Genomic DNA, 57,671 nt, shown 5'->3' on the forward strand with positions numbered 1-57,671 from the left:
ACTGGTGGGAATCCAGGATTTTTAGGAATTATTGGTCATAAAGTAGCGACAATTGAGATGAAATTGCGCGGGGCAAAAACGAAAAGTCCGATGCTAAACTTTTTATCTTTTGGAAACTTCAATTCACACTTTAAACCAAATCGTACAAAATTTGATTGGTTATCTTCAGATAATAATCAAGTAGATAAATATATTGCGGATCCATTATGTGGATTCATTTGTACGACTAGTTTTTATCGAGAATTATTTTCTGGTGTATTAGAAGTAAATAAACTAGAAGAGTTCAAGAAAACACCGCAAAACCTTCCAATACATATTTTTTCAGGAGATCGTGATCCTGTTGGGGATATGGGGAAAGGTGTAAAAGAAGTATATGAGAATTATAAAAAATGTGGCGTGAAAGATGTAACGCTGCGTTTATATGAAAATGGAAGACATGAAATGTTCCATGAAGTAAATAGAGATGAAGTATTTCAAGATTTGATTTCTTGGTTAGATGGACATATTGTATGAGCAGAAACCTCACTTTTTGAAGTGAGGTTTCTTTAAGGAGATGGAGGAATAGTTATGAGTGAATTTGTAAATAAAGAATATGTAGAAATAGATTTTCAAGATGTTTGGATTAAAGAAGAGGAATTGAAAAATTGTACGTTCATAAAATGCCGTTTTAGAGGGATAGATGCATCGGAAGTTTCTACTGAAAATTGTAATTTCATAGAATGTGATTTTACCGGTTCTCTTTTTAACGCTTCTATCCATCAAGGAACTACATTTGCAAATTGTAAGCTTATTGGTGCGAATTTATTCGTATCGAAGTTTGAAGAATGTAAAATGACTGGCTCTGATTTTGAAGAAGCGAATTTAGACGGAATAACTATCATATCGGGTGATTGGTCATACACGAATTTAAGGTTCGCGAACTTAAGTAAACAAATGTTAAAGGGTATACGTTTAATTGAAGCTGACTTATATGAATGTAATTTAGAAAAAGCGGATTTACGTGAAGCGGATTTAACCGGTGCACAATTAGGTAAGGCAAAACTTAGCGGTGCAAATTTAAAAGGAGCGATAGTTGATAGAATTGACTTTACAAGTTTTAATTTAAAAAATGTAAAATTAGATATAGCACAGGCAGTTGCGGTAGCTAGATGCTATGGGGCTAAGGTGAACTAAATTGTTTATAAAACCGTTCAAATTGTTGAACGGTTTTATAAATCATAATAGTAGTATAATAGTAAATGAGGTGTTAATACTATGGAAGATAAAACGTTAGGTATACTACTAGATGTTGTTGGGGAATTATTTTCAGATGAAATATCAATCGCCGTTTCGAATACGGAAGAATATATTTACTATCGGCCAAGTAAACGAATTGATTTAAAGATTAGTGCCGGGGATCCTATTAAGGAAGGAACAATTGCTCATAAAGCAATGGTAACGAAACAAAAAGCCTCCGAGTTTATTAACCGAGATGTTTTCGGTATTCCTTATCATGGAATGGCGGTACCATTTTCAAATAATGGCCAGATTGAAGGTTGCGTGACGGCAATTTATCCAGCTTTAACGGATGGGAAGTCAGTCGTTACTTTAAAAACAACAGACGGATGGGTTCCAGTTCCTTTTTCAAAGGTGATGTATTTAGAAGCTAAAGATAAAAAGACGTATGTGAATTCAGAAGAGTTAACAGGAACACATAAGTACTCTCTACAAGAATTTGAATACTTACTTCCGAAAGATTCGTTTATTAGATGCCACCGTTCCTTTATAGTAAATGTGAATCATATTAAAGCGATTTATCCTGATACCCACTCTACTTTTTTACTTTCAATGGATAACGGAGAAAGGGTACCAGTGAGTCAATCATATGCTAGCTATTTTCGTAAGCTTCTAGGATTCTAAAATGTTCTGCTTTAGAACCTAGATTTGCTGTTTTATCTGAATTTTCGGCATTGTATACAAAAATCCCTATTTTGATAGTGTTAATGTGTAAAATAATTATGAATATTCATTGGGAGAGGGATTACATATGGAGAATAATTTAGATAGAATTAGGGATCAACGATTAAAAGATCGAGTAGTGACACCTGAAGAGGCAGCTTCATGGATTGAAAGTGGAATGACATTAGGTTTAAGTGGATTTACACGAGCTGGGGATGTAAAAGCAGTCCCATTTGCACTTGTAAACCGAGTAAAGAATGATAAATCTTTTAAAGTAAATGTTTATACAGGGGCTTCATTAGGGTCGGATGTAGATAAATTATTTGCTGAGGCAGGAATTTTAGGGAAAAGATTGCCTTTCCAAGCCGATGCGACTATGCGAAAAGGAATTAATAACGGAGACTTTTTATTTGTAGATCAGCACTTATCTCATACAGCAGAATTACTTCGTGCTGACGTTATGGATATAGATTTCGCCATCTTGGAAGCGGTTGCGATTACTGAAGACGGAATGATTATTCCAACGACTTCAATTGGTAATTCATTAGCATTTTCTTTGAATGCTAAGTCCATTATTATTGAAATGAATATGGCCCAATCCGCGCAACTAGAGGGGCTACATGATTTATATGAACCAGGTAAACAAGGGGAAAGGCTTCCAATTCCGGTTGTGAAAACGGATGATCGAATTGGAACGATTGGCATTCCGATTGATGTTGAAAAAGTGAAGGGGATTGTATTTACAAACCAATTAGATTCGCCATCAACAATTGTCCCTCCAGATGAAGAAACTGTTATTATGGCACAGCATTTAATAGAGTTCCTTCGAAAAGAAGTCGAAGTAGGGCGATTAACAAATCGTTTAGCGCCGCTACAATCAGGAATTGGTTCAGTTGCCAATGCAGTTCTTCATGGAATGTTAGATTCTGAGTTTGAAGATTTAGAAGTATATTCTGAGGTTTTACAGGATGCGGTCTTTGATCTTATGGATGCTGGGAAAGTCAATTTTGCTTCCTGCTGCTCGATCACGCTTTCTGAAGAGAAAATGCAAAAAGTATTTTCTAACTTTGAAAAATATCGTGATAAATTAATGATGCGCCCACAAGAAATTTCTAATCACCCTGAAATCATTCGTCGCCTTGGGTTAATCTCAATTAATACCGCTTTAGAATTAGATATATACGGAAATGTTAACTCTACTCATGTTTTAGGTACGAAAATGATGAATGGTATTGGTGGTTCTGGTGATTTTGCAAGAAATGCACGCCTAGCTATCTTTGTTACAAAATCGATTGCGAAAGGCGGTAACATTTCAAGTATCGTTCCTTTCGTATCTCATGTAGACCATACGGAACATGATGTAGATGTTATCGTCACTGAACAAGGCTATGTTGATTTAAGAGGACTGGCGCCAAGAGAAAGAGTGGAATTAATTATAGAGAATTGCGCACATCCAATGTATCGTGATCAGCTAAGAGCTTATTACGAAGAAGCTAAAACGAGAGGTGGACAAACCCCTCATGTTTTAGAAAAAGCTTTTTCTTGGCATACGAATTATGCTGAAAATGGAACAATGCTTGAAACGGTAGTAGAAACTGTATAGAAATGTAAAAATGATTCTTAAAAGAATATGCTATAAAGATTGAAAGAAAAAGAACGCCAGTTTTCAGAAATGGCGTTCTTTTTCTTTTAAAAAGTTGTTATCTATAATAAAGATTTATAAAATTAATTTCTTATTTACGAAAATAAGAGGTTTTTTTAATTACTTTTCGAATCGTTTTAAGAGTTTATATATTAAAGGTGAGGAGAAAAAATCATGAAGATAAGAGAAGCATTATTAAGTGAAGCAAACGAATTAAGTGAACTCGCATTACATTCAAAGGCAACGTGGAATTATAGCGAAGAATTCATACTTGCTTGTAAGGGGGATTTAACAATTACCGATGAGTACATAAAAAATAATTTTGTATATGTTTTAGAAAACGATAATACAAAGATTGGTTTTTTCTCATTTTTACGTAACGATAAGGCTCTCGACTTCTTATACATTCATCCTCGTTACAAAGGAAAGGGGTATGGGGAAATAATGTGGAAGTTTGTAATAGAGCAAGCAAATGAAATAGGAATAAAAAGTTTTACAATTGATAGTGATCCGAATGCAAAAGGATATTACTTGAAAATGGGAGCAAAGTTAATCGGAGAGACACCATCAACGGTTTTTGAGGATCGATTACTGCCTCTTTTGAAATATGATGTGTAAAATTATTAATAGTAGGAGAAGATTAGAATGGATGATGTAAAGATAAAAAGGATATATGAAGCACTAATAAAATCATGGTCGATTGAAACAAGTTCAAAGTGGACTATTGAGAATCCAGCAAAGGGACAGTGTGGTGTAACGGCTTTAGTCGTTCAAGATATATGCGGAGGTGAAATCAAAAAGACAAAAATAGGGGAGGTGTGGCATTTTTATAACTGTATAGGTGGGGAGAGGTTTGATTTTACAGAGACTCAGTTCAATGGAAGATTGAATTATTTAGATGTGAAATCAAATCGAGAAGAAGCATTTGCAGATACAAATGAAAAACAATACAGCATTTTGCAGGAAAAGATAATGAAAGAATTCAAATTATCTTTTGACTCTTAATCTTTAATAAGTTACTATAATGGTGGTAACTTGTTAAAGGGAACTTCATAGAGTTGAAAGGGGAAATACTTTTGAAAACAACTTATGTAAACGCTACAATCGTAACGATGAATGAACAAAATGAAGTGATAGAAAATGGATATATCATTGTAGAAAATGATCAAATTATAGATGTGAAGAGTGGAGAATTCGCTAATGATTTTGAAGTAGATGAAGTAATTGATATGAAAGGAAAGTGGGTTTTACCAGGGCTTGTCAATACACATACACACGTTGTAATGAGTCTCTTAAGAGGTATTGGCGATGATATGTTATTACAGCCTTGGCTTGAGACGAGAATTTGGCCACTTGAAAGTCAGTTTACTCCAGAGCTTGCAGTCGCTAGTACGGAATTAGGATTACTTGAAATGGTGAAAAGTGGTACAACATCATTCTCTGATATGTTTAATCCAATTGGAGTAGATCAAGATGCAATTATGGAAACGGTATCAAAGAGTGGAATGCGAGCTGCTGTCTCAAGAACTTTATTTAGCTTCGGAACGAAAGATGATGAAAAGAAAGCCATTGAAGAAGCTGAAAAATATGTGAAGCGTTACTATAATGAAAGTGGTATGTTAACTACGATGGTTGCACCGCATAGTCCATATACATGTTCCACAGAACTATTAGAAGAATGCGCACGTATTGCAGTAGAAAATCAAACAATGGTTCATATTCATCTTTCGGAAACAGAGCGTGAAGTACGTGATATTGAAGCACAGTATGGAAAACGTCCAGTAGAATATGCAGCAAGTTGCGGGTTATTTAAACGGCCAACGGTTATTGCACACGGTGTAGTATTAAATGAAAATGAGCGTGCATTTTTAGCAGAACATGATGTTCGAGTAGCTCATAACCCGAATAGTAATTTAAAACTAGGTTCTGGTATAGCAAATGTAAAAGCAATGTTAGAAGCAGGAATGAAAGTAGGAATTGCAACAGATAGTGTGGCATCAAACAACAATTTAGATATGTTTGAAGAAATGCGTATAGCGACTTTACTACAAAAAGGTATTCACCAAGATGCAACAGCTTTACCAGTTGAAACAGCTCTTACACTTGCGACTAAGGGAGCTGCTGAAGTAATTGGGATGAAACAAACAGGATCACTTGAGGTTGGAAAGTGTGCCGATTTTATTACGATTGACCCATCTAATAAGCCGCATTTACAACCAGCAGATGAAGTGTTATCGCACCTTGTATATGCTGCTAGTGGAAAAGATATAAGCGATGTAATCATTAACGGAAAACGTGTCGTTTGGAATAGCGAATGTAAAACGTTAGATGAAGAGCGTATTATATTTGAAGCAAGTCGTTATAAACGAGGTTTACAAAGATAGGTATTTTTAGGCTGTGGAGAAAATTTTCTCTACAGCCTGCTTTTGTGTCTGAACTTTTTTATGTGTCAACACTGATAAAAAGAATGGAAGGAGAGATTTCTTATGATAAGTATTATAAAACATCATCGTGAAGAGCAAGTGTCTGTGTCTGTAGAAGAGTGGATTCAGAAAAATCATTTCCTTCGTATGTTTGAAGCGACAAGTCGTTTTGATTTTAGTGGGGAGAAGTTACAATGGGTGTTATTTACAGCGAAATAGGAGGGGATTTTAAATTTATGAAACAAGGCATTAATCAAACCGGTCCTACTTGTGGATTATACAGCATTGTAAATGGCTTACTTATTATGAACAAGATAAGTAACCCAAAAAAAGAAAAAATTGATAAAGTAATCTATGAACTACTAAAAAATTTTAAGTTTGAAATCAAAGATGAAAAATTGACTGGATACACTTTAGTTGGTGAGTTTTTCATCTTTGATATATTTACAAAATTCATCGAATATGTGATTCAAAAACATGATAGAGCATACAGATGATCAAATGATAATAATTAGAAAAGTAAAACAGGATACCCTCCAGGTAAACGTTAAATAATTACACTAAGTTAAAATAATAAAAGGGGAATGATCCTTTTATTCGCATCATTCCCCTTTTATTTACATTAAATTTGAAGTTTTGCTTTTAGAACTTAAAAACGAACTTTCAGATTTCGTTATAAGTGGTTTTATTCAATTAGGTAATAATAAGGTGTAAACAGAAACGGACACCTTACAAATAGAACAGGGGGATTTTAACATACTCTTGTTCTATTTAATTATTTTTTTGCTAGTATATTAAAAATTCATAATTAGTGAAGTCATCTCTTTAATTAACCATTGGTATTGATCGATAAATATGGGGATAACAAGGATAATTAAGCCTAAAGCAGAACCATAGATGTAATTAAAAACAGAAATTTCTTTAGTTTTAGAATAAACTATGCCATGTAAAGAATGACGTATTAATAAGATAAATGATAGAATCCCTACAGCAAGTAATATATTTAAATTTGCAATTGGTGATAGTGTCTGATTTATTTTTATAATGCTGGTTGAACTAAATCCAAATAGTATTGTATTCCATGTAACGTAAATAAAGAAAGCTCTATAGTATAAATTATTAGATTCTTTTTCCCTTCATTTTGGATCTTTTGAAAATTGAACTGACAATTCCAAAAGATCTTTCATAGGCTTCATTTGTATATTCCCCCTGAATCACAGACTTTTTAATTATCCACGATTTTTGGGACATTTCATTACTGAAATGGAAAGTTTTTTATTAATCTGTTTATTAAATTTGCATCTTTTTTTCAACATTTTCTATTCTTTTTATTGAGAACAGGTTGTAGTGTTTTAAGCTAATAATAGTAGAAATAGCTACTATTATAATTCCAATAATTAAAAAGATATTAGATATCTTAACGTTTTTTTCAAGAGCGCCAGAACTAAACGAGCTGATAGAATATGCTAGAGTAGTAAAAGTAGTAGCTGTAGCATAGACTCTTCCGCGTATCTCATTTGGAATATTCTGTCCAAAAATAACACTTGCTATAACATTGAATAGACCATATAAAAAACCTAATATTGTAACGATTATTAATAATCCAAGGAATCCGATATTAAATTTAAGTATACAGAAGCATAATCCAAATACTACGGGGGTAAAGAAAATATAAATTCTTTTATAATTCTCTTTCACCTTTGGACCGAATACAATACCAACAAACATCCCCACAGTTATTAGACTCATCAGTAATCCATAATATGATGTTTCTATTTTTATTTCTACTAAGTAGAATAATAATAATACATTGATTCCACCAAACCCAAAAGACAAGATGATCCAAAAAAAGTTTAGCATTCTAATTAATTTGTTGTTAAGAAGATAGCTAACACCATCTTTAATATCAACAATTATATTGTTTGGTTTAGAGGTCTTTTGAACAGGTATAAAAACCATAGTAGTCACAATTGCACCAATTGCAAATGAAATCATATCCATTACAAGCGCTAGCTTAGGGCCTGTTAAGCTAATAATAATAGCTGCAATTGAAGGGCCTACAATTTGCGCAATTTGTTGAGTTGCTCCATGTAATGAAACCACTGTTGGAAATAAATCCCTTGGTACAATTTCTGGTAATATCGCTACTCTCACAGGAAAATATAAAGCATTTAATATCCCTATCATAAAGATAGATGCAAAAATTAAAGGTGGATCTTGAACTAATATTATAACTAATAATAGAAGAGCTCTTCCTATATCGGCGAATATTATCATTAACTTTCTATTCCATCTATCAGCTAAAGCACCTAACAATGGTCCGAAGATTGCAGACGGCAATTCCTGTAATGCGAAAGCAGATCCAGTTGCGAGACTGGAGCCAGTTTTTTGATAAATTAAAATTGGTAAGGCAACCCGAGATAAATTATTACCAAGTAGTGAAATAGCCCAACCTAGGTAAAACAAACCATAATTTTTACTTAATAATAATTTTATTATTGGTCTATTTAACATTTTAAAATTTCATCCTTAATTTACTGTACTATGATAAGATTTTTTTACATTTTCATATAAATCTAAAAGTTCCTTATTATCCGGTAATAACTCTAAAGCACTAGATATTTCCTTATATGCTTCTTCTATTTCATTTATCTCTAAATGTAGGTATGTTTTGTTTATTCTTATTGTTGCATTATTAGGTTCTAAATCTACAGCTTTTAATATCGATAACTTTGCTTCTTCTACATGTCCTTCTATTAAAGATATTATAGCTAGATTCACATACGTAGCCGCTTGAAGTGGATTTAACTCAATGGCTTTTTTAAAATCTTTTTTTGCTTTATCATAAATCTTTAGTTCTTGATAAAGAGCACCTCTGTTCAAATATGCCTCCACTGAATTTGGTGAAAGTGTGATAACAAAGTTATAATCTTCAAATGCTTTTTCATATTTTTGTAATTCACAATAAGTATTTGCCCTGTTAATTAAAGCCGGTATATACGTGTGGTTAATACTCAAAGCTCTAGATAAATCACGAAGTGCATTTTCAAACTTATGAGCTACATAGTATAAATAACCACGTGCATTCCAAGCATTAATGTTTTCTATGTCTAAATTTATTGCGTAATTATAATCTTTAAATGCGGATTTGTAATCCCCTAGAGACAAGTATGCATTACCGCAATTGATATAAGCTTCGTCCATTGGAAAGCCTTCGTTTTTCACTATTTCGTATTGTTTTATAGCTTCTTCAAATTTCCCTAACGACTGTAATATATTACCTTTGTTGTTATACAAATCAATGTGACTAGGAACCAGTGTTATAGCTTTTTCTATATAACTTAAAGCCTGTTCATGAAGCTTCATGTCTTGTAGGGCATAAGCAGTATTATAGTGAAGTATAGCTTGTGTTAGCTTGTGATTGGTTTCAGTTAATATTTCTTTGAAGACTTTTATATTTTCTTTCTCAATTAGAACAGCTTCATTATATAGTGAATTTTTATAATAATAGAGTGCTTTTGAATTATTTAACCAAATTCTAGCCATAACTGCTTGCGTATCATTCATACCCTCTAGTAGATTAAAGCCTTTATTTAAATACTTTAACCCATCTTCTTCAGTAACTTTTTTCTTTATCTTTAATGACCCTAAAATATAGAATACTCTGGCTTTAAAATAAGGATCATTAGAGTGTGTTAAACAGCTTTCTAGACTTTCTGTTGCTCTCTGGGTTTCTCCAATTAGTAAGTATGAAACGCCTCTAACCCGTAATAGCTTTGCTCTTTGCTCATCATCTAAATTATCCCAATATCGATTTGTTAATGCATTTACATAAAAAATAGCTTCTTCATAATGCCCTCTGCCCTGAGAATAATTAGCGGCATCATATAGTATTTCAAAGTCGCTATTGTCTTTTATTTTATCCAAATGATAAGCTATTTTTGAAAATTTAGATGTTAAATCTTCATTAATATTTAATAAGTCATTGATGTTTTTCTTATGTAGGATCTCCCTATCTTCATATGTAGCCGATTCATAAACATAAGTTTTTAATAAATCATTTTCTAATCCACAACTGCTAATATAGCTTGAAAGAAGTTCTCTTTTTTCTAATTCTGACAAACCATTATATAAGTCAAGTAGTTGTTTTTCGTTTCTAGGTGTTAAAACTTCTGAAGGCTGCTCTATACCTTCATTACTCAATATTCCGATTTTATAAAAGTTTGATACTTGTCCTAAAACCGCCTCACCTACCAAAATGTTATCATCTTGATTATTCATTATTTTTTCTACAACTTTGTTTTTTACATCACTAAAAGAACCTATAACAAAATAATCACTATATTTAGAACGCATAATTAGTTTTTGAATAAATCTGCTGCTAGAATAATCACACTTATCAACATCATTCAATATAAAAATAACCTTTTTGTTAGGTTCATATTCATTGGCAATCGCTAACATGAAATTAATAATACCATTTATTAGTCTATATACATATTTCAGGGTTAACGAGGTTGGGTTTTCCAATCTTGGAATATCGAGACCTAACCAAGTATCTTTAAAAGTCTGTTTTTTAGCTAACCAAGGCATTAGCGAACATATAGGGGTACCATATGTTGTTAGTAAAGTAGGATTCTTATTTTCGAGATCTTCTATATAAGGATTAATTAAACTCTTGATAAATGAAAAAGAATTTGTATTTAGGTCTTTACAGGAAGCTTTATATATAAAAAAGTCTTTATGCAGTTCCTCGAATAGTCGCTTCATTATTAAGTTTTTTTCAGATTCTTCCCCACTAATCAAATAGGTACCATTTGTTTTCTCCGACATATAGCTTAGAACATCTTTGTATAACTCTTTTTGTTCTTTATATTTTTGCAAACGTAACACTCCTCATATATTTTATTTTCAAACATATGCAAATGGATAAACTAAATTATCCATTTGCATATGTTTAATAGAATTAAATAAACAAGAATTACATTTTGTGATTATTTTAATTTCCCACCAAAAAGTAATCCTTGTTCGTATTGATATATTATCAAATAATGTTTTTTCATTTTCAACTAGCCATCAAGATAGCTTAGAGAATGAGCAACGATATTTTCATTTGTTCCAACTTTCATAATACGCATCATAACATTTCACCACCTTTCACCTAATGAAGAAATTTATTTTCAACTAGCCATCAAGATAGCTTAGAGAATGAGCAACGATATTTTCGTTTGTTCCAACTTTCATAATACGCATCATAACATTTCACCACCTTTCACCTAATGAAGAAATTCATTTTCAACTAGCCATCAAGATAGCTTAGAGAATGAGCAACGATATTTTCGTTTGTTCCAACTTTCATAATACGCATCATAATATTTCACCGCCTTTCACCTAATGAAGAAATTCATTTTCAACTAGCCATCAAGATAGCTTAGAGAATGAGCAACGATATTTTCATTTGTTCCAACTTTCATAATACGCATCATAATATTTCACCGCCTTTCACCTAATGAAGAAATTCATTTTCAACTAGCCATCAAGATAGCTTAGAGAATGAGCAACGATATTTTCATTTGTTCCAACTTTCATAATACGCATCATAATATTTCACCACCCTTCAAAAGAAGTTTTTTCACAATTGTTATTTTAGTACGAATTTTCTGCAAAGTAAATATAAAATGTAATAAAGTTCTATTTTTTTACTTTATTTGGTTAAAAATTCTTTTTGTATATTACAAATTTATACAAAAATCAAACTGTTATTAAGTTGACAAAATGATATTTTTGTAGAAAATATATAATTAAATGTAAAATTATGTTTTTACTCAAACTCCTTTTATACTATTTTTCAAGTTCTATATGGCCATCAGATCATAAACTCATACATGTTACAAATAGTTGATGAAGTATTAATCATTTAAAAAGCTTAGTAGTTTAAAAATTAAATCACTAAATGAATAATTACCCCTAAATGAAAAAGTTACAAAATACTGCCGCGCAATTAACGTTTGAAGAAACTGATTTTTCCGAAATAATACATTGGCAAAATTCTATTTATTTTGATAATTATCTTTTTTACAAACTGTAATTTTATTAATTGGTAAGCAGTATTTAATTTTTTTGAAGGAGATTTTTATGGGTTACAAAATTGTATTTTTTGATGTTGATGGTACTATTACACACCATGAGGATGGTAGCATTTCATCTAATACTAGAGAATCAATAAAAGCATTGAAAAATAACGGAATAAGGGTAGTAGCAGTAAGACCGCTATCTATGTGCAAAGAAATAATAGAATTAGGAATAGATACTTTCATTACAGCAAATGGGGATTATGTGACACATAATCATAAGACTATTTATAAAGTACCATTGGATAAAAAAACCATTAAAGAAGTATTTGAATTTGCTTACAAAGAGAAACATGGTTTATCATTTTTCACTGAAGATTTTAGTATGAATGGTGTAAAAGACATCAAAATATTGAGAGCTTTGAAGGAAACATTATCATTGAATGATTATCCTAAGATAAATCCACTGAGTTACAATCAAGAGGTATATTTAATGTGTCTATATGCTAACGATGAGATGGTTGAGAAATACATTCATCAATTCCCGCATCTAACATTTAAAAGATGGCATCCTTTTATATTGAATGTATTACAAGAAGGGGTAACTAAATCTTTAGCTATAACAAAAAACAACTTACTTTTCCATTAGATGTTGAGGTTCATATTCCTGAACATCATCTTTCACGTGCGGTTCATACAGCTGTAGAAGCGATGGACCTCTCTATCCTCTTATCACGTTATCCAGGTAGTGGCAGACCACCTTATCACCCAAAAATGATGTTGAAAGTCTTATTATATGCCTATACAAAAGGAATCTATTCTTCTCGAAAAATCGAGGCAAATGCCAATCGATATACGTTTGTATGGAAAAAATCCACCGAAAAATATGATCAAAAACTAGATGAGAAGTACCAAAAGATTGTCGCGACCATTGAACAAGCAAGTGAAGACGATCAGAAAGCGGAATTAGAAAAAGAACAAATGAAAGAGGCCTGTCACTTCTGAAAAAATTAAGCAAACCATTCAAACCTTAGAAAAACGCCTTATTTTTTCACATGAAAGCAAACAACAAACAAGCAATGGTTATACTTCTGTCAAAAGAACTTATCGTTGTACAGAATGTTTGGGCTGTCCATTTCAAGAAACATGTGCCAAAGGAAAAGAAACTAAATCTATCAGTGTCTCTGTCGAAAATCAAAAACAGTGAAAAGAAGTACGAGAACGTTTACGTACAAAAGAAGGTAAAGAATTATATGGAAAGCGAAAAATAGAGGTAGAACCCGTATTTGGTCATATTAAATACAATCGTTTCTTCCAACGTTTTTCCTTGCGAGGCCTTTCTAAAAATCGACTGGAATGGGGTCTTATTTGTGTTACCTATAATTTAAGGAAATGGACAACAACAGCTCAATCAAAAGCGAAAAACTCCAATCATAAGTAGAAAAACAATAGGTTTTCTACTTATGATTGGAGTTTTTATCTATATAAAGGTAAAAAAAGAAGTTGTCTCCAAAAGTTCGCTTTTAACGACCTTTTGGGACAACCTCTTTTTACTTGAACGAATAAATATTCAAAAGAATGTCGCATCTTTCTGTTATTATTTCTGCTATAATATATTACGCTTTATAATATTTTATATTTAAGGAGAACAACTCATGAAGCGAAAAAAGAGCCATTTAATGGTAATGGCACTTGTTACATCTTTATTATTAACAGCTTGTAATAATAAGGAAAATAAAAGTGATACAGAGGCAAAAAAACAAGTGTTAAATGTAACAGTATCAGAAGAAATTCCTTCTCTTGATACTGCGAAGACGATGGATGGTACATCAGCACACGTTATGCAAAACATATTTGAAGGTTTGTATGTATTAGATGATCAAGATCAGCCTATTCCAGCGGTAGCAAAATCGTTTAAAAGAAGTGAAGATGGTAAAAAATATACATTTGATTTGCGTAAAGATGCAAAATGGTCAAATGGAGACAGTGTGACAGCAAATGATTTTCTGTTTGCATGGAAACGTGCAATTAATCCTGAGACAGCGTCTCAATATGCATATATGCTTTTTTACGTGAAAAATGCAAAAGAGATAAATAAGGGAACAGTGCCTCTTGCTGAACTTGGGGTTAAAGTTATAAATGATTATAAATTGGAAGTGGAACTTGAACAGCCAATCCCGTATTTTTTACAGTTGTTAGCGCTACCTATTTACTTACCACAGCATGAATCATTTTTGAAAGAACAAGGAAAGAATTATGCATTGGAACCTAGTAATCTCATATATAATGGGCCATTTGTATTAGAGAAATGGAAGCATGAACAAGAGTTTCAATTAAAGAAAAATGCTACATATTGGGATGAAAAGAAAGTGAAATTAGACGGGATAAACTTTCAAATTGTAAAGGATACAATGACCGCTGTTAATTTATACGAAGCTGGTAATTTGGACCGGGTGCCTATTAATTCTCAATTTGTAGACAAGTATAAAGGGAATAAGGAGTTACATATGTCGAGCGAACCTGCAATTGCTATGCTACGTTTTAATGAAAAAAATAGTGCGTTAGCAAATAAGAAAGTGCGTCAGGCTATTTCATTCGCGTTAAATAAAGAGGATTTCGTTGCTCATTTTATTAATAACGGAGCAAAACCTGCAAGTGGACTTGTACCAGCTGGTCATGTAAATGAAGAGACTGGTAAAGATTTTAGAAAAGAAAATGGAGATCTTTTTCCATATGATTTGCAAAATGCGAAAAAGATTTGGGAAGAAGCGAAAAAAGAGCTTGGAGTAGAACAAGTAAATCTCGAGTTTTTAACATTTGAACAAGATAATGCAAAACGTATGGCAGAATATATAAAAGGTGACTTAGAAAAACATTTACAAGGACTCGCGATCCAAATTAAACAACAACCATTTAAGCAAAAACTACAGTTAGAACAAATAGGAGATTACGATATATCTATGGGAAATTGGGGGCCGGATTATAAAGACCCAATTAGTTATTTAGAACTCTTTACAACGGATAATCAAAATAATAAAATGAATTATTCTAACCGTCACTACGATGAATTAATAAAGAAAGCGAAAAGCGACCTAGTATTAGATCAGAAGAAAAGATGGGAAGCATTGCAAGAGGCCGAGCGTATTCTATTAGGGGATGCTGCGGTCGCACCGCTTTATCAAATGGGCTCAGCTTACGTACAAAAGGGTTATGTAAAAGGAATTGAAAAGCATCAATTTGGTGGTATTTATTCTTATAAGAATGCTTATATTGCTAATGAGTAAATAAAAAACCTTACTTTTTAAAAGTAAGGTTTTTTACGCATACATTCTATTAAACTGATTTCAATAAAGAATAAAAATTCGTGTCATAAGGGATATCATCTTGATACATATAATTTTTTAGAACACCTTCTTTTTCAAATCCTAATTTTAATAGCACCTTATTGGAAGCTTCATTTTCAAGAAAGACAATTGCTCCGATCCGTTTTAAATGAAGTGTGTGGAAACCGTATGATATAACTTCAGAAACAGCTTCAGTCGCATATCCTTTTCCCCAGTGTTCAGGGAGAAAGGCATAACTTAAATTGGCCCGTTTATGTTCAGAAGACCAATCGTGAAAACCGATGGTACCAATGAGTTCTTTCTTGTTTTTTAATTCAATTCCCCACTTTATACCGCTTCTTGCATTGTAACTCAGTTTAAAGTTATGAATGACTTGTTTCACTTGATCAATATCTTGTAATGGTTTTTGGCCATAATAGCGCAGTACGTCAGTATTAGAGAAGCATTGTAGTATACTCAGTGCATCTTCTTCGGTAAGTTCTCGTAAAATGAGTCGTTCAGTTTTCAATATAGGAAACATACTTTCACTCCATTTCTTTTGAAACTAGAATGTGTTGTTATTATATAATCTAGTCTGAAAATAAAGATTATTCAAGAGGGAAGTATGGTTTTCATTTATGATAAAATTGATTGTGGAATATATTTCAAAAGGAGGTTTGTATATGGAGAAAAACTCAATTTTAATTGTAGATGATGATCAAGATATTGTTCGATTTGTTAATGCGAATTTAATGCAAGAAGGTTTTAAAGTTTTAAGTGCTCATAACGGAGAAGAGGCTTTAAAAATCATAAATAATAACAGTATTCAACTTGCTATTTTGGATATTATGATGCCACAAATGGATGGGATAGAATTGTGCAGAAGGATTAGAGAGAAACATAGTTTACCAATTATGTTTTTAAGCGCAAAATCATCGGATGTAGATAAAGTAATTGGATTTAGTACTGGGGCAGATGATTATATTGTGAAGCCGTTTAGTACAATTGAATTTATAGCGAGAGTGAAAGCTCAATTAAGAAGGTATACATATTTCAATCAAAATGCTGTCCAAGTAATAGAAAAGAAAATAAACATTAGAGGTTTAGAAATAGATGAAGTGTCGAGAACAGTAATGCTATATGGAGAAACAATCAATCTTACGAAAACTGAATATGATATTTTGTACTTAATGGCGGCTGCGAAGAATCGTGTGTTTACTATTGAAGAAATATATGAAAGCGTTTGGAAAGAAAGAGCCTATGAAAGTAATAATACAGTAATGGTTCATATTGCGAGATTGAGAAATAAAATTGAAGAGAATCCAAAAGAACCGAAGTTTATTCAAAATGTTTGGGGAGTCGGATATAAAATTGAAGATTAAATCATTACAGGGCATTAGAGCTAAGTTTTTTATCGCATTCATATGTAGCATCTTATTAGCAACTGTAAGTATAATAGCGTTTCAAATTGTAATTGGAAATATATATAGTCATGTTACTGCGTTAGAAGAAAAATATTCACTTTTATATGTAATAGCTTTTTTAATTATTACTACAATATACTTTGCATTCATGACAAAAACAATGATGAAAAGGTTATCTGAAATTAACAAGAGTGTGAAGGAAATAAGTAGTGGTAATTTGGAAATACATATACCTATTTCAAAAAATGACGAGATTGGTGAATTAGCAGCGAATGTTAATAGAATGGCTAAAAGTTTAAAAGAGTCTATCGAAAATGAAAAAAAATCGCAGGAAATGAAAACTGAAATGATTAGTAATATTTCTCATGACTTACGAACACCTGTAACATCTCTAATCGGTTACGCGGACCTGTTAGGAAATCAGCTTCATACAAATAGTGAAGAATGTGAACAGTATGTAAGTATATTAAAGCGAAAAAGTTATGAATTAAAAAATCAAGTAGATGATTTATTAGATTATTGTCAAATAAATTATAGGGAGATTGAATTACATAAAAGTGTAGTAAATATGAAAGCGTTCACTGAACAAATCATGATTGATTTTGTGCCACAACTAGATGATGCTGATATGAGCTTTCGTATTAAAGCTGATAACGAGTTACATGTGGAAATGGATGTGGCGCTTATGGTGAGGCTGTTCGAAAATGTAATTAGTAATAGTATTATGTACGGGAAAGACGGAAAACAGATTTTAATTCAAGTTTCTAAAAGAGACATGAATGTTGAAATAGAAATTAAAAATTTTGGACAATGCATTCCGAATGAGGATCTTCCTTACGTTTTTGAGAAGTTTTATCGTGGTGAAAAATCACGTAGCTCTCATACGGGTGGCAAAGGAATGGGACTTGCAATTGCGAGAAGTATAGCAGAGCTTCATAAAGGGGATATCACTGTGCGCAGTAACGAGAAAGAAACTGTTTTCATCATCGTTTTACCGCATTATAAAGAATTGTAAGAAAGTCGTAAGTATTTCTTTTATATGTCGTAATTTTCACTTCGTATCATGTAGAACAAAGATATGAGAGTGAGGATACAATATGTGGAAGAAGTATGCATTAGTAATTTTAGTTGCGTTTTTAATTATAAGTTGGAGTGTAGTTTATTTAGCTAAAGGTGTTATATCAGTCATTTTTTGGTGGAGTATACAAGCCTTTAGCATAGTATCATTCTTTATTTTGATAGGGGTAACATTACTATTTGTGTGGAAAGGCATTTTCAGACAGCGAATAGATAGAGAGCTACTCTTCATCGTTCTTTTCTCTATAATTGGAGCTTGGCCCTTAGGGTGGTTTGCTAACATAGGGGGACTTGCTTACCCAGCAGATGTACAATCTATGAGTCCTAAAGCAGTCGTTCGTTTTCCTTTGAATGAACGAGCATTAATAGGTTGGGGCGGTGATCGGTTAGAAACAAACTATCACGTCATAAAACCAAATGAAAGGTGGGCATATGATATTCTCATTCCGCCTGCTGAAGTGAAAAGTCGTAAGTTAGGAGATTATGGAATATATGGAGCGAAAGTAATGGCACCAGCTTCTGGAACAGTTGTATCCATCAATAATGACGAAAAAGATGTAGTTCCGGGAGAGGATGATTTTCAATCAATGGCGGGTAATCATATTTATTTACGACTAGATGAATCAGAGACATATTTAATTCTTGCCCATTTAAAGCAAGGATCAATTAAAGTTAAAGAAGGACAACATGTAAATGAAGGAGAATTTCTTGCTCAGGTCGGTAACTCAGGAAGTTCAAGTGAGCCGCATTTACATATTCATCATCAAAGGCAGAATCCATCCAAGGTAAGCATATTTCTTTCGGAAGGATTACCACTTTACTTTCGAACTGAGAAAGGTGTGATAATGCCGGAAAAAGGTACATACATAAGAGGTAATGAAAAAAGGTATTCCAGTTCTATTGGAATACCTTTTCTCATTACCCTACAAATGTTTGATACAGTAAGAAAATATTTAAAATGATAACAAGTGCAGCAATAATCCAAGCGATAAAAGTTGTTATGCGGTGATTAACAAGTGCACCCATAATTTTTTTACTGCTTGTAAACATAATAAGTGGTACTAATGCAAAAGCAATACCGAATGATAAGACGACTTGGCTCATGACTAGAGCGTAAGTTGGATTTACACCTAAAGCGATAATAACTAATGGCGGAATCATTGTAATAAAGCGGCGTAAATATAACGGAATATGCATTCGAATAAAACCTTGCATAATAATATCACCTGACATTGTACCGACAGAAGAGCTAGATAGTCCTGCTGATAAGAGTCCAATTCCAAATAAAGCAGCTGATACAGGGCCGACTAACGTACTGAACTGGTTAAAAGCAACATCGAGATCTTCGACATGTAAGCCGTTTTTAAAGAATAGTGCAGCAGCAACAATTAACATACTTGCATTAATTGCTCCGGCGATAATCATTGCGATAATAATATCGATAAATTCGAAACGGAAAATCTTTTTCTTTTGTTCGTCAGTTGTTCCGACCACGCGGCGTTGTGTCAATGCAGAATGTAAATAGATTGCATGTGGCATAACTGTTGCACCTAATATCCCTGCTGCAAGTAATATACTGTCTACACCTTGGAATTTCGGAATAAATAATCCTGAAAGTAGAGGACTTAATTCTGGTTTTGCATAAAAAACTTGAATCCCAAATGCTATTACTACAATAAAAATCATCCCTGTAATAATAGCTTCTAGTGGGCGAAACCCTCTGCGTTGAAACTCAAGAATAATAAATGATCCGACTGCTGTAATTAAAGCAGCTGGCAACATAGGAATTCCAAATAATAAATACAATCCGAGTGCTGCGCCGATAAATTCAGCTAAATCTGTAGCCATAATAACCAGTTCACCTTGTATCCATAAGCCGATAGACACAGGCTTTGGAAAGTGTTCGCGAGCTATTTCAGGTAAATTATTTCCTGTAGCAATTCCTAACTTTGCTGATAAAGTTTGAATTAATACGGCCATTAAGTTAGACGCGAATATAACCCATAATAGTAAATATCCATATTGTGAACCAGCTGCGATATTTGTGGCAAAGTTACCAGGGTCAATATAAGCTACGGATGCGATAAAAGCGGGTCCTAAAAACGGCAACAGTCTTTTCCAGCCTTTTGTTTCACCACTTAAAGCTAAGTGTGCTGATTGAACAGTTGTACTTTGAGAAGGGACTTGTTCCTCTTTTGATATATCTTTATTCATAGTCGTTTTCCCCTTTAAAATGTTAACATGATGAAATTATTGTAAGTATTCTTGCTGCTTATTTCAATACATTTAAATGTATTAGATGATATTTTTATCCCGCTTTAATGGGCAGTAAGACCCCGACCTCAAAATTCAGGGAAAGCAAAGAAGTTAGGTGGGGGGCGGGCTGCCCATAAAAGTCCGATTGGTGAGGGCTAATAATCAGTGGGGGATGAAGAAAACCCCCACTGATTAAAGTTTCACTTTATTTGAACATAAATGTTTCCTTAGTGCAAATTATATGCCTTTATACAATGAATGGTGTGACGTTATAAAAAAAATTGGGAGTTTATGGTGTGAAGACGTGGGGAAACATAATGAATTAAAGGGCTATTTTTGAAATTTATGTGAACATAAAGCGGATAATACAGCATATTAATTGATGGAATTGCATTTGTATGATATATAATATATTGGGATTGCAACATAACCATAGTGTTATGGTGTGTAATCTTGTTTTTTATTTTTGTTAACTGATAGAAAATAGTATAAAGAGAAGAAAATGGGATTCATTTTCTTATTATATATGTTTTGATATGAACGTTAACTTATACATGATTTTAAAAATTAGATAGGTGGTAGAAATACATTGGCAACTACAAAACCATATAGAGTATTACTATATTACATGTACACAACAATTGAAAACCCAGAAGAATTCGCGGCAGAGCATCTAGCATTTTGTAATTCACTTGAATTAAAAGGTAGAATTCTTGTAGCAAAAGAAGGTATTAACGGAACTTGTTCTGGTACTGTAGAACAAACAGAGAAATACATGGAAGCTATGAACAACGATCCACGTTTTGATGGTATCGTATTTAAAATAGATGAAGCTGATGGTCATGCATTCAAGAAAATGCACGTGCGTCCTCGTCCAGAATTAGTTACACTTCGTCTAGAAGATGACATTAACCCACACGAAATCACTGGTAAGTATTTAGAGCCAAAAGATTTTTATGAAGCAATGAAACAAGAAGATACAGTTATTATTGATGCACGAAATGATTATGAATTTGATTTAGGTCATTTCAAAGGTGCGATTAAACCGGATATCGAATCATTCCGTGAATTACCAGATTGGATTCGCGAAAATAAAGAAGTACTTGAAGGCAAAAAGATTTTAACGTATTGTACAGGCGGAATTCGTTGTGAGAAGTTTTCTGGTTGGTTAGTTCGTGAAGGTTACGAAGATGTAAGTCAGCTTCACGGCGGTATTGTAACGTACGGAAAAGATCCAGAAGTACAAGGTGAGCTTTGGGATGGACAATGCTACGTGTTTGATGAGCGTATCGCTGTACCAGTAAACCAAAAAGAACATGTTATCGTTGGTAAAGACCACTTTACAGGTGAACCTTGTGAGCGCTATGTAAACTGTTCAAATCCAGAATGTAACAAGAAAATTTTATGTTCTGAAGAAAACGAAGCGAAATATTTACGTGCATGTTCTCATGAATGTCGTGTAAGCCCTCGTAACCGCTACGTAATACAACATGAATTAACAGAAGAACAAGTAGCTGCTGCATTAGAAAAAATCGAAGCGGGAAAGTAAGTTTTTATAAAAAAGTACTCCACATTTTATTTTGGAGTACTTTTTTTGTTAACTTTTTTCGGTAAGTCGATATATTGCCGATAAAAATTTCGTTTACTAAAACGTGTACCATGTATTTTAAATTTGAGAATAACCTTCTTTACTTCTTATCATCTTTCTCTTTCACAGCAGAAAGTACAGTTTGTTTTACCCATGCTTTTCTTCGTTTATGTTGTAAGCCCCATTGGTATAAACTTTGTGCACCTAAAATAAGTGAAATGACGATGCCGCTAATCGCTATTAAAAGCGCGAAAAATTCAAGTGGCGACGATATTTTGTTTGAATCGGTGTTTCTTAACAAATCAATCATAGTAAAACCTAACATTTGGCCTACTACAGAGTAGAGCGTTAAAATTAATAGTAAAAGGCTATCTTTTTTTGAAGCGACATTTTCTTGATATTTAAACAAACTATCAAGATTTTGTTTTGCATTCGAGTATAGTACTTCAATGTTAAAAAGCTTTCTTAATCGAAAGAAAATATCTTCACTCTGTGATTGAGATACTAACTCTAAAGAAAAGTAATTTGCTGTAAACGAATTGATTGAATAAATTAATTGCTCTATTTCATTAGTATCTTGTTCAATATTTAACTCGGCATAAGCGTTTGCCATTTTTAATAAAACCACTTTATGAAATAGATTTAATAACAAAGCGTAATAAAACTCCCCATACATTTGACTCGCAAGTTTAGCGATTGCTTGCTCACCTTCATTTGTTATACATGTAAAAATGTGTTCTTCCATAATAAAGTAGCGATTAGGGGCCCATCTTTGATAAGAATGTTTTGCTAAATAATCTTGAATATAAGGAACATTATTTGCACTAATATAGGGCTTACCATCGTCTGTTAATCCGGAAAGACTGGAAGCTCGGTATACATCAACTACATGAAGGTTCGACTCTTTGTTTATAGATAATAAAGTTTGTACATACATTCGTTGATCTTCAAAGAATGGGAATGTTTGAAAGTAAGAGCTCCGCAATCTCTTTTTTTCAAAGAAGTCGGTTACACCATGAAATAAATCGCCGAATATAAGCTTCTCTACTTGTGAATATTTTTTTCCATTACATTCAATACAAATAGTCTCGTTTGTATCATTTTTAGTTTCAAGTACACGGAAGCGGGCGGCGAATTCAATTGCTTCTGATAATGTCATGTTTGGAGCGGTTTCTACTTCCGTCCGAATGGTTAAGAAGCCAAGCTCATAAGGACAAAGTGTTACGTCAATAGAATGAATCTTAAATGGAACGGAAATAAGACTTGTTGTTAAATGTCCAGTTAAGTTAAGGTCTTTAGAATAGCGCTGCAATCCTTTTTGATGTTCTGAGTGAGGAAAGAGTATTTTATTTGTAAATGAAAGATAATAAGCTTCCATATTCTGATGTGAAACTTGAAACTTTCCGTAGTATGTACTTTCATTTTCAAGATGATCGAGTCGAAAAGGGCGAAAGTCATTTTTCTGTAAGAAGGGGAACATATTTTGTTCATATCCAGTTTTAAAAGAAAACGGGAATATAAATTGAAATATAGCTGTTGTTACATCCTTTTCCTCGATTGTTTGTATTGCCTCCATTTACATTGTTTCCTTTCCATATATGCTATAAAAACAACATGCCCAAATTTATTTGAAAATAACCACTGTTTTACACTCGATTAAGTATGAAAATTCAGCTTATTTAGCAGGGGACATGTATAATGTTATGTATACTGAATGTTATAAAATTGTATTTTGAAAAGGGGGATGTTGTATGCGTATTTTAGTATTAGGAGCGGGTGGCGTCGGAGGCTTTTTTGGAGGTCGTTTAGTAGAAAAGAGAGAAGATGTTACGTTTCTTGTTCGTAGTAAACGAAAAAAACAATTGGAGGAAGGAGGACTTGTAATCCGAAGTGTTAACGGGGATTTTTCTTTCCAACCGAAATTAATAACGAAAGAAGATCAACCCTCTTCATTTGATGTCATTTTATTTTCAACAAAAGCGTATCACTTAAACGATGCAATCCAAGATTTGAAGCCGTTTGTAGGTGAGAATACTGTCATCATTCCATTATTAAATGGTATCGCTCATGTATCACTATTACAAAAAGAATTTGGTGAAGAGAAAGTGATTGGCGGTTTATGCTTTATCGAGACGACGTTAAATGATCAAGGGGAAATTGTACAAACGAGTGCTGCCAACAGACTTGTGTTTGGCGAAATACAGCTTCAAGGTTCAGAGAGAATAAAGCATATTGCTAAAGCATTTACAGGTACGAAATCTAGTTTTGTTTTAAGTGAAAACATTATGCAAGATATGTGGCATAAATATTTATTTATTACTGTAATGTCGGGTGTGACGACATTAATGCGGGCACCGATAGGACCGATTCGTGAAAGCGAAGGTGGACGCGATTTTATCCAAAACTTATTTGAAGAATGTGTGCAAATTATGAGATATATAGGAGCGCCAATTAAAGATAATATTGCCCAAGAACATATGAAAACAATTGATAAAATTTCGTATAATATGAAGTCATCGATGCAGCGTGATATGGAAAAAGGTTCGTTCATTGAAGGCGAGCACTTACAAGGATACTTACTAAATGTAGCAAAACAATTTTCTATAGAAGCACCGTTATTGGGTGTGGTATATCAAAATTTAAAGGTGTATGAAGAAATGACCTTTAACGGATCAGCAATAGAATTGGATGTATGAAAAAATAAAAAAGAAAGCAATATATAAGTATATTGCTTTCTTTTTTATGACAACTTATTTATTTCTTTTCATTCTATCTGTCAAATTTATTTCCTGTTCACGTTTACCGTATAATTGATTAATTTCATTTGCTAATGCATCTAAATAGGAATCGGAAAAAATAGGCTTCTTTTCTTTAGACATGTGAGTCTCCTTTATCAATTTTTAGTATTCATTATGTATATTTATCAGCGAATTATCCGCAATCATTTTAATTTTTTCTTTTTCAAAATTTTTGTTTACATTTTGAAAATAAAGGAGTATTATAATCCACAGTTTCAATTTTCTAAATCGCTGAAACCGCATGGTACGGGGGACCCGTTCTTATGGATTAATTCTTAATCCAGTGGGGTGAATCCTTGAAAAAGGTAGGGCTACTCATAGGCCCGAATCCGACAGCTAACCTCGTAAGCGTTATATTGAGAAGGAAGGTGGAGCTTGTGCGACAAAAAAAATAATGTCTACAAGTCTATTTCGCTATGGCTTGTAGACATTTTTTGTTTTCTGAAGAAATAGTTTGCTGGCTGTAACAAGCAGCATCGTTCGTACAAAATTATTGGAGAGTGGACAGCAGTGGTTTCATCTATTAAAAGATTTTTAATTGGAAGACCGTTAAAATCAACTGAGCTAGGAGAGCAAAAGCTTAATAAAACGAAGGCGTTAGCTATTTTATCTTCTGACGCATTGTCATCGGTTGCATACGGACCAGAGCAAATTTTAATTGCTTTAGCAGGTGTTGGAGCGATTGCTTATTGGTATTCCATTCCGATAGCTGTTGGGGTATTAGTGTTATTGACAGCCCTTATTTTATCTTATCGTCAAATTATTTTCGCTTATCCGCATGGCGGAGGCGCGTATGTTGTATCAAAAGAAAATTTAGGAATGAATCCAGGGCTAATAGCTGGAGGATCTTTATTAGTCGATTATATTTTAACTGTTGCAGTAAGTGTATCTGCAGGTACAGATGCGATTACGTCTGCTTTTCCGAGCTTACATGCACATAAAGTAATTATTGCAGTTATATTTGTTATATTGATTACGATATTAAATTTAAGAGGTGTAACGGAATCAGCTTCCGTTTTAGCATATCCAGTTTATTTATTCGTTTTAGCACTATTCATATTAATTGGGGTAGGGATTTATAATATTTTAACTGGTCACGTGTCGCAGGCCTTACACACGCCGATTGGAACACCAGTTGCGGGAATTAGTTTGTTCTTACTGTTACGAGCATTTGCATCAGGTAGTTCTGCTTTAACAGGTGTTGAAGCAATTTCAAACGCAATTCCAAACTTTAAAGATCCCGCACCAAACAATGCGGCGAGAACATTGCTTGCAATGGGTGCATTACTTGCAGTTTTATTTTCAGGAATTGTTTTCTTAGCTTATTATTACGGAATTACTCCAAGTAAAGAAGTAACAGTTGTTTCACAAATTGCTGAACAAACTTTTGGACGTAATTTTATGTACTATTTCATACAAGGTACAACTGCTTTAATATTAATTCTTGCTGCTAACACAGGTTATTCTGCATTTCCGTTATTAGCAGTTAACCTTGCAAAAGACAAATTCATACCGAGAATGTTTACGATTAGAGGAGATCGCCTAGGTTACTCAAACGGTATTATTATACTGGGAATTGCTTCGATTATTTTAATTGTAGCTTTCCAAGGGCAAACAGAACATTTAATTCCGTTATATGCAGTAGGTGTATTTATTCCGTTTACCCTTTCTCAAACTGGTATGGTATTAAAATGGCTTCGTGAAAAACCTGAAGGATGGATTTTACGATTATCGATTAATTTGATTGGTGCAGTTATTAGTTTTATCGTAATGAGTATGTTCTTTTTAACTAAATTTGCACAAGTATGGTCGATTCTTATTTTCTTACCTGTTATTATCTTCTTGTTCCACCGAATTAAGAAGCATTATGATGCGGTAGGAGACCAACTAAGTTTAAAAACTTGTGAGCCACTTGTTCCGATTAAGGGAAATGTAATTGTCGTTCCGGTAGCTGGTATGACTCATGTAGTAGAAAATTCATTGAATTATGCTAAGGCTCTTTCTGCCGATCAAGTTATCGCTGTATATGTTGCTTTTGACAGAGAAGAGGAGAAGAAATTCGAAGAGAAATGGAAGAAGTGGCAACCGGAAGTTAGGCTTGTTACATTACATTCTCATTATAGAAGTATTATTCAGCCGCTAACAAAGTTTATTGATACAGTGCAATATAAAGCGAGTGAATCAAATTATCGAGTTACGGTCGTTATACCACAGTTCATACCGAAGAAAGGTTGGCATAACATTCTTCATAACCAGTCTAGTTTACTCATTCGTGCGTATTTACTCTATAAAAGAAATGTTGTTATTACGACAGTTCCATATCATTTGAAAAAGTAAGAAGGTTTTTTAAGGATAGCTTCATGAAAGTGAAGCTATCCTTTTTGTGTATACGCTATGCATAATTGCATATGAGCACAAAAGATATATTGATATAATTTTTGTGTTTATGAATAAGTAGGGGTTTTTGTTGTGATATATGGATATTTCAATTGAAATAGTGTAGCGGATTATATTTTGAAATAAAGACATGAAATCTTGAAAATAAAGGGAATGAAAATACTTCTTTACGTTATATAAATAGCTGTGGTTAAATGACCTTACAGTACAAAACTTATATGAAAACAAAACGAAATTTCATATTTTCCTACGTGGATTAGTCTAAAATGAATAGTATTTTTGTGTAATGTATTCACTGTATGAATGTTGGAAATGAGCTAGAATAGAAAATTTATGCAATGTTATTCATACTAAGCACATGTGAAATGTTTTATAACAATAAGTAAGTGCTGTAGCAATAAAAGTTGGGAGAGATGGTTCGTACATGGATCGCGGTGAGAACGTTCTCTATTTTAACCATCTCAAATTATATGCAAGAAAATAGAATAATAAAATGCGATAGTAATAGTTGCTAATACATAGGAGGAGTTAAAGTGAAAAAGACTTTAATTACAGGGTTATTGGTTACAGCAGTATCTACGAGTTGCTTCATTCCTGTAAGCGCTTACGCCAAGGAGGGGCAAACAGAGGTGAAAGCAGTATATGCACAAAATGTAATTGCTCCAAATACATTATCCAATTCAATTAGAATGTTAGGATCACAGTCACCGCTTATACAAGCATACGGATTAGTTATTTTACAACAGCCAGACATTAAGGTGAATGCGATGAGTAGTTTGACGAATCATCAAAAGTTTGCGAAGGCAAATGTAAGAGAGTGGATTGATGAATATAATCCGAAGCTAATCGACTTAAATCAAGAGATGATGAGATATAGTACTAGATTTAATAGCTATTATAGTAAGCTTTATGAACTAGCAGGAAACGTAAATGAAGATGAGCAGGCAAAAGCAGATTTTACAAATGCATATGGAAAATTACAACTGCAAGTACAAAACATCCAAGAGAGTATGGAGCGGGATTTATTAGAGTTAAATCGATTTAAAACGGTATTAGACAAAGATAGTAGCAACTTATCAATTAAAGCTGATGAAGCAATAAAAACACTACAAGGATCAAGTGGAGATATTGTGAAGTTAAGGGAAGATATTAAAAGAATTCAAGGGGAAATTCAAGCTGAACTAACTACTATTTTGAATAGACCTCAAGAAATTATTAAAGGTTCTATTAATATCGGTAAACAAGTATTTACAATTACAAATCAAACTTCGCAAACGAAAACAATTGATTTTGTTTCTATCGGTACTTTAAGTAATGAAATTGTAAATGCTGCAGATAGTCAAACGAGGGAAGCGGCTCTTCGCATTCAGCAAAAGCAAAAAGAGCTACTACCACTTATTCAAAAGTTATCACAAACTGAAGCAGAAGCGACACAAATTACATTTGTTGAAGATCAAGTAAGTAGCTTTACAGAACTAATCGATCGTCAAATTACAACTTTAGAAACGTTATTAACAGATTGGAAAGTTCTAAACAATAATATGATCCAAATTCAAAAGAATGTTGAAGAAGGCACATATACAGATAGTAGTTTACTTCAAAAACATTTCAATCAAATTAAAAAAGTAAGTGATGAAATGAATAAGCAAACAAATCAATTTGAAGATTACGTTACAAACGTTGAAGTACATTAAAAATAAGTAACGATATAGGGAGAGAAGAAAAATGACAAAAAAACCTTATAAAGTAATGGCTCTATCAGCACTTATGGCAGTATTTACAGCAGGAAACATTATGCCAGTCCATACGTATGCAGCTGAAAGTACAGTGAAGCAAGCTCCAGTTCATGCGGTAGCAAAAGCTTATAATGACTATGAGGAATACTCATTAGGACCAGAAGGCCTAAAAGATGCAATGGAAAGAACAGGTTCAAACGCTTTAGTAATGGATCTGTACGCTTTAACAATTATTAAACAAGGGAATGTTAACTTTGGAAATGTATCGTCTGTTGATGCGGCTTTAAAAGGGAAAGTGATTCAGCACCAGGATACAGCTAGGGGAAATGCGAAGCAATGGCTAGATGTATTGAAGCCACAGCTTATTTCAACGAATCAAAATATCATTAATTACAATACGAAATTCCAAAACTATTACGATACTTTAGTTGCTGCGGTAGATGCAAAAGATAAAGCGACTCTTACGAAAGGTTTAACTAGATTATCAAGTAGTATTAATGAAAATAAAGCGCAAGTAGATCAGTTAGTAGATGACTTGAAGAAATTCCGAAATAAAATGACGTCCGATACGCAAAACTTCAAGGGAGACGCAAATCAAATTACATCTATTTTAGCTAGTCAAGATGCAGGAATCCCGCTTCTGCAAAATCAAATTACAACGTACAATGAAGCAATTAGTAAATATAATGCAATTATTATCGGTTCATCAGTTGCGACAGCTTTAGGGCCAATTGCCATTATTGGTGGTGCAGTAGTTATTGCTACAGGTGCAGGAACGCCGCTAGGAGTCGCATTAATTGCAGGTGGTGCAGCAGCTGTAGGCGGTGGTACAGCTGGTATCGTATTAGCGAAGAAAGAGCTTGATAATGCACAAGCTGAAATTCAAAAAATAACAGGACAAGTTACAACTGCTCAATTAGAAGTAGCTGGGTTAACGAACATTAAAACACAAACTGAGTATTTAACAAATACAATTGATACTGCAATTACAGCGTTGCAAAACATTTCAAACCAATGGTACACAATGGGATCAAAATACAATTCTTTACTTCAAAATGTAGATTCAATTAGCCCGAATGACCTTGTTTTCATTAAAGAAGATTTAAACATTGCGAAAGATAGCTGGAAAAACATTAAAGACTATGCAGAAAAGATTTATGCGGAAGATATTAAAGTGGTAGATACGAAAAAAGCTTAATCAAATACGAATCGCTAGAGCGTTACGTATTGATGAAAGGTTTGAAGCTCCTGTTCAGTTGTGAGCAGGAGCTTTTGATATCCTTATATAGAGAATAGGTGAAAAATATGCAGAAACGATTTTATAAAAAATGTCTTTTAACGTTAATGATTGCTGGGGTGGCAACGAGTAATGCATTTCCTTTACATCCTGTTGCAGCAGAACAAAACGTAAAAACATTGCAAGAAAGTGCGAAAAATTATTCGTTAGGGCCAGCTGGATTCCAAGATGTGATGGCGCAAACGACATCAAGTATATTTGCAATGGATTCATATGCAAAATTAATTCAAAATCAACAAGAGACTGATTTGAGTAAAATAAGTTCGATTAATAGTGAGTTTAAAGGAAATATGATTCAGCACCAACGAGATGCAAAAATTAACGCGGCGTATTGGTTAGATCACATGAAGCCGCAATTTATGAAAACGGATCAAAATATTATTAATTACAATAATACTTTTCAAGCGTATTATAATAGCATGCTAATTGCGATTGATCAAAAAGATAGCGTAAAGTTAAAAACGGATTTAGAAAAATTGTATGCGGATATTGTAAAGAATCAAAATGAGGTAGATGTATTATTAGGAGATTTAAAAGCCTTTCGCGATAGAATGGCGAAAGACACAAATACCTTTAAAGAGGATACAAATCAACTAACCTCGATTTTGGCAAGTACGAATGCTGGTATTCCAGCTCTAGAGCAACAAATTAATACATATAATGATTCAATTAAAAAGAGTAATGATATGGTTATCGCTGGTGGCGTACTTTGCGTAGCGTTAATAACATGTCTTGCTGGCGGACCGATGATTGCTGTTGCGAAAAAAGATATCGCAAATGCAGAACGAGAGATCGCCAATTTAAAGGATAGAATTTCTGGTGCACAAGCAGAAGTCGCAATATTGACAGATGTAAAAAATAAAACAACAAACATGACTGAAACGATTGATGCAGCAATTACAGCACTGCAAAATATATCAAATCAATGGTATACAGTAGGGGCAAAATATAATAATTTACTACAAAACGTAAAAGGAATCAGCCCTGAAGAATTTGCCTTCATAAAAGAAGATTTACATACAGCGAAAGATAGCTGGAAAGATGTAAAAGATTATACAGAAAAATTACATGAAGGTGTGGCGAAGTAAACAGTGGACTAGTTCCGCTGTTTATTTTTTGCCGAGGGTACCAACCTTCTTATCTCAAGGTATTCACTTTTCTTGGTATGATTGGTCGTAAGTTCTATTTATAAAAAATAGGTCTTAATAGAAATTTATATAACCCTTTCAAATAAGTACAATTGGATATTAGCCATGTGTATTTTAAGTGCGAAATATATAGTTTGATCCTAAAATATTTCTCAACCTCAAAATTGCATGCATTCAAAATAATTGTGTTAATATTTAAATAATATACAGGTAATATCTAAAGAGAGGGTGACGGGCGATGGAAATAAGAGATTTCACACATACAGGATATGCATTATTACAAGAATGGTATCTTGAAATGGTTTCGCAGCATACAGAAAAAACGATTGCCTTGAAACAAGTTATAGATGAAAAATTTAATAGTATGAAAGAGCATGACGATCTTTTAGATTATTACACCTTATTTAATTGTCGTTTCCAAATGTTAATCGGTAACTTTGAACATGATCTAGGAAGTCTTTCACATCTTCAGGAGCAACCTGATTCAAGATTGCAATATTATTATCACTTTTTTAAATTCATCTATACAACAGAAATGGGGCAGTATCCAAAAGCAGAACATCATTTGAGGTTTGCAGAACAATTACTACCAGTCCTTAATGATGAGTTAGAAAATGCAGAGTTTCAATATAGAGTAGGCTTGTACCATTATTATTTATCACAACCCACTTTAGCGGTGAAACATACATCGAATGCCCTAGAATACTTCGAAAAAGATAAAGAATTACATTCGTTTTATGCGAAGGTTGGAGCGTGTAAAAATACAATAGGAATGTCCCTTATTACACTTGATCAGCATGATATGGCGGAAGAATATCTAATATCTGCCTTAAGTATATTAGAGGATGAAAAGGAATTGAAAGCAGCCCTAACAGTTCGTTATAATTTAGCTGTTTTCTATTCGAATCAAAAATTGTGGGAAATCTCTCTAAGGTATTTAGAAGATGTATATGAAAAATTTAGTTCTCCTCGATTACCGTACCAGAAAAAAGGTATACATACCTTAGCGAAAGTTCACTATAAATTAGGGAATTATGAAAAGGCAAAAATCTTTATTGATGAAGGGTTAAAAGATTGTACGGAAGAATACCACCACCGTTATAATATCTTGAGTGCTTTAGTTAATAAGGTTTCTATTGAAAAATTAGAGTTTGTTGTTTTAGAAGCTATAGCTTATTTTAAGGAACAAAATATTTCAAAAGAAATTCAAAATTATTCTGAACTTTTAGCTAATGAGTGTTATAATGTAGGAATGAAGGATAAGGCTTCAGAGTATTATCGTATGAGTTATGAAGCTAAAATTTCAATAAAGGAAAAGGGGTATTTAAGATGAAAAAGATTAAGGTTTTTGTCATAAGTGTAGTAACTGTCACTGTATTATCTATTGGATTAAATAACCCTGAAATTCATCAAAATACATCAGAAAAAGCACCTGTTGTACAACATATGACTGAACCAGGTGGAGGAATCTAGTAAAAGGTTCATTCCCCTTTTAATAAACGATAATTATAATTCCTAAGAAAAGCCTATTTCCTAAAAAGAAATGGGCTTTTTAATATGTGGTAATACCCCATTGTTCATCAAGCGAAAATTTTAAGACGCTCTCATAACAAAAAATCAGCTCATCTTTTCTTAGCTGTCTAACAAAAATTAAATTCCACTAAAACAGGTAAATCTTGTTTTAATTTTTTACTTCAAATTGAAGATTTAATGCATATTACGTATGGAATTGAGAAAAAAGCATGAAAAAGGGACAAAAAATGGTCTCTTTACTAACCCTTACAGAAAAAGCGAATGGAAATTCCATAAGTATGAGAAAAGCAGTCTTTGATATCCTGGGCCTCATATAAAACTTTTCTATGTTAAATAACTTGATTCTACCGTACGTTTTTGAACGGGCCTGTTATCGTTATTGCAGAAAATGCGTGAATTAAATGATAATGGATTTATATGTTTCAAGCGTATCTATATTGAGTTTGTAAATCTACAAAATAAGTTTTCGATTTATATGATAAGTGTAGTAGAAGCTCCGTTAGATAAAATTCGGTAGTCGAATTTTTTTGCATAAAGCTGTATAATGCTTGTAACGAAAAGGAAATACAGGAAAGGATATGTAATGAGTTACTATGGATAAAGATAAACAACAATTAAGCGTTGAAGTTGCAAGATTATATTATCAATCAGATTATAGTCAGCAAGAAATTGCTAACAAATTAAATATTTCAAGACCGACAATCTCAAGATTATTAAAGTACGCTAAAGAAAAAGGATTTGTTCAAATTAGTATAGCCGATCCATTTGCTGATTTAGATAACGTTGGAAATTTACTGAAAGAAAAGTACAACTTGTTAGAGGCACATGTCGTATTTTCACCAGTGCCAGAATATGCAACGATTACAGAGTATATTAGTAAATATGCAGCGGAGTATATGGAAAAAACGGTTAAAACTGGTGATATCGTTGGTGTAAGCTGGGGAATGACGATGTATGAAATCGCTAGGAAAATCGTACCACAACATGTAAAAGGTGTAGAAGTTGTTCAGTTAAAAGGTGGTATTAGTCATTCTAGTGTAAATACATATGCGAATGAAACAATCGCTTTATTTGCTGATGCTTTTCAAACAACGCCAAGAAATCTACCCCTTCCAGTTATATTTGATAACGCAGTGACAAAAGAATTAGTAGAGCAGGATCGACATATTCATCACATTATCGAAATGGGGAAACAAGCGAATATTGCAATTTTCACTGTAGGAACAGTGCGAGATGAAGCGCTATTATTCCGATTAGGTTATTTTGATAAGGATGAAACAAGTTTACTCAAAAAACAATCGGTCGGTGACATTTGTTCACGATTCTTTGATGGGGACGGAAATATTAGTAGTGAAGAAATTAATAAGCGCACCATTGGAATTGAGTTAGAGGAACTGAAATTAAAGAAACGTTCTATTTTAGTTGCTGGTGGTAATAGAAAAATAAAAGCAATTGATGGAGCGTTACGTGGCGGATATGCAAATGTATTAATTATCGATCAGCATACAGCAAAAGAATTGTTACATTATCAAAAGGATTAGAAATAAAAGGCTTTCTCAAGATATTAATTTTGAGAAAGCCTTTTATTTTGTTATGTATGAATTATGGGAGTGTTTTTTGAATACAAATTGCCTTTTTAAAAATAATTATGGATATTGAGATACATACTACCATTGTTAATATAAAAGTTTTAATTTTACATATGAAGCGTTTCTTAGTTAGAATGCGCTTTATTTAATACAAGAAAATTACTTTTAAAAGAATGAACAAAATTTCAAAAGTGTATTTACATTTGTTCAACTAAGAGTTAGAATGAAGTTGTTAAAAGATATGAGGAGTGAAGATAATGAACATTGCAAAGTTAATTGACCATACAATTTTAAAAGCTAATACTACAAAAGAAGATGTTATGAAAGTAATCGAGGAAGCAAAGGAATATAAATTCGCTTCTGTTTGTATTAATCCTACATGGGTGAAGCTAGCTGCTGAAGAATTAGCTGGACATGATGTAGACGTTTGTACTGTAATCGGTTTCCCATTAGGAGCAAGCACGACTGAAACAAAAGCATTTGAAACAAAAGATGCGATTGCAAAAGGTGCAACTGAAGTTGATATGGTAATCAACGTAGGCGCTTTAAAAGATGGCGACAACGAACTTGTTGAAAAAGACATTTATGAAGTAGTACAAGCAGCAAAAGGAAAAGCTCTTGTAAAAGTAATCATTGAAACTTGTCTATTAACAGATGAAGAGAAAGTACGCGCTTGTGAATTATCTGTAAAAGCTGGTGCTGACTTCGTAAAAACTTCAACTGGATTCTCAACTGGCGGAGCAACTGCTGAAGATATCGCATTAATGCGTAAAACAGTAGGACCAAACGTTGGTGTAAAAGCATCTGGTGGTGTTCGTACACGTGAAGATGCAGAAAAAATGGTAGCTGCTGGAGCTTCTCGCGTTGGAGCAAGTGCTAGTGTTGCAATCGTATTAAATGATGCAAAAGGTGCTACAGATAACTACTAATCATTAATGAAGTCAAAAGCAATAGATACACAAAGTAAAGTGTATCTATTGCTTTAACAATTAAAAAAATGTAAGCGGATACGAATGGGAGGAGACGGCTTATGAAATACTTAATTGGTATTTTCGGCCTCGTATTGATTTTAGGTATCGCTTGGCTTGCTAGTAATGATAGAAAAAAAGTCAAATATCGCCCAATCATAACGATGGTTATATTACAATTCATTTTGGGGTTTTTATTATTAAATACAAGTGTAGGGAATATATTAATTAGCGGAATAGCAGATGGTTTTGGAGAGTTATTAAAATATGCCGCTGATGGTGTAAATTTCGTATTTGGTGGATTAGTAAATCAAAAAGAGTTTTCGTTCTTTTTAAGTGTATTAATGCCAATCGTATTTATTTCAGCTTTAATAGGTATTTTGCAACACATTAAAGTATTACCTATTATTGTGAAATCTATCGGTCTAGCATTAAGTAAAGTAAATGGAATGGGGAAACTAGAATCATATAATGCAGTTGCTTCTGCGATTTTAGGACAATCTGAAGTGTTTATTTCAGTTAAGAAACAATTAGGATTATTGCCAGAGAAAAGAATGTATACATTATGTGCTTCTGCAATGTCTACCGTTTCAATGTCTATCGTTGGATCGTATATGGTGTTATTAAAACCGCAATATGTTGTAACTGCTTTAGTGCTTAACTTATTCGGTGGTTTTATTATCGCTTCTATCATTAACCCGTATGAAGTTACTGAAGAAGAAGATATGTTAGAAGTGCAAGAAGAAGAGAAAAAGACTTTCTTTGAAGTATTAGGTGAATACATTATAGACGGATTTAAAGTTGCAATCACAGTAGCAGCTATGTTAGTCGGTTTCGTTGCTCTTATCGCATTCATTAATGCAGTATTTAAAGGTGTAATTGGTATCTCGTTCCAAGAAATACTTGGTTATGTATTTGCACCATTTGCATTTATTATGGGTGTACCTTGGCATGAAGCAGTTAATGCTGGAAATATTATGGCAACAAAATTAGTATCAAATGAATTTGTCGCTATGACAGATTTAGCACAAGGAAACTTTAATTTCTCAGATAGAACGACAGCGATTATATCTGTATTCTTAGTTTCATTTGCAAACTTCTCTTCAATTGGAATTATTGCAGGGGCAGTTAAGAGCTTAAATGAAAAACAAGGGAATGTAGTCGCAAGATTCGGTCTGAAATTACTTTTCGGTGCAACATTAGTAAGTTTCTTATCAGCAACAATCGTTGGCTTATTATTTTAATAGATTCATATCATATAAAAAGGAATGGTGATTGTAATGAGAATGGTAGATATTATTGCGAAAAAACGTGATGGCAAAGAATTAACGACTGAAGAAATCAAATTCTTTATTAATGGATATACAGACGGAAGTATTCCTGATTATCAAGTGAGTGCACTTGCAATGGCAATTTTCTTTAAAGATATGACAGATCGCGAACGTGCAGATTTAACGATGGCAATGGTTGAATCTGGAGAAACAATCGATTTATCAGCAATTGAAGGAATTAAAGTAGACAAACATTCAACTGGTGGTGTTGGTGATACAACAACATTAGTATTAGGACCATTAGTAGCTGCCTTAGATGTACCAGTAGCAAAAATGTCTGGTCGTGGTTTAGGACATACAGGCGGAACAATTGATAAATTGGAAGCGGTAGAAGGATTCCACGTTGAAATTACGAAAGAGCAGTTCATTGATATTGTAAACCGTGACAAAGTAGCTGTTATTGGACAAACAGGAAACTTAACACCTGCAGATAAAAAGATTTATGCATTACGCGATGTAACAGGAACGGTAAACTCAATTCCTTTAATCGCAAGTTCAATTATGAGTAAAAAAATTGCAGCTGGTGCAGATGCAATCGTACTTGATGTAAAAACAGGTGCTGGCGCATTTATGAAAACAGAAGAAGATGCAAAAGAATTAGCACATGCGATGGTACGTATCGGAAATAATGTAGGACGTCAAACTATGGCTGTTATTTCAGACATGTCACAACCGCTTGGATTTGCGATTGGTAACGCACTAGAAGTGAAAGAAGCAATTGATACATTAAAAGGTGAAGGTCCAGAAGATTTAACAGAATTAGTACTTGTATTAGGAAGTCAAATGGTCGTACTTGCGAAAAAAGCAAATACATTAGAAGAAGCGCGTGAAATGCTAATTGAAGTGATGAAAAATGGAAAAGCAACTGAGAAGTTTAAAGAGTTCTTAAGCAATCAAGGCGGAGATAGCTCAATTGTAGACAATCCAGAAAAAATGCCACAGGCGAAGTATGTAATTGATGTACCTGCAAAAACTTCAGGTGTTATTTCTAACATCGTTGCAGATGAAATCGGTATCGCAGCTATGTTACTTGGTGCTGGCCGTGCGACAAAAGAGGATGAAATCGATTTAGCAGTAGGATTAATGTTACGTAAAAAAGTTGGCGATGCAGTAAAAGAAGGCGAGCCATTCGTAACAATCTACGCAAACCGTGAAAATGTAGAAGATGTAAAAGCGAAAATCTATGAGAACATTTCTATCGCTGAAACAGCAGTGGCTCCTAAATTAGTTCATACAGTGATTACTGACTAATCATAATTACACTTACTTTGAGGAGGAAGTAATATGGATAAGAAAAAATATATTGAAGAAGCAAATAAGATGTTAGCAAAAGCATATATTCCGTATTCGAAATTTCCTGTTGGTGCAGCGTTAGTTACGAAAGAAGGTAAAATCTATACTGGTTGTAATATAGAAAATGCTTCTTACGGTTTATGTAACTGCGCAGAAAGAACAGCGATCTTTAAAGCAGTATCAGAAGGTGAGCGCGACTTTAGCTACTTAGTTATTACAGGCGAAACGGATGGACCGATTTCACCATGTGGTGCTTGTAGACAAGTGATTGCTGAATTCTGTGAACCGAAAATGCCAGTTTTACTAACTAATGTAAAAGGCGATGAAAAAGAAGTGACTGTTGAGCAATTACTTCCAGGTGCTTTCTCGGTAGAAGATTTAAAATAAGTTAAAAAACCATTCCACAAATATGAATTGTGGAATGGTTTTTTTATTTTCGAAAGTTGAATGTAATATTTTGTTCATATTCCGTTCATAAACTTTCCGTAAAATGATTGCAGCGAATATGGAAAGTTTACAGCAGGAGGAATATAATGAAGAAATTCTATAATGCGGCATGTAGTTACTTATTGGTTTATCCGACATTAACGGGCAGTAAAACTCCCATCTCAAAATTCGGCTGGAGCAAAGAAGTTAGGTGGGAGATCAACTGCCCGTAAACGTCCGAATAGTTCACTTTATGCTTTTGCTAAAAAAGTCATTTAAATAGATAGGAGTGGAAAGTATGATAGCGCTTTTATCAAGTATTGTAGCAGTTTGTATGGCTGTTGGGGTAATGTTTCTTCGCTTTAAAGCAGCGAAAAAACCGATAACGAAAAAGAAAATTATATTACCGCCAATTTTTATGAGTACCGGCGCAATGATGTACTTTTTACCAGAGTTTCGATTAACATCGTTAGAAATAGTTGAGGCAATTAGCGTAGGACTGATTTTCTCTATATTTCTAATTAAAACAACTAAGCTCGAAATAAGGGCCGAACATATATTTATGAAACCGTCAAAAGCATTCATATTTATTTTAGTCGGATTATTAGCTGTACGAGTGACGTTAAAATCATATTTAAGCCAATCAATTGATTTGGCAGAGTTAAGCGGAATGTTTTTCTTACTCGCATTTGCGATGATTGTTTCGTGGAGAATTGCTATGTATCGCTCATATGTTAAATTGGAAAATACACTAAAAAGAGCTGGAATTTCTAAATAAGAATTCCGGCTCTTTTTATGTTTTATACGATTGTATTTTTAGCTTTAATTTCATTTGCTTAATTTTAAACGTATTTGAGCATCTTGTAATGCGGCTGGTGTAACGTTATGACCATTTTGATCTACAATTTTTGTGTTTAATAAAATGGAATCTAGGCTTCCACGAAATGTTTTTGTATAGTTTTGACGCAACATTTGTTGTTCTTGTTTTTCATCAACTGTTAATCCAGATGTTTTTTCTTTTTTTGATAATTCGTTAATACGAAATAAAATGTTTTTCATTTGTTTCACCTCTAATTTGATTTAATTATATTAGTTGCTTACTAATGTATAGTTATTTTAACGCTTGATTTTTATTATGTCAATACCATCTAAAAGGTTAAAAATTGACGAAAAATTATAACAATAATAAAATAAATAACAGAGAACAATTAGTTTTACAAGCATACATAGAACGCTAGGGGGATTATTATGAAATCAACATTTTTTGCTCAAAATAGAGAACGATTAGTAAACACATTACCAGATGAATCTATTACTGTTTTATTTGCTGGACAAGCACCTCATATGTCAGCGGATGCACATTATAAATTTGTGCCGAATCGAAATTTTTACTATGTAACAGGAATCGATGAACCAAATGTTATTTTCATGATGAAGAAGTTTGGAAATAGTGTAGAAGAAACACTTTTCATTGAAAAGTCAGATCCAGTAATGGAGAAATGGGTCGGTAAAACAGTTTCTAACGAAGAAGCAGAGAAAATTTCAGGTATAAAGAAAGTTGTATATTTAGATAGCTTTGAAAAGACAATGTCAAATATACTTTTCACAGAAAATGTGAAGCATCTATATTTAGATTTAGAGCGTCGTGAGTGGAATGGTACGGAGACAAAAACGCTAGCATTTGCTAAACATGTAAGAGAACAATACCCACATGTAACAATTGGTAATGTATATCCGAACATTTGTGAATTACGAGTATTTAAAACAGAAGAAGAAATTGAAATTATTAAAGAAGCGATTGCTGTAACGAAAAGTGGTATTTACAATGTGTTGAAGCATGCAAAAGCTGACATGATGGAATATGAATTAGAAGCTCAATTTGATTTTACACTGAAATCATCTGGCATTAAGCACCATGCGTTCAATACAATTTTGGCGAGTGGGAAAAATGCTACAGTTCTTCATTATGAAGATAATGATGCGCAAATTCAAAATGGCGATTTAGTACTGCTAGATTTAGGCGCTCAAAAAGATTACTATAATGCTGATATTAGTTATACATTCCCGGCAAATGGAACATTCTCTAGTCGCCAAAAACAAATGTATAATATTGTATTAAAAGCATTGAAAGAAACAACGAAACTCATCAAGCCAGGAGTAAAGTTTGCTGCATTAAATGAGCATACAAAAAAGGTACTAGCAGAAGAGTGTAAAGCAATTGGTTTAATTCAAGAAGATGAAGAGTTATCAAAATACTATTATCATGGTGTCAGTCACTTCCTTGGTTTAGATACGCATGATGTAGGAACATATAAAGATAGAGTGTTAGAAGAAGGTATGGTTATAACAATTGAACCTGGTCTTTATATTGAAGAAGAATCAATTGGCATTCGTATTGAAGATGATATTCTTGTAACGAAAGACGGACATGAAAACTTGTCAAAAGATATCTTTAGAGAAGTTGAAGAGATTGAAGGGTTTATGAGCGTATATAATGAAAATGTAAAGGAAATCCATAGTGTTTCAAAATAACAGTGGATAAGGAAAGGCACTCAATTTTGAGTGTCTTTCTTTTTTTAAGATCTAAAACAGTGGAGGTTTCGATTGTGATGCTCAAAAATACTATAGGTTTCACGATTATGAGAAGTTCAATATTTTATCCCGAAAAATCCTGATTGGTGAGGGTTGATTAAAGATTTACTTTATATGATCAAATACTATAGAAAAACATTAATGTAAAAAATAACTAATTTTATATATAATGCAAAGGAGTTTCAAAATATATAGGAATCTCGTAGTATCATTTTACTATTATTAAATTTTATAAATATATAAGACAATTATTGAGAAAAAAGATAGGTATAGAATACTCGGAAAATAGGAATTATAATAAAAAACAGACGGAGTAAACTGAAATTTCAGAATAAATCGTCTAATAAAAATGAAGGGGGAACTATAATTATGAAAAGAGAGTGGATTGCTTTAAAAACTGAATGGATTGCACTTTAATGGATAAATCATAGGGGCGTTACTTTTAACGCCCCTATGATTTATAAAAAATGAACTGAAAGGTAGGAAAAAATGATATGAATATAATGCAAAAAATTTATCCAGAACATCCTATGTTATGGAATTTTTTATACCCTTTTTTTGGGGAGGATAGTGTTGAAAATGCTCAAAGTAGAGTTGAAAATATGTTGCGGAAAACAGAGGTAAGTCAGAAAAAAGGAAAAACAGCATTATACCTTCATATACCTTTTTGTGATACTATTTGCTCATTTTGTCCATTTATTAAATCTACAAAGTATGAACCTATAATTGGAGAGTATGTAGAATGTCTTATTAAAGAGATGGAATTATTATCCTCATCTCCTGTCATTCAAGCTTTAACATTCGATGTTATCTTTGTTGGTGGAGGAACGCCCTCTGTACTTACTCCTACTCTAATAGAAAAGTTAACAACAGCAATTAATAAAAATTTCAGGTTGTCACCTGACTATGAGTGGACGTTTGAATGTGAGGCAAAAACAGCAGATGAAGAAAGAATTGCAGCAATGGCAGCTGGGGGAGCAAATCGTGGAAGTTTTGGAGTACAAACTTTGAACCCTAAATATAGAAAGTTATTTAATTTAACTTCAAGTTATGAACAGATACAACATACTGTTGAGACAATGAAGCGATATTTTAAAAGTTATAATTTAGATTTGTTATATCAGTTACCCGGACAGAGTGAGAAAGAACTTATAGATGACTTAAATGCAGTAATGGAATTGGGAACAACTAGTATAGATGCCTATCCTTTAGAATACATTGCATGTTCAAAAGGGTGGTTAAACAAAATAACAAAAGGTAGTATTCCAAGGCCTCCTACTCCTGCAGAAAAAATTAAATATAATCGTATAACATATAATCATTTTAGAAATAGTGGTTGGAATCAAAAGTATGTATATACATTTATGGCACCTGGACATGAAGAAAAGAGGTTTAAATATGGAGAGATTATTTATGGTGGATATGAGGACCAGTGTATAGGATTAGGAACTGGAGCCGTGACATATATGCAAGGTATTACATGGGCAAATGAGGGGAACACACAAAAATATATAGAACAAATTAAGGAGCAAGGATTAGCCGTTGCAAAGTCACGTTTATATCATGCGTATGATAGAAGATTTATATTTTTCCCGAAAACAATGAGATTAGAGAAACATTATATAGAGGAAATGCCAGAAAAAGATAAAATAATTGCTAAATTAAATTCTCTCGTACACTTAGAGGTAGTCATTGAAGAGAAAGATTGTTATCTTTTGAAAGAGGAAGCAAAACCTTGGTATCCTGCTATACTAGTAGATTTAATTCCTGCAAACGAAAAAGTATATTTTGATAAAAGTGTAAATGGACTACAGAAACAATTGAATTGGTACGAACCAGTTGGAGTGGAAGTTTAGTGAATACAAATAAAGTTGATAAATATGTATTGTGGAGGGACAAGAATTTCCTACTATTACTATTTGGACAAAATTTATCAGCCTTTGGAGACTGGTTCCGCACAGTCGCGACAATTGGTTTAATTTATAAATTAACAGGAGACGCTACACATATAAGTTTATTATTTATTTGTTCAATTCTGCCTACAATAGTTATTTCAATGGTTTTCAGTCCGATTATTGACAGGTTTTCCCGACGTTTACTTATGATTATTGCAGATATTGCTCGTTTATGTATTGGAATTGGGTTTGTAATAGTTGTTTCGACTAATGTGTCTCCATATTTTTTATATTTACTTCTTATTATTAATGGATCATTTTCGGGTTTGTACTTACCAGCACGTTCATCGTTTATTCCTGAAGTGATACCTCAACAAAGTTTAACGCGCGCAAATAGTATCCTTACTACAAGTTTTAGCGCAGTTATGCTTATTTCTACGGGAGTCGGTGGACTTGTTACAGAGATATTATCTATTAAAATGATTTATTTTATTGATGCATTTACATTTTTAATCTCTGCAGTTTGTCTTATGTTTATAAAGATTAGTGAAAAAATTGAGTCAAGTAAGGTCAAAGATTCTTACTTTAAACAAGTCTCTGAAGGACTATTAGAAATTAAAAACATGCCTGTATTAAAAAGTGCAATATGGGTACTAGTTGCAAGAGAATTTGCATTAGGGATCGTATACGTTATTTTTAGTTTATATATCTTAGAATTTTTTAATGCAGGTAATTTTGGATTAGGTCTTGGACACATGGCTAGCGGTTTAGGACAAATCATTGGTGGTGCGACGCTAGTAGCATTTTTTAAGAAAAAAGAATTTACTTTAGTATATTATCGTAAATGGATTACTTTAGCTTTATTAATTTTGGGTGGATTACATTGTCTTTCTTATCAACAAGATAACTTTATATTATTTTTGATTGTAGTTGTATTAGCTAATTTATGGTATGGGCCTATCGAAGTTTTAAGTTCAACTAGTATTATGACTTACGTAAACCCTGAAGTTCGGGGGCGAGTTTTTGCATCATCGATTGCTTTATCAAGAATTTCGTATATTTTAGCGTTTATTTTAATGATGTTTATAGGAGATTTAGTATCTATTCCTACGATTGCTTTTGGAATAGGAGGCTTTATAATTATTGCAAGTCTTATAAATAATAAAATTTTATCTAGGACCCGATTTGAAAATGAACAACAAAGATCAGAGGTAACATCTACATCATAGTTAGCTTGGAGGTTGAATATGAAATTACAGAATCTTACGCCAAGAGAAATAATTACATCATTGCAAACAACTTTGAAGAATTTAGACGAGTTGGTTCAAGGAATGCCTGAACAAGTTTTACTCAAAACACGTTTAGTAGGAGGGTGGAATACCTCTGAAATTATCGGTCACTTATATGATACTGAAGAGGTGTGGGGGAAGAGAATTAAAGATACCTTTTCTCAAAATGTTCCTATTTTAGAATCTTATAATCCAGAAGAATACGTATTAGTGAGAAATTACAAAGAATATAAAAGAGAAGAGATATTGTGTTTAATTTCTAGATTTAAAGTATTAAGAGAAAAAACAATTTCGTTGTTAGATGAACTAGATAATTGGGATAAAGTGGCGATGCATCAAGAAGAGGGTAAGATATCTATTAAATACATGGCAGAAGTTCTAGCGTTACATGAACAGCATCATTTGAATCAAATTGAAGAGTTAGCTATAATAACAAAGGAGGGAAATGTTAAATGAAGTATGTAGATTTAATGATTCCTGAATTATATTTGTATACAAAATATCTAGTTTATGTACAAAAGGATGCCAAAAGTTCTGAAAAAAATTTAGAAAAAGCCAATTGTATATTAGCAAAGTAAGATGTCTGGTTTTTTTGTAAAGTTAATAAAAGTGTAAAAAACTGTGACTGAATAATGTACTTTTAGGCAACCACCAATAATATATGATAGGGTGAAAAAACGAAGTTTGTAACTAGGCTTCGTTTTTTGTTTATTTATGGTATGAATTATTATCCTTTTTAATTATAGCAATCTAGGGTCATACCTTTGGTAATAAAAGAGTGGCCTGAATTTTTGTTATATAATATTCATGGTCAATGAAAAATTATTAAGTTTTGAAGATGTAACAGATTTAAAGGGTATCTTAAATTAATGTACGGAATTTAAAGGGGAATTTGAAATAAAAGATAACACGTTAAAACTATCCTATTGATTATTACAATGGTAATTAAAGTTTCTGCCTCTAAAAGAAGGTGGTTAACAGTTAATTTAGGTATTTTAATCTACGTATGTTTTTCAGGGCGCACTGCATTGTTTGAAAGTATGTTATAAGTATGAATTCATCGAATTTAGAAATGATAGATTAAGAATTAAAAGGTGGATAATCTTTAAAGGGATAATTAGAGTTATACCAAGTGTAAAGTTTTAATCTGGATTACGTAATATATAACTCAACCTATTGTGAAGCCATAAAGAATAAGCGTATAATATTATAGGTCTCACATTTGCGAGACAAACCGCGAATGATAAATAAGATTGTTGTTTTATCATCGCTTCTAAACAGATAGACAATGAAAGTAACACTGGAATACAGATAGGGAGTTATAAAATGAAATTAATTATTGCCGAGAAACCAGATCAAGGGCTGGCTCTTGTTTCACAGTTTAAATATCGCCGGAAAGATGGTTATTTAGAAGTAGAAGCAAATGAGTTATTTCCAAATGGAGCGTACTGTACATGGGCAATTGGTCATTTGATGCAGTTATGTAATCCAGAACATTATCATGCCGAGTGGAAAAAATGGTCACTTAATACGTTGCCGATGATTCCAGAGCGTTTTCAATTTGAAGTAACAAAGTCAAAGTATAAGCAATTTAATGTTGTGAAACAGCTGTTACATAATCCTCAGGTAACAGAAATTATTCACGCTGGTGATGCTGGGCGTGAAGGGGAATTGATTGTACGAAACATTATTAATCTCTGTAACGTGCAAAAGCCGATGAAACGTCTTTGGATTTCATCTTTAACGAAGCAAGCTATTTACCAAGGGTTTAAAAACTTACTTGATGAATCAGATACAATTAATACGTACTATGAGGCGTATACAAGGTCATGTGCTGACTGGGTCGTTGGTATGAATGCATCGCGTGTCTTTAGTATTTTGCTAAAGAAAAAAGGAATGAACGATGTATTTTCCGCTGGACGTGTACAAACACCGACACTCGCATTAATCGTAAAGCGTGAAAAAGAAATAGAGAACTTTAAGTCAGAGCCGTTTTGGGAAGTGTTCGCAACCTTTAATATAGAAGGAAAGAAGTATGAGGGGAAATGGGAGAAAGATAGTGAATCTCGCTTAAAAGACCCTGATATGGCAAATAAAATTGCGGCATTTTGCCAAGGAAAACCGGCTGAAGTAAAGGAAATGAAAACGGAGCGTAAAGAGTTTCAGCCACCGCTTTTATTTAACTTATCGTCACTGCAAGCTACGGCAAATAAAGCATTCAAATTTTCACCGAAAAAGACGCTTGATATAACGCAAGCATTATATCAAAAAGGGATTGTCTCTTATCCTCGTTCGGATTCCAATTATGTTACTCAAGGAGAGGCAGCGACGTTCCCTGATATTTTGCAGAAGTTAAGCCAGTTTGATGAATATAAAGGGTTATTACCAGCTCCAGTTGAATCGATTATGAATAATAAGCGTTATGTGAATGAAAAGAAAGTAACAGATCACTACGCCATTATTCCGACAGAGCAAGTTACAAACCCAAGCAGATTATCAGGTGATGAAAAGAAAATTTACGATATGATCGTAAGAAGACTGATTGCCGCTCACTATGAAGTTGCAATCTTTGATTATACGACGATTATAACGCTTGTAGATGAACGTGCTGAATTCATTTCAAAAGGAAAACAGCAAATTCAAGAAGGATGGCGTAAAGTTATTTTCCAAGATGATAAAGATGATGAAACAATTCTTCCGATTGTAGCTGAAGGTGAACAAGGGAAAGTTGTAAAGGTGAAAGTGAAAGAAGGAAAAACACAGCCACCGAAGCGTTATACAGAAGGACAACTTATTACGTTAATGAAAACGGCAGGTAAGTATTTAGAGAATGAAGAGCTTGAGAAAGTATTAAAGAAAACAGAAGGTTTAGGTACAGAAGCGACTCGCGCTGGAATTATTACGATGCTGAAAGATCGTAAATATATAGATGTGAAGAAAAACCAAGTGTATGCAACCGATAAAGGGAAAGTATTAATTACCGCAATTGGCGATAAAATATTAGCTTCACCAGAAATGACAGCGAAATGGGAGCAGCGTCTTGCGGAAATCGGCGAAGGCACAGCATCACCAGCTACATTTATGGAACAAACGAAAAAGTTATCAGCTAAAATTATTGAAGATGCAGTAGAAATGTCGGAGAAATGGGATTTCACTGGATTACACGTTGAATCGATTGAGCGAAAAGGATCGAAATTTACAACTGGTAAAAAGGTTGGTAGTTGTAAAAAATGTGATGGCGACGTGATTGATAAGTCAACGTTTTACGGTTGTTCTAACTACAATACAACGCAATGTGATTTTACCATCTCAAAGAAAATATTAAGTAAAACAATTTCGCAAAAGAACATGACAAAGCTCTTAAAAGGTGAAAAGACCGATTTAATTAAAGGCTTTAAAAAAGGCGAGAAAACATTTGATGCGAAGTTAGAGTGGAAAGATAATAAGATTAATTTTGTGTTTGAGAATTAAGTGTTGTCAACAAAAAAAGGTGTTTTACTGAGTAAAAAGCTTTGTAAGAAGTTAGATGTGAAGAAGATTCCACATTGTAAAAAAACATTAATTTTATATTTTAGGACTAGAGCATGATAATTGGATGTCATGCTTTTTTCTTTTTTATATTTGGTGCTTCTAGAGAATTTATTTAAAGACTTATAATAAGTGTTATTACTATAATTGTTCTGAATATCAATCGATTTTACTAATAGGGGTGCCGTCACATATCCATCAACTTAAAGAATTAGTGTTCCCAAAAACGAAAAAATGAGCTGAATTCTCATGGACAACTGTGGAGAAATAAAGTTTTCGTCTTGGAGGTATTTCAAAATCTTAGCCTGATAGGCATAGGGTAGCATGTACATTTTAATATTTGTATACTCTAAGGAACTCTCAAAATTTAATAAGGGCTAGCGTCAGGAAAATGTAGATTGACAACTTTAAGAAAACTTCAATATTAAAAATTCAAATTTGATAGCTTGAAAATGAGAAATTAGGCTTTTCACTGCTCTATTAAAGCACTCTTCAATAGAATAACTGTATTATCACCTAACAGATTTTTAACCCAAAAGAAAAAAACGAAATCCCTTCTTTATTAGAGATAGGAAATTTCGGTTCATCTTTATTTTAAAGTCACATGATGATTTGGTAAATCACCTTGGATAAAGTAGGTTTTATTGATAACGAATCTGTATTTCTTGATTGATTACTGTCTATTCCTCATACATCATTTTCCTCGTCATACCACCATCTATGACAAGGTTTATACCGGTAACAAAATCATTTTCATTGGCTGTTAAATAAAGACAGGCTCGTGCAATATCATCTGGTTTTCCTACACGCTTTGATAGATGCTGTTCATGATCAATTTTGCTTAATTTTGAATAATCTCCTGTTTCAATCCAACCTGGGGAAATAGCATTCACGGTAATCCCATCTTCGCTAAATGAGGCTGCAAGCGCATGTGTAATGGCAACGATCCCGCCTTTTGTGGCAGCATAAGATTCTGAATTTGGCTCAGACATAATCGCCCTTGTAGAGGCGATATTCACAATGGATCCACCTTCTTTGTTATGACGCATATACTTTGCTGCTTCACGTGAGCCCAAGAAAACACTTCTTAAGTTTGTATTGATTACATCGTCCCATTCTTCTAGCGAAACATCGTAAGGAGACTTGAATAACTCTTTTCCTGCATTATTGATTAAAATATCTATCTGACCGTATGTTTGATAAGTTAATTCCATTAGTCGAACTATATCTGTTTCGAGCCTTACATCTGTTTGTACGAAAAGTGCTTCTTTACCCTGTTCTTTCATCTTAGTAACTGTTTTGTACCTGCTTTTTCATCTATATCTGCTAAAATAACATTGGCCCCTTTTTCTGCATAATGTAAAGCAATTCCTCTCCCGATTCCATTTCCAGCCCCTGTTATGACTACTGATTTATTAGAAAAATCCATTGTAATTACACTCCCTAAAAAACATCACATTTTTATTTTTTCATATAACATACAAAAAGTATCTTTCTCTAATTAATACAAATCCTTTTTATATCCTTCTGCGTAAGCAATAGTTAATTGATTATGCTAGTAATTTTATTCTTCACTAACAAAGGGAGTAATTATCTTTTTTTCATAAGAAGATAACACGATATTCGTTGAAGGCGTACCATATTGCATTGTATCATCAATAAATTCTTCTAAACTTTCTACAGAATATGTTGCTATTTTGACAATATAGCTAATTTCCCCTGCTACTCTGTAACATTCAAGTACATCTGGATGATTATAGCAAAAGTTAGCTAATGATTTACAATCCTTTGATTTAAACAATATAAGTGCAGAAATTGGACGGTTTATTTTTTTTAGAGAAACATGTGCATGGTAACCCTCAATAATTTGTTGTTCCTCTAGCTTTCGTACTCGCTCAGTTACTGACGGAGAAGATAAGTGAACGGATTCTGCTAAATCCTTCATTGAAATTTTTGCATTTGACTGTAATAGTCCCACAATTTTTTTATCAATTTGATCCATAAATTATCCAACCTTTTTTTATAAAATAGAATAACCTAAATTCCTTATATAATAAAGCCAAACAATCGAATATCCTTATTGAACTTATTTATTGGCCTTCTATATTTGTATAAAATAAGGGTATTAGGAGGCGATTTACGATATGAAAAAGGTTTTATTATTATTAGCTGACGGATTTGAAGCAGTAGAAGCTAGTGTATTTACAGATGTACTAGGTTGGAATAAATGGGAGGGAGATGGATCAACTGAGGTCGTAACAGTTGGTCTTCGTAATAAATTAACCTGTACTTGGAATTTTACTGTCATACCTGAAAAAACAGTTGATGATATTCAGTTAGATGAGTTTGATGCGCTAGCTATTCCAGGAGGATTTGAAGAAGCTGGTTTTTATCAGGATGCATACAGTAGCGAATTCTTACATGTTATTCAACATTTCTATGCCAAGCAGAAGCCTATTGCCAGTATTTGTGTTGCATCATTAACGCTTGGTAAAAGTGGAATTCTTACAGGTAAAAAAGCTACCACATACAGTCATCCAACGAGTATACGAAAAGAGCAGTTAAAGAATTTCGGTGCAATAGTACAAAATGATTTAATTGTTCAAGATGGAAATATTATTACATCTTCAAATCCAGGTACAGCTTTTGATGTTGCGTTTTTATTACTTGAAAAACTAACATCTAAAAAGAATGCTGAACATGTAAAGGATCTTATGGGATTTTAGGCATTTATCTTCTTATGAGTTTTTGGTGCTTGCTAGAAGTAATGTGAAAAGTCGCCGTGCTCTAGTTCTATTTGCTGAACCCGAGGAAAAAGAAAAAGGGTTTGATTACTACAATACTTATAATAGGAGAATTTTTATGATTATAACACTTTTCACATATATTTTGTTAGGTTTATCTTTAGCAATACCCGCAGGTGCTATGACAGTCCAAATGACTAAACAAGGAATGAGAAATGGTTTCCTACATGGTTGGTTTGTAGGTATAGGAGGAATGACTGTAGATTTTAAGCTTTGTTCATTTTACTAGACGTTTTCTAAATCCAACCTTTATGAAAAGGGTATCTATATTTGCCGCAATAGTCCTATTCGGATTTAGTGGTTATTTTGGTTATGAGTTTATAAAACAAGTAATGACTTTTATATCAAAAGCATAATTCCTATAAAATTAAATAGGGTTGTTATAATGTAAATGAAAAAGATGCGTATTTTAAACTTAAACGTAACGTAATTGTAAATATGTTATATCACGTAGGCAACCCCTCAGGAATTCGTTAATCCCTGAGGGGTTTTTAAATTACCTACACGTAGCCTTTAGAAAAAAGAAACAATCCTCACTATAATTGACGGTGTATGAGCTTAGCTTGATAGCGAGGGGGTACCACCCACACTTTAACGGAAATATACGCTAAGCAAATTTCGATATAAAAGAAGCCGAAAGTTTCTACTCTAAGAAACTTTCGGCTCCAATTCGTTATAAGTTAGCTGCTACTTTATTTTCTCCATAGTCTTTCACTATTTTATAAAAAGTATTTTTCTTTAGTTCTAATAGCTCCATGAACTTAACTCCCGTTAGTTCTTCATTTTTCCACTTTGGATAAGTTTCTTCTATAGTTCATGTGTTGGGTGGAGTGTGTGGGTACGACCTTGCATTCCATTTTTGGGTTCTCTCTGAAAATTCGTCTTATGTAATCTGTTGCGATTTCTTGTAAACAAGTCCTTAAGTCCTGGCTTAAATAGCGATAATTTTGCAGCTGTCTTTTAACGTATTCTTGTTGTTTGGTGTTTGATCTTTTGATTATATCAATCATAGCATCGTATTCGAAAAAGAAATGTTTTTTGTTCACTTCAATGATAAAAACATCATTTTGAACAGGATTTTCAAAGGAAAATCGCTCAAGGAATGTAGGTTGGGTCTCGTTATGTACAAGGTTTAACATAGAGTATTGCTCCTTTTACTGTATGATGTTATATTTTGTCATTTAATAATATTTCTAAGATGGGGTAGCATCACATTGGTCTTTTTTATTTTTTATAAGAGGAAAAAGTAATTAAGAGAAACTGTAAGTAGTTTATACTGATGTTTATAGAAGTATGCAATAAAAATATTATCTTAAAAAATAAAAATTTATTGTAAAACGATAAATTTTATATTAAAATCAAAATCATAATAAATAAGTGTTGTGCTTTTTATGGAAAAGGTAGCAACTTTATATTTTTAATTAGAGGAGGTATAAATATGTACATTAACAATTTGATTATTGAAAATATGGATAACCCTCATGAGTTGGAGAGAATGTATAGAAAAGACCCGAAAGCTTTTAAAAAGTCATTCTCACAAGCATGGGATGAAAAATCAGATTCTCAGGTTCTAGCTGCTTGGTATGAAAGATTGTATTTCAAGGAGACGGCAAAGAAAGAAAAAATATCGCTGTTTCAAAAAGGATTCTTATTCATGGGTATGTTAGCTATTCTAGCTGGGCTAAGCACCAGAATCATTTTCCACTTTGTCGAACAGGAAGCAATTGCTCCAATTAACTTGGCTCTTGGTGTAATTCCCTTTATTGCTGCTTATTTTATTTACAATAATACTCCGAAAAAAAGTATTATTTATTTCCTTGCAGCGTTGTTCCTAATTGCCGGTTTTTATCTTAATACGTTGCCAGTAAATTATAAAGACAGTACCATCCTTGTTTATTTACATCTTCCTATATTTTTATGGGTCTTAGTAGGGCTTGCGTTTACAGGAAATGAATATTCAAAAGGCAGTACAAGGTTAGCCTATATTAAATTTAATTTAGAATATTGCCTTCTCTATGCGAGCATGGCAGTGAGCGGAATGATACTAGCAATATTCACTATGCGATTATTTAGCTTTGTTGACTTGAATATAGGAGAATTCTATTTTAGTAATGTTGTTTTATTTGGAGCTGCCGCTCTCGCTGTAGTGGCTGCATACTTAGTATCATTGAATCTTAAACTTGCTAAAAATATTACACCTTACATATCTAAAATTTTTAGCCCTCTCGTCCTGATCACATTGTTTATTTATCTTATAACGGTAATTTGGGTCGGGAAAAATCCGTTCTTGGATCGTAATTTCCTAATGGCCTACAACGGAATCCTGCTTGGCGTATTGGCTGTTACTATATTTTCTATCGTTGAGAGTGAATCAGACGAGAAAAAGAGCATTTCAGATTATATAAATTTTGCCTTAATTGTTCTGGCGCTTATTATCGACACTGTCGCATTGTCAGCCATCGTATTCAGACTTTCTTCTTACGGGATTACACCTAATAGACTTGCTGTTTTAGGTGTAAACATACTGATCTGGGCAAATCTCATTTGGATTATGTTCTCCTATATGCGTTTTCTACAAAACAAATCAGGGCCGACAGCTATCCAAGATGCTGTTACGAAGTATTTGCCAATCTATGGACTTTGGGCAGCTTTCGTTATCTTTACTTTTCCTGTAATGTTTAATTAGATAGGCTTTGTTAATATAATGATTAATTAATTTTCTATAACGTATAAAATCCTTAGAGCGGATAATTATCGTTACTTCTATTATTTCTTGAAAATAAAAAAACGTCCTAATTTGGGACGTTTTTTTATTATGTATATTGCTGTTTTTTCTTAATAAGTAATAACACTTGTGAAATACAAGCAAGTACGGGCAGTTCAATTAATGGTCCAATAACGAGTGCAAGTGCAATAAGGGGCTCGTCCGGAAAAGCAGTCACAGCAATAGCGAGTGCAACAGGTGAGTTTCTTGCTAATGTTGTTAAGCTTAAACTCACTGTATCTTTATAAGATAAGCGCATCATGCGTCCGATAAATTGTCCGAGTATAAAATTAATGATGAAGAACAATAGAACAGGGATGAGTAATAGTAAAACGACATTCATATTTTGCAGTAAATATTTACCTTGTGATGCAAACATCGCTACGATTGCTAAACTTAAAAATACAATTTGCGCAGAGCTGAAAAACGGAATGAGTTTATTCTCGAGTGTTTCGGTTTTTTTCATTTTATTCATAATGAATTTTGTAGCATGTGCAAGTACAAATGGTAAGACGATTACGATAACAATACTTTCAACTAAAACAGAAAGCGCTACAGTCTTCATGACACCAGCAAATAAAAATAAATAAATGGGAAGCAGTAGTACTTGCAATATTAAATTCACAGGCAAAATTGCAGTAGAAAGTGCTACATTTCCTTTTGCTATTTCAGTAAAGATTAAGTACCAATCTGTGCATGGGGTAACCATTAACATAATAAATCCAACCCAAAGTGCTGGATGATCTGAAAGAAATAGTGCACCTAATCCCCAAGCGAGTAAAGGTGTCCATATAAAATTAATAGTAAGGCTCGTTCCAGCGAATTTTAAATTGCGGAACCCGCTTTTTATTTCTTTCAATGGGATGCTGAGGAATAATCCATAAAGCATGAAAAATAAGAAGGGGACAATAAATTGCTCTGAATACATATGTATCAAATTAAATTGTCCAAGTACGATGCCGCATGTAACAGCAAAAAGAATAATAAAAGTTTGAATCTTTTCTATAGTGCTCATGAATAAATCCTTTCTAAATATGAATTTCCCTCTCTACATCTATTATACAAACAATAAAGTTATAATGGATGTTTTAATTGTATTGGAATCATTATTTTTAATCCGAGATAATATTTTTTATTTAAAGTTACTTGACTAAAGTAAGTAGGTGTAATACAATCACTTACATAAGGTAATTAAATAACAAAAAGTTTTAATTAACTGTAAATAGGGTATCAATTGAAACTTTTTATCCCGCATTAACGGGCAGTAAGATCCCACCTCAAAATTTAGCGGAAGCAAAGAAGTTAGGAGAGGGGTATCAACTGCCCGTAAAAGCCCGATTGGTGAGGGCTAATAATCAGTGGGGGTGAACCCCCCCACTGATTAAAGTTTCACTTTATTAGAATAAGAATTTTTATGATGATGAATAATGAATATGATAAGAAAGTTTAGGTGAAGAAAATGGGATTATTTAGCTCATTATTTGGTAAAAAAGAAGAAAATCAAAAAGTAGAGGAGAATAAAACAATGTCAAAAGTATTATTTGTAAAAGCAAACGATCGTCCAGCGGAGCAAGCAGTTAGTTCAAAAATGTATGAAACGTTTGTAAGTGCTTATAAAGAAACAAATCCGAATACAGAAATTACAGAGTTAGATTTATTTGCATTAGATCTTCCTTATTACGGAAATATCGCTATTTCAGGTGGATATAAACGTAGTCAAGGAATGGAGTTAACAGCTGAAGAAGAGAAGGCTGTTGCTACAGTAGATCAATATTTAAATCAGTTTTTAGAAGCTGATAAAGTTGTATTTGCGTTCCCATTATGGAATTTCACAGTACCAGCACCATTAATCACATATATTTCATACTTATCTCAAGCTGGAAAAACGTTTAAATATACAGCAAATGGCCCAGTAGGTTTAGCTGGTGATAAGAAAGTCGTTGTGTTAGGTGCTCGTGGTTCAGATTACTCTTCAGAACAAATGGCTCCTATGGAAATGGCAGTTAATTATGTAACGAATGTGCTTGGATTCTGGGGAATTACAAATCCAGAGACTGTTGTAATTGAAGGACATAATCAATATCCAGATCGTTCACAACAAATTATTGAAGAAGGTTTAGAGAACGTTAAAAAAGTAGCTGCGAAATTTTAATTCATGATAGTAAACGGAAAAACCAACATGGATGACCATGTTGGTTTTTTAGTCTATTTTCCGTGTTAAAAAATGTATATTTATAAAATAAAAGAAAAGTTTGAAAATAGTATTGCAAAATATTATATAGCAAACTATAATGAGTTCAAGAATAGTTGATGATCGAATTAAAAATTCAGAAAATTCAATTAGTTAAAAATGGAAATGAGATAAAAGGATCGGAATGGAGGTTGTTATATTATGACGAACAAAGTACCGTTTTCGTTCATAGTAGTTATTGGATTAATGTTATTCGCACTATTTTTTGGAGCAGGAAATTTAATATTCCCGGCAATGCTAGGGCAATCGGCAGGAGAGAATGTATGGATTGCAAACGCTGGATTTTTAGTAACGGGTGTTGGATTACCATTACTAGGTGTACTAGCATTTGGTTTTTCGGGTAAAGATGATTTACAGTCATTAGCAAGTCGTGCTCACCCAGTGTTCGGGATTGTGTTTACAACAGTTTTATACTTAGCGATTGGCCCGTTATTTGCAATACCAAGAACAGGAAATGTTTCTTATGAAATTGGTCTTAAACCGTTTATGCCAGAAGGATTAGGTTCTACACCTTTAATTCTTTTCACAATTGTATTCTTTAGCATCACTTGTTTTTTTTCGCTAAACCCCGCGAAAATTGTCGATATTGTTGGAAAAATCTTAACGCCAATTAAGTTGACTTTTATCGGTATATTAGTAATCGTTGCTTTTATACATCCGATTGGAGATATGCAAGCACCAGTGGAAGCTTATACATCACATGCATTCTTTAAAGGGTTCCAAGAAGGATATTTAACAATGGACACACTTGCATCATTCGTATTTGGAATCATTATCATTAATGCAATTAAAGAAAAAGGTGCGAAAACGAAAACACAGATTATGATTGTTTGTGCAAAAGCGACAATCATTGCAGCATCTATTTTAGCAATTATCTATACAGCTCTTTCTTATATGGGTGCCTCAAGTGTTGCGAAGCTTGGACATTTAGAGAATGGTGGAGAAGTATTAGCGAAAGTTTCTAACTACTATTTCGGATCATATGGCGGAGTGTTATTAGGATTAATGATTACAGTAGCGTGTTTAACAACTAGTGTGGGACTTGTATCAGCATGTTCTTCATTCTTCCATAAGTTATTCCCAAATGTCCCTTACAAAGCAATTGCAATCATACTATGTGTATTTAGTGCAATTGTTGCAAACGTAGGATTAACACAATTAATCGCAGTTTCTGTTCCAGTATTAACAGCAATCTATCCACTAGCAATCGTATTGATTTTCTTAACATTCTTCCATTCATTATTCAAAGGAAGAGCTGAAGTTTACCAAGTGAGCTTAATCGTAACATTTATTATCAGCTTATTTGATGGATTAAGTGCAGCTGGCGTTAACATTGCAGTAGTAAGCCAAGTGTTCACTAAATTCCTTCCGATGCAAGAAGTAGGATTAGGTTGGATCTTCCCAGCGATTATCGGTGGATTTATCGGATACGGCATTAGCTTTTTAAAAGGAAAAAATCAAGTTCAACCAGCAGCTAGTGCGAATAAGAAAATAGGTTAAATAAAAAGTTATAGAACTTGTTTCTATAACTTTTTTTGTTACTATTAATAATGAAAGAAAATAAAGTAGTAGGGGAAATAAAATGAAAAAAACAATTGATCATATTGGCATTGCAGTTCGAGATATAGATAGTACGATACGTTTTTATGAAAAGGTGTTGTTAGGAACTTTAATAGATCGTTACGTAAGTGAAGCTCCTGGTGTTGAAAGCGAAGTAGCCATTCTTGAAGTGGATGGAGATAGAATTGAATTACTTGCACCTACGAATAATACGACATCTCCAATAGCACGCTTTATTAAACAAAAAGGTAAGGGTGTTCATCACGTTGCGTATCGTGTCGATGATTTAGATGTGGCTTTAGAAGAGTTAAAAGAACAAGGTATTCGAACGTTAGAGCATACACTTCGAATGAATAAGCACGGTAGGAGATTAATATATCTTAACCCAGCGGATACAGAGGGGACGATCATTGAGTATTGTGATTATCCGGAAGAGAAGTAAAGGGACTTTATTATTGAAGAAGGATATTACGTAAAAACGTAATATCCTTTTTTATTTATGAATTTCACACTTTCTTCACAAATGATTCACGATAACTTTTCTTCTTCAGGAACTTACATAAATATATTTTATGATATAATAACAATCGGCTTTAAAAATGTAAGTTGTATCTATGAAGGTAGTTACTATTGTATTGGAAGTTTAGAGGTGAGGGAGAATTAAAGAGTTATATTGTATAGAAATTTATATTTAATCAGGTTAATATTTCGCCAGAGAATTGAACTTGTG

48 protein-coding genes, 5 pseudogenes and 1 riboswitch (1 of these 54 cut by a window edge) are annotated in these 57,671 nt (G+C 33.1%); of the genes and pseudogenes, 41 read left to right on the forward strand and 12 right to left on the reverse strand.

All coding sequences use genetic code 11. The annotated features are described in order from the left end of the window. The 9 genes from Q9B79_RS16465 to Q9B79_RS16505 all read left to right on the forward strand — a co-directional run. Window positions 1-513, forward strand: the 3' portion of a protein-coding gene (locus Q9B79_RS16465) for an alpha/beta fold hydrolase (protein ID WP_306185917.1). 411 nt of this gene lie to the left of the window's left edge; only the last 513 of its 924 coding nucleotides appear in the window; its start codon lies beyond the left edge, outside the window; the stop codon is at window positions 511-513. Between the two features lie 54 nt (window positions 514-567). Continuing rightward, window positions 568-1,173, forward strand: a complete 606-nt coding sequence (locus tag Q9B79_RS16470; protein WP_306185919.1) for a pentapeptide repeat-containing protein — start codon at window positions 568-570, stop codon at window positions 1,171-1,173. Between the two features lie 81 nt (window positions 1,174-1,254). Then, a complete protein-coding gene (locus Q9B79_RS16475) occupies window positions 1,255-1,899 on the forward strand; it encodes a LytTR family DNA-binding domain-containing protein (RefSeq protein WP_306185921.1) in 645 nt (214 codons plus the stop codon). Window positions 1,900-2,026: 127 nt separating this feature from the next. Then, window positions 2,027-3,541 (forward strand): succinyl-CoA:acetate CoA-transferase ScpC, encoded by a 1,515-nt coding sequence (gene scpC, locus Q9B79_RS16480; RefSeq protein ID WP_306185924.1) that lies wholly within the window; start codon window positions 2,027-2,029, stop codon window positions 3,539-3,541. A 213-nt stretch (window positions 3,542-3,754) separates the two neighbouring features. Further along, window positions 3,755-4,198: a GNAT family N-acetyltransferase gene (locus Q9B79_RS16485; RefSeq protein WP_306185926.1), complete on the forward strand. Its 444-nt coding sequence runs from the start codon at window positions 3,755-3,757 to the stop codon at window positions 4,196-4,198. A gap of 27 nt (window positions 4,199-4,225) precedes the next feature. Beyond that, on the forward strand, window positions 4,226-4,585 hold the full coding sequence (locus Q9B79_RS16490) for a YunG family protein (protein ID WP_306185928.1): 360 nt from the start codon (window positions 4,226-4,228) through the stop codon (window positions 4,583-4,585). 53 nt (window positions 4,586-4,638) lie between these two features. After that, window positions 4,639-5,964, forward strand: coding sequence for a bifunctional S-methyl-5'-thioadenosine deaminase/S-adenosylhomocysteine deaminase (locus tag Q9B79_RS16495; protein ID WP_306185930.1), 1,326 nt, complete (start codon window positions 4,639-4,641; stop codon window positions 5,962-5,964). 102 nt (window positions 5,965-6,066) lie between these two features. Further along, entirely contained in the window at window positions 6,067-6,222 is a 156-nt protein-coding gene (locus Q9B79_RS16500; RefSeq protein WP_306185933.1) for a hypothetical protein, read from the forward strand. Further along, window positions 6,198-6,500, forward strand: coding sequence for a hypothetical protein (locus Q9B79_RS16505; protein WP_306185935.1), 303 nt, complete (start codon window positions 6,198-6,200; stop codon window positions 6,498-6,500). Before Q9B79_RS16500 ends, Q9B79_RS16505 begins: the two co-directional genes overlap by 25 nt. A gap of 793 nt (window positions 6,501-7,293) precedes the next feature. Here the strand turns inward: Q9B79_RS16505 and Q9B79_RS16510 are convergent. Beyond that, complete coding sequence (locus Q9B79_RS16510) at window positions 7,294-8,517, reverse strand: MFS transporter (protein WP_306185937.1); 1,224 nt, start codon at window positions 8,515-8,517, stop codon at window positions 7,294-7,296. A gap of 15 nt (window positions 8,518-8,532) precedes the next feature. Further along, window positions 8,533-10,887: a tetratricopeptide repeat protein gene (locus Q9B79_RS16515; RefSeq protein WP_306185939.1), complete on the reverse strand. Its 2,355-nt coding sequence runs from the start codon at window positions 10,885-10,887 to the stop codon at window positions 8,533-8,535. Between the two features lie 1,251 nt (window positions 10,888-12,138). Here Q9B79_RS16515 and Q9B79_RS16520 point away from each other — a divergent pair. The 3 genes and pseudogenes from Q9B79_RS16520 to Q9B79_RS16530 all read left to right on the forward strand — a co-directional run. Next, a pseudogene (locus Q9B79_RS16520) lies at window positions 12,139-12,702 on the forward strand (HAD hydrolase family protein); the annotation flags it as partial. Continuing rightward, window positions 12,684-13,515: pseudogene (locus tag Q9B79_RS16525) on the forward strand (transposase). The pseudogenes Q9B79_RS16520 and Q9B79_RS16525, both read left to right, overlap by 19 nt. Before the next feature lie 214 nt (window positions 13,516-13,729). Next, window positions 13,730-15,358 (forward strand): peptide ABC transporter substrate-binding protein, encoded by a 1,629-nt coding sequence (locus tag Q9B79_RS16530; protein WP_306185941.1) that lies wholly within the window; start codon window positions 13,730-13,732, stop codon window positions 15,356-15,358. A gap of 49 nt (window positions 15,359-15,407) precedes the next feature. Here Q9B79_RS16530 and Q9B79_RS16535 read toward each other — a convergent pair whose 3' ends face one another. Then, entirely contained in the window at window positions 15,408-15,938 is a 531-nt protein-coding gene (locus tag Q9B79_RS16535) for a GNAT family N-acetyltransferase (protein ID WP_306185943.1), read from the reverse strand. A gap of 142 nt (window positions 15,939-16,080) precedes the next feature. Here Q9B79_RS16535 and Q9B79_RS16540 point away from each other — a divergent pair, with 142 nt between their 5' ends. From Q9B79_RS16540 to Q9B79_RS16550, 3 genes are all read left to right on the forward strand, one after another. Further along, window positions 16,081-16,779: a response regulator transcription factor gene (locus Q9B79_RS16540; protein WP_306185945.1), complete on the forward strand. Its 699-nt coding sequence runs from the start codon at window positions 16,081-16,083 to the stop codon at window positions 16,777-16,779. Further along, window positions 16,769-17,836 carry a sensor histidine kinase gene (locus Q9B79_RS16545; protein WP_306185947.1) on the forward strand — a complete coding sequence of 356 codons (1,068 nt, stop codon included), beginning with the start codon at window positions 16,769-16,771 and terminating at the stop codon, window positions 17,834-17,836. Before Q9B79_RS16540 ends, Q9B79_RS16545 begins: the two co-directional genes overlap by 11 nt. A gap of 82 nt (window positions 17,837-17,918) precedes the next feature. Continuing rightward, window positions 17,919-18,860 carry a M23 family metallopeptidase gene (locus tag Q9B79_RS16550; protein ID WP_306185949.1) on the forward strand — a complete coding sequence of 314 codons (942 nt, stop codon included), beginning with the start codon at window positions 17,919-17,921 and terminating at the stop codon, window positions 18,858-18,860. Here Q9B79_RS16550 and Q9B79_RS16555 read toward each other — a convergent pair. Next, window positions 18,817-20,112 carry an Nramp family divalent metal transporter gene (locus Q9B79_RS16555; protein ID WP_306185951.1) on the reverse strand — a complete coding sequence of 432 codons (1,296 nt, stop codon included), beginning with the start codon at window positions 20,110-20,112 and terminating at the stop codon, window positions 18,817-18,819. The two genes, Q9B79_RS16550 and Q9B79_RS16555, sit on opposite strands and share 44 nt — an antisense overlap. A 631-nt stretch (window positions 20,113-20,743) precedes the next feature. On the opposite strand from Q9B79_RS16555, the gene trhO reads away from it, so the two are divergent. Further along, window positions 20,744-21,703, forward strand: coding sequence for an oxygen-dependent tRNA uridine(34) hydroxylase TrhO (gene trhO, locus Q9B79_RS16560; RefSeq protein WP_000246213.1), 960 nt, complete (start codon window positions 20,744-20,746; stop codon window positions 21,701-21,703). A 139-nt stretch (window positions 21,704-21,842) separates the two neighbouring features. Here trhO and Q9B79_RS16565 read toward each other — a convergent pair whose 3' ends face one another. Continuing rightward, on the reverse strand, window positions 21,843-23,318 hold the full coding sequence (locus Q9B79_RS16565; RefSeq protein ID WP_306185954.1) for a hypothetical protein: 1,476 nt from the start codon (window positions 23,316-23,318) through the stop codon (window positions 21,843-21,845). Window positions 23,319-23,493: 175 nt separating this feature from the next. On the opposite strand from Q9B79_RS16565, the gene panE reads away from it, so the two are divergent. Further along, complete coding sequence (gene panE / locus Q9B79_RS16570) at window positions 23,494-24,438, forward strand: 2-dehydropantoate 2-reductase (protein WP_306185955.1); 945 nt, start codon at window positions 23,494-23,496, stop codon at window positions 24,436-24,438. 54 nt (window positions 24,439-24,492) lie between these two features. On the opposite strand, the gene Q9B79_RS16575 is transcribed toward panE, so the two are convergent. Next, the gene (locus Q9B79_RS16575) at window positions 24,493-24,621 is read right to left on the reverse strand and encodes a hypothetical protein (RefSeq protein ID WP_257143545.1); all 129 of its coding nucleotides are present in this window, start codon (window positions 24,619-24,621) and stop codon (window positions 24,493-24,495) included. A gap of 138 nt (window positions 24,622-24,759) precedes the next feature. Next, window positions 24,760-24,906, forward strand: a riboswitch (cyclic di-AMP (ydaO/yuaA leader). Between the two features lie 144 nt (window positions 24,907-25,050). Here Q9B79_RS16575 and Q9B79_RS16580 point away from each other — a divergent pair. From Q9B79_RS16580 to Q9B79_RS16635, 12 genes are all read left to right on the forward strand, one after another. Continuing rightward, the gene (locus tag Q9B79_RS16580; RefSeq protein WP_306185958.1) at window positions 25,051-26,877 is read left to right on the forward strand and encodes an APC family permease; all 1,827 of its coding nucleotides are present in this window, start codon (window positions 25,051-25,053) and stop codon (window positions 26,875-26,877) included. A gap of 593 nt (window positions 26,878-27,470) precedes the next feature. Next, window positions 27,471-28,631, forward strand: coding sequence for a non-hemolytic enterotoxin NHE subunit A (gene nheA, locus Q9B79_RS16585; protein WP_306185960.1), 1,161 nt, complete (start codon window positions 27,471-27,473; stop codon window positions 28,629-28,631). 31 nt (window positions 28,632-28,662) lie between these two features. Further along, entirely contained in the window at window positions 28,663-29,871 is a 1,209-nt protein-coding gene (gene nheB, locus Q9B79_RS16590; protein WP_306185962.1) for a non-hemolytic enterotoxin NHE subunit B, read from the forward strand. 107 nt (window positions 29,872-29,978) lie between these two features. Further along, window positions 29,979-31,058, forward strand: coding sequence for a non-hemolytic enterotoxin NHE subunit C (gene nheC, locus Q9B79_RS16595; RefSeq protein ID WP_306185964.1), 1,080 nt, complete (start codon window positions 29,979-29,981; stop codon window positions 31,056-31,058). Between the two features lie 298 nt (window positions 31,059-31,356). Next, window positions 31,357-32,451: a response regulator aspartate phosphatase gene (locus Q9B79_RS16600; protein ID WP_306185966.1), complete on the forward strand. Its 1,095-nt coding sequence runs from the start codon at window positions 31,357-31,359 to the stop codon at window positions 32,449-32,451. After that, a complete protein-coding gene (locus Q9B79_RS16605) occupies window positions 32,448-32,591 on the forward strand; it encodes a Phr family secreted Rap phosphatase inhibitor (RefSeq protein WP_306185969.1) in 144 nt (47 codons plus the stop codon). The genes Q9B79_RS16600 and Q9B79_RS16605 overlap by 4 nt, the downstream gene beginning before the upstream one ends. 653 nt (window positions 32,592-33,244) lie before the next feature. Beyond that, the gene (locus tag Q9B79_RS16610; protein WP_306185971.1) at window positions 33,245-34,192 is read left to right on the forward strand and encodes a DNA-binding transcriptional repressor DeoR; all 948 of its coding nucleotides are present in this window, start codon (window positions 33,245-33,247) and stop codon (window positions 34,190-34,192) included. A gap of 305 nt (window positions 34,193-34,497) precedes the next feature. Next, window positions 34,498-35,169 (forward strand): deoxyribose-phosphate aldolase, encoded by a 672-nt coding sequence (deoC, locus tag Q9B79_RS16615; protein ID WP_001017446.1) that lies wholly within the window; start codon window positions 34,498-34,500, stop codon window positions 35,167-35,169. A 101-nt stretch (window positions 35,170-35,270) separates the two neighbouring features. Further along, window positions 35,271-36,452 (forward strand): NupC/NupG family nucleoside CNT transporter, encoded by a 1,182-nt coding sequence (locus Q9B79_RS16620; protein WP_000876170.1) that lies wholly within the window; start codon window positions 35,271-35,273, stop codon window positions 36,450-36,452. Between the two features lie 36 nt (window positions 36,453-36,488). After that, the gene (locus Q9B79_RS16625; protein ID WP_001983022.1) at window positions 36,489-37,790 is read left to right on the forward strand and encodes a pyrimidine-nucleoside phosphorylase; all 1,302 of its coding nucleotides are present in this window, start codon (window positions 36,489-36,491) and stop codon (window positions 37,788-37,790) included. Window positions 37,791-37,823: 33 nt separating this feature from the next. After that, the gene (locus tag Q9B79_RS16630) at window positions 37,824-38,219 is read left to right on the forward strand and encodes a cytidine deaminase (RefSeq protein ID WP_306185975.1); all 396 of its coding nucleotides are present in this window, start codon (window positions 37,824-37,826) and stop codon (window positions 38,217-38,219) included. A gap of 337 nt (window positions 38,220-38,556) precedes the next feature. Further along, complete coding sequence (locus Q9B79_RS16635; protein ID WP_306185977.1) at window positions 38,557-39,036, forward strand: CcdC family protein; 480 nt, start codon at window positions 38,557-38,559, stop codon at window positions 39,034-39,036. Window positions 39,037-39,086: 50 nt separating this feature from the next. On the opposite strand, the gene Q9B79_RS16640 is transcribed toward Q9B79_RS16635, so the two are convergent. Continuing rightward, window positions 39,087-39,317 carry a DUF896 domain-containing protein gene (locus Q9B79_RS16640; RefSeq protein ID WP_071757868.1) on the reverse strand — a complete coding sequence of 77 codons (231 nt, stop codon included), beginning with the start codon at window positions 39,315-39,317 and terminating at the stop codon, window positions 39,087-39,089. A gap of 189 nt (window positions 39,318-39,506) precedes the next feature. Here Q9B79_RS16640 and Q9B79_RS16645 point away from each other — a divergent pair, with 189 nt between their 5' ends. From Q9B79_RS16645 to topB, 6 genes are all read left to right on the forward strand, one after another. Then, window positions 39,507-40,790: an aminopeptidase P family protein gene (locus Q9B79_RS16645; RefSeq protein ID WP_306185979.1), complete on the forward strand. Its 1,284-nt coding sequence runs from the start codon at window positions 39,507-39,509 to the stop codon at window positions 40,788-40,790. A 554-nt stretch (window positions 40,791-41,344) separates the two neighbouring features. Next, window positions 41,345-42,706 (forward strand): coproporphyrinogen-III oxidase family protein, encoded by a 1,362-nt coding sequence (locus Q9B79_RS16650; protein ID WP_306185981.1) that lies wholly within the window; start codon window positions 41,345-41,347, stop codon window positions 42,704-42,706. Then, a complete protein-coding gene (locus tag Q9B79_RS16655) occupies window positions 42,676-43,974 on the forward strand; it encodes an MFS transporter (RefSeq protein ID WP_306185983.1) in 1,299 nt (432 codons plus the stop codon). The genes Q9B79_RS16650 and Q9B79_RS16655 overlap by 31 nt, the downstream gene beginning before the upstream one ends. Window positions 43,975-43,992: 18 nt before the next feature. Beyond that, the gene (locus Q9B79_RS16660) at window positions 43,993-44,490 is read left to right on the forward strand and encodes a DinB family protein (protein WP_306185984.1); all 498 of its coding nucleotides are present in this window, start codon (window positions 43,993-43,995) and stop codon (window positions 44,488-44,490) included. After that, window positions 44,487-44,612, forward strand: coding sequence for a hypothetical protein (locus Q9B79_RS16665; protein WP_306185986.1), 126 nt, complete (start codon window positions 44,487-44,489; stop codon window positions 44,610-44,612). The genes Q9B79_RS16660 and Q9B79_RS16665 overlap by 4 nt, the downstream gene beginning before the upstream one ends. A 748-nt stretch (window positions 44,613-45,360) precedes the next feature. Continuing rightward, a complete protein-coding gene (gene topB, locus Q9B79_RS16670) occupies window positions 45,361-47,505 on the forward strand; it encodes a DNA topoisomerase III (protein WP_306185988.1) in 2,145 nt (714 codons plus the stop codon). A gap of 737 nt (window positions 47,506-48,242) precedes the next feature. Here topB and Q9B79_RS16675 read toward each other — a convergent pair. Beyond that, a pseudogene (locus Q9B79_RS16675) lies at window positions 48,243-48,991 on the reverse strand (glucose 1-dehydrogenase). Window positions 48,992-49,126: 135 nt separating this feature from the next. After that, entirely contained in the window at window positions 49,127-49,564 is a 438-nt protein-coding gene (locus Q9B79_RS16680; RefSeq protein ID WP_306185990.1) for an Lrp/AsnC family transcriptional regulator, read from the reverse strand. Window positions 49,565-49,706: 142 nt separating this feature from the next. Between Q9B79_RS16680 and Q9B79_RS16685 the strand changes: the two genes are divergently transcribed. Continuing rightward, entirely contained in the window at window positions 49,707-50,288 is a 582-nt protein-coding gene (locus Q9B79_RS16685; protein WP_306185992.1) for a DJ-1/PfpI family protein, read from the forward strand. A gap of 136 nt (window positions 50,289-50,424) precedes the next feature. Beyond that, window positions 50,425-50,722: pseudogene (locus Q9B79_RS16690) on the forward strand (hypothetical protein). Window positions 50,723-51,039: 317 nt separating this feature from the next. On the opposite strand, the pseudogene Q9B79_RS16695 reads toward Q9B79_RS16690, so the two are convergent. Both Q9B79_RS16695 and Q9B79_RS16700 read right to left on the reverse strand, forming a co-directional pair. Next, window positions 51,040-51,177: pseudogene (locus Q9B79_RS16695) on the reverse strand (recombinase family protein); the annotation flags it as partial. Next, window positions 51,146-51,505 (reverse strand): hypothetical protein, encoded by a 360-nt coding sequence (locus Q9B79_RS16700; protein ID WP_306185994.1) that lies wholly within the window; start codon window positions 51,503-51,505, stop codon window positions 51,146-51,148. The pseudogene Q9B79_RS16695 and the gene Q9B79_RS16700, both read right to left, overlap by 32 nt. A gap of 299 nt (window positions 51,506-51,804) precedes the next feature. On the opposite strand from Q9B79_RS16700, the gene Q9B79_RS16705 reads away from it, so the two are divergent. Further along, window positions 51,805-53,052, forward strand: a complete 1,248-nt coding sequence (locus tag Q9B79_RS16705; RefSeq protein WP_306185995.1) for a DUF4153 domain-containing protein — start codon at window positions 51,805-51,807, stop codon at window positions 53,050-53,052. A gap of 127 nt (window positions 53,053-53,179) precedes the next feature. On the opposite strand, the gene Q9B79_RS16710 is transcribed toward Q9B79_RS16705, so the two are convergent. After that, window positions 53,180-54,145: an arsenic resistance protein gene (locus tag Q9B79_RS16710; protein WP_306185996.1), complete on the reverse strand. Its 966-nt coding sequence runs from the start codon at window positions 54,143-54,145 to the stop codon at window positions 53,180-53,182. Between the two features lie 444 nt (window positions 54,146-54,589). On the opposite strand from Q9B79_RS16710, the gene Q9B79_RS16715 reads away from it, so the two are divergent. From Q9B79_RS16715 to Q9B79_RS16725, 3 genes are all read left to right on the forward strand, one after another. Continuing rightward, window positions 54,590-55,282, forward strand: coding sequence for an FMN-dependent NADH-azoreductase (locus tag Q9B79_RS16715; protein ID WP_000522506.1), 693 nt, complete (start codon window positions 54,590-54,592; stop codon window positions 55,280-55,282). 240 nt (window positions 55,283-55,522) lie between these two features. After that, window positions 55,523-56,881, forward strand: a complete 1,359-nt coding sequence (gene brnQ, locus Q9B79_RS16720; RefSeq protein WP_306186000.1) for a branched-chain amino acid transport system II carrier protein — start codon at window positions 55,523-55,525, stop codon at window positions 56,879-56,881. A gap of 82 nt (window positions 56,882-56,963) precedes the next feature. Beyond that, complete coding sequence (locus Q9B79_RS16725; protein ID WP_000750834.1) at window positions 56,964-57,383, forward strand: VOC family protein; 420 nt, start codon at window positions 56,964-56,966, stop codon at window positions 57,381-57,383. Window positions 57,384-57,671 lie beyond the last annotated feature (288 nt).

The organism is Bacillus sp. MHSD_36 (assembly GCF_030757775.1).
GTDB lineage: Bacteria > Bacillota > Bacilli > Bacillales > Bacillaceae_G > Bacillus_A.

Bases quoted from the DNA above. Each gene is read 5' to 3' on its own strand.
- Q9B79_RS16470 (WP_306185919.1), top strand. From the start codon at position 568: ATGAGTGAATTTGTAAATAAAGAATATGTAGAAATAGATTTTCAAGAT.
- Q9B79_RS16475 (WP_306185921.1), top strand. From the start codon at position 1,255: ATGGAAGATAAAACGTTAGGTATACTACTAGATGTTGTTGGGGAATTA.
- scpC (WP_306185924.1), top strand. From the start codon at position 2,027: ATGGAGAATAATTTAGATAGAATTAGGGATCAACGATTAAAAGATCGA.
- Q9B79_RS16485 (WP_306185926.1), top strand. From the start codon at position 3,755: ATGAAGATAAGAGAAGCATTATTAAGTGAAGCAAACGAATTAAGTGAA.
- Q9B79_RS16490 (WP_306185928.1), top strand. From the start codon at position 4,226: ATGGATGATGTAAAGATAAAAAGGATATATGAAGCACTAATAAAATCA.
- Q9B79_RS16500 (WP_306185933.1), top strand. From the start codon at position 6,067: ATGATAAGTATTATAAAACATCATCGTGAAGAGCAAGTGTCTGTGTCT.
- Q9B79_RS16505 (WP_306185935.1), top strand. From the start codon at position 6,198: ATGGGTGTTATTTACAGCGAAATAGGAGGGGATTTTAAATTTATGAAA.
- Q9B79_RS16510 (WP_306185937.1), bottom strand. From the start codon at position 8,517: ATGTTAAATAGACCAATAATAAAATTATTATTAAGTAAAAATTATGGT.
- Q9B79_RS16530 (WP_306185941.1), top strand. From the start codon at position 13,730: ATGAAGCGAAAAAAGAGCCATTTAATGGTAATGGCACTTGTTACATCT.
- Q9B79_RS16535 (WP_306185943.1), bottom strand. From the start codon at position 15,938: ATGTTTCCTATATTGAAAACTGAACGACTCATTTTACGAGAACTTACC.
- Q9B79_RS16540 (WP_306185945.1), top strand. From the start codon at position 16,081: ATGGAGAAAAACTCAATTTTAATTGTAGATGATGATCAAGATATTGTT.
- Q9B79_RS16550 (WP_306185949.1), top strand. From the start codon at position 17,919: ATGTGGAAGAAGTATGCATTAGTAATTTTAGTTGCGTTTTTAATTATA.
- Q9B79_RS16555 (WP_306185951.1), bottom strand. From the start codon at position 20,112: ATGAATAAAGATATATCAAAAGAGGAACAAGTCCCTTCTCAAAGTACA.
- Q9B79_RS16565 (WP_306185954.1), bottom strand. From the start codon at position 23,318: ATGGAGGCAATACAAACAATCGAGGAAAAGGATGTAACAACAGCTATA.
- panE (WP_306185955.1), top strand. From the start codon at position 23,494: ATGCGTATTTTAGTATTAGGAGCGGGTGGCGTCGGAGGCTTTTTTGGA.
- Q9B79_RS16575 (WP_257143545.1), bottom strand. From the start codon at position 24,621: ATGTCTAAAGAAAAGAAGCCTATTTTTTCCGATTCCTATTTAGATGCA.
- nheB (WP_306185962.1), top strand. From the start codon at position 28,663: ATGACAAAAAAACCTTATAAAGTAATGGCTCTATCAGCACTTATGGCA.
- nheC (WP_306185964.1), top strand. From the start codon at position 29,979: ATGCAGAAACGATTTTATAAAAAATGTCTTTTAACGTTAATGATTGCT.
- Q9B79_RS16600 (WP_306185966.1), top strand. From the start codon at position 31,357: ATGGAAATAAGAGATTTCACACATACAGGATATGCATTATTACAAGAA.
- Q9B79_RS16605 (WP_306185969.1), top strand. From the start codon at position 32,448: ATGAAAAAGATTAAGGTTTTTGTCATAAGTGTAGTAACTGTCACTGTA.
- Q9B79_RS16610 (WP_306185971.1), top strand. From the start codon at position 33,245: ATGGATAAAGATAAACAACAATTAAGCGTTGAAGTTGCAAGATTATAT.
- deoC (WP_001017446.1), top strand. From the start codon at position 34,498: ATGAACATTGCAAAGTTAATTGACCATACAATTTTAAAAGCTAATACT.
- Q9B79_RS16620 (WP_000876170.1), top strand. From the start codon at position 35,271: ATGAAATACTTAATTGGTATTTTCGGCCTCGTATTGATTTTAGGTATC.
- Q9B79_RS16625 (WP_001983022.1), top strand. From the start codon at position 36,489: ATGAGAATGGTAGATATTATTGCGAAAAAACGTGATGGCAAAGAATTA.
- Q9B79_RS16630 (WP_306185975.1), top strand. From the start codon at position 37,824: ATGGATAAGAAAAAATATATTGAAGAAGCAAATAAGATGTTAGCAAAA.
- Q9B79_RS16635 (WP_306185977.1), top strand. From the start codon at position 38,557: ATGATAGCGCTTTTATCAAGTATTGTAGCAGTTTGTATGGCTGTTGGG.
- Q9B79_RS16640 (WP_071757868.1), bottom strand. From the start codon at position 39,317: ATGAAAAACATTTTATTTCGTATTAACGAATTATCAAAAAAAGAAAAA.
- Q9B79_RS16645 (WP_306185979.1), top strand. From the start codon at position 39,507: ATGAAATCAACATTTTTTGCTCAAAATAGAGAACGATTAGTAAACACA.
- Q9B79_RS16650 (WP_306185981.1), top strand. From the start codon at position 41,345: ATGAATATAATGCAAAAAATTTATCCAGAACATCCTATGTTATGGAAT.
- Q9B79_RS16660 (WP_306185984.1), top strand. From the start codon at position 43,993: ATGAAATTACAGAATCTTACGCCAAGAGAAATAATTACATCATTGCAA.
- Q9B79_RS16665 (WP_306185986.1), top strand. From the start codon at position 44,487: ATGAAGTATGTAGATTTAATGATTCCTGAATTATATTTGTATACAAAA.
- topB (WP_306185988.1), top strand. From the start codon at position 45,361: ATGAAATTAATTATTGCCGAGAAACCAGATCAAGGGCTGGCTCTTGTT.
- Q9B79_RS16680 (WP_306185990.1), bottom strand. From the start codon at position 49,564: ATGGATCAAATTGATAAAAAAATTGTGGGACTATTACAGTCAAATGCA.
- Q9B79_RS16685 (WP_306185992.1), top strand. From the start codon at position 49,707: ATGAAAAAGGTTTTATTATTATTAGCTGACGGATTTGAAGCAGTAGAA.
- Q9B79_RS16700 (WP_306185994.1), bottom strand. From the start codon at position 51,505: ATGTTAAACCTTGTACATAACGAGACCCAACCTACATTCCTTGAGCGA.
- Q9B79_RS16705 (WP_306185995.1), top strand. From the start codon at position 51,805: ATGTACATTAACAATTTGATTATTGAAAATATGGATAACCCTCATGAG.
- Q9B79_RS16710 (WP_306185996.1), bottom strand. From the start codon at position 54,145: ATGAGCACTATAGAAAAGATTCAAACTTTTATTATTCTTTTTGCTGTT.
- Q9B79_RS16715 (WP_000522506.1), top strand. From the start codon at position 54,590: ATGGGATTATTTAGCTCATTATTTGGTAAAAAAGAAGAAAATCAAAAA.
- brnQ (WP_306186000.1), top strand. From the start codon at position 55,523: ATGACGAACAAAGTACCGTTTTCGTTCATAGTAGTTATTGGATTAATG.
- Q9B79_RS16725 (WP_000750834.1), top strand. From the start codon at position 56,964: ATGAAAAAAACAATTGATCATATTGGCATTGCAGTTCGAGATATAGAT.